The sequence below is a fragment of the Faecalicoccus acidiformans genome (genome assembly GCF_014202635.1).
Lineage (GTDB): Bacteria > Bacillota_I > Bacilli_A > Erysipelotrichales > Erysipelotrichaceae > Faecalicoccus > Faecalicoccus acidiformans.
The window spans coordinates 57,672-115,342 of record NZ_JACHHD010000003.1; the positions used below are offsets into that span (position 1 = coordinate 57,672).

Below are 57,671 nucleotides of genomic sequence, written 5' to 3' on the forward strand. Positions count from 1 at the left end.
ATGAAAGTTCCTCATCTGTGATTGAATCCAGAGCCGCAGAGACTTCTTGGATTGTTTCATCCAGACACCCTTCTTCAAAAGGATCTTTAAGATGCGCCTGGTTTACGATCTGTTTGAACGGAAGGCTTCCGCCTAACTTACAGATCCGCTGATAATCCTGGAATGTATCCGGGTCTTTTTTCTGTGCTCTGGCCCAGAATTGTAATGCACAGACTTGTGCCAGCGTATAATCAATATAATAGAAAGGATCCATAAAGATGTGCAGCTGCCGCATCCACCAGCCGCCTCTTTCTAAGAGTTCAATTTCTTCATAGTCTTTATGCGGTAAGTATTGTTTTTCCAGCTCTCTCCATGTCTGCATACGCCAGGTATGATCTTTTTCGGGGTGGGCATAGACTTCGTGCTGGAAATGATCGACCAGCACTCCATACGGCAAGAATTTAACAGCACCGCTCAAATGATCGAAGATAAACTTTTGCGTATCTTCCAAAAAGAAGTTTTTCATCCATGGATAGGTCAAAAATTCCATCGACATCGAATGGATCTCCGCACTTTCACTGGTGGGCCAAATACATTCCATCGGAACGATATCTTTGGACGAATAGGCCTGATAGGCATGTCCCGCTTCATGGGTCAGGACCTCAACGTCACCGCTGGTCTGATTGAAATTCGCAAAGATAAACGGGGCATCATAATCATTGAGATACGTACAATAGCCGCCGGCCGCCTTTCCCGGTTTACTGTCCAGATCCATCAGATCATGATCGATCATATACGCAAAGAACTCACCGGTTTCCACAGACAATTCCCGATACATCTGTAAAGCCAGCTGAACCATCGTTTGGCGATCGTGTTTGGGCTTAGGGTTGCCGCTCACAAATTCCACTTTTTCATCCCACGCCATCAAACGATCGACACCCAATCGGTTTTTCTGCCTTTCATAAAGTCTGTTATTTAAAGGAACCACCGTCTTTAAAACTTGTTGACGGTACGTTTCGACATCCTTTTGATCATAGTCAAAACGATACATGCGGTCATATCCGCAGCCGATAAAGTTTTCGTATCCCAATTTTTTGGCAATCCGGTCTCTTGTCTTGACCAACGTATCAAAAATCGAAGCCAGTTCTTCTTCATTCTCTTCAAACCAGCCCCAGTAAGCTTTCGTAGCTCGTTTACGCAGCGATCGGTCTTTACTTTTCATCAAAGGTTCCAATTGCGAAAGTGTATACGTGTTTCCTTCAAATTCCACCTGAGCACCGGCCACAAGCTGTTGATAAGCACTGGAAGCTTTGTTTTCGATTTGCAGATCTTCGATCACTTCCGGTGAAAAACATTTCTTTTCCAGTTCTTTGGCCCAAAAATACGTTTGCGGGATCTTCTTTTCCAGTTCTTTTCGATAAGGACTTTCCAAGATCACATTCCCGACACGAACCAGATCTTCCTGAACGATCGGCAAGATCTCATTGAGATAATCTTCTTCTTGTTTGTAATACGAATCTTTGGTATTGATCGTATGCCGGATCTCACAAAGATTCAGATCCGTAGACAAATGTTGATTCAAGGCATCAAAGGACATAAACGCATTCCAGAACGATTCAAAATCAGAAGCTTCCTGAAGCTGTTTCTCGATCGTCTGAATTTCTTTTTTTAAGGTTTCTACATCCGGATGATGATAAATATAGTCCGCAAATTTCATGAAAATTCCTCCCTGGGTTTCAATGGTATCATTCTAACACTTTGTGCTAGAATAAAAAACGTCAAAAGGAAGTGATCCCATGACCTCTCTTTCTAAGATCAAAGGCCATTTAAAAACCATCAATAAACATAAAGCAGAGGTTACCAAGCTCTGTTTTCGCTGTCATCTTTATAAACAAGGCTTCTTGCACGATCTCAGCAAGTATTCCTGGACTGAATTAAAGACTGGATTCCAATACTATCAGGGATTTCGTTCTCCCATCGATGCCCAAAAAGAAGAGATTGGATATTCTTTGAGCTGGCTTCACCACAAAGGAAGAAACAAACACCATTGGGAATATTGGCTCGATAACGGCCCCCAAGGCGTGCATCCTGTGCGTATGCCCGTCAACTATGTGATCGAAATGTTTTGTGATCGCGTTGCCGCCAGCATGATCTATCAAAAAGATCAATATACCGACCGCAGCGCCCTGGATTACTATCTCCAGGGACGAGACCGCATCATGATCCACCCGGATACCGACAAGCTGATCCTACATCTATTAACAACCCTGGCAGACCATGGATTGGATCAAACGATCGATTATATTCGAAATACCGTAAAGAGAAAAGGATATCAAATTATCAACAATGGACACTAAAGTCCATTTTTTTATAAGAACTCTAACATCATTTGACACCAAATACGATACCATTTATAATGCGGACGAACTTCAAAAAGCAATAGAAAGCGAGGAAAAAATCATGATGAAAACGATGGAAGAATACTTAAATCAGTTCTATCGAATGGTCATTTTCGAAGATTTTGATGAAGGTGGCTATGTCATTTCTTTTCCAGATTTGCCTGGCTGTATCACCAGCGGCGAAACCATCGAAAGTGCGCTCCATAATGCACAAGATGCGAAAAAAGAATGGATCTTAGCTGCATTAGAGGAAGGACTCTCAATTCCGGAACCCAATAATCTAGATTATTATTCTGGACAATTCAAACTACGGATTCCCAAAAGTTTACATCGTTCTTTAGCTGAACACGCCAAAGAAGAAGGCATCAGCATGAATCAGTACTGCGTCTATCTTTTATCAAAAAACGATGCTTTGTATGCCAAAAAGTCGAAAAATATGTATTGATGCATATTTTTTCTATGGAAAATATGCGCGGTTACATATTTTTCGTATGTCCTTGGATATGTTAAAGAGAAAAGCGATTGAAACTTTTGAATCAATCGCTTTTTCTTTTATTCTACGGTTACTGATTTGGCAAGGTTTCGCGGTTTATCCACATCGCAACCCTTGATGCATGCCGCATGATAGGCAAACATCTGCAGCAGCACCGCTGCCGGGATTGCCGTTAAAAGCGGATGGATCGCCGGGATCCGGATCACACGATCAAATTTAGAGGTGTCCTGGTTTTGAAAGGTGATCAAGATCACCGTGGCACCTCTGGCCATCGTTTCTTCAATATTGGAGATTGTCTTGGCGGCGACTTCTTCCTGCGTTGCCAAGGCTACCACGACCGTTCCCGGTTCGATCAATGCGATCGGCCCGTGTTTGAGTTCTCCGGCCATATAGGCATCGGCATGCACATACGAGATCTCTTTTAATTTCAAGGCTCCCTCGGCAACACTATAGTAATCGAGCCGCCGTCCGATAAAATAAGCATCGTGTTTATCTTTTAAAAGCTTGGCATATTCTTGCAGTGTCGAGTCTTCTTTTAAGATCGTTTCGATGATTTCCGGCATGCGATCTAGATCTTTTACGATCTCTTGGATTTGCGGGATCGTTTCCTTCCAATGTTGGACCAATCCCAAGACCAGACAAACCAATAAAACCAGCTGGGTCGTATACGCCTTGGTGCTCGCAACCGCAATCTCCGGTCCGGCACACGTATACAGCGTGACTTCGCTTTTGCGGGCCAAAGAAGAATCCAGGACATTGACCACCGAAATGGTATGCGCTCTTTGTTCCTTGGCCAGATTCAAGGCTGCCAAGGTATCGGCTGTCTCTCCGGATTGTGATACAAAGATGCAGATCGTGTTTTCATCAACATAATAATCCCCATACCGGAATTCACTGGCTGCCAAGGCAAAACTTGGCATTTTAGGCATCCATGTCCGAAACAGATCCTGGGCATACATTGAAGCATTATACGCCGTCCCGCAAGCGATGAAATAAACTCGTTCGATCGTTTTCCAATCGATCTTTGCCTGATCGAGTTCCGGCAAAACCACATTCGAAATACCTAAGCGTCCCCGCAAAGTTTCTTTGATCACATACGGCTGTTCATGGATCTCCTTTTCCATAAACGTGTCATAGCCGCCTTTTTGGGCCGCCTGCAGATCATAAGGAACATGACTCCAGTTTTGTGCCTGGACTTCTCCCTGAAAATCCAATACTTGGATATCCTCCGGCTTCAAGATGGCAATCTGACCATCTTCCAGACTCAAGATATCTTTGGTATAGGCTAAAACCGCCGGAATATCACTGGCACAAAAAGTTCCTTGATCCGACTTTCCTAAGATCATCGGGCTTTCTTTTTTGGCCACAATGATTTGATCGGGACATTGTGTTGAAACCACACAAAGCGCAAAACTGCCCTCCAAATAACGTACCGCTTTCTGTAAGGCCTGGACCAGATCGCCCTGGTTGTAATAATCGATCAGATGCACGATGACTTCGCTATCTGTCTGAGAGACAAACGGATAGCCCTGCCGCAGCAGTTCTTCTTTGATCGCCTGATAATTCTCGATGATCCCATTATGAACGATTGAGATCGTGTTGTCCGCATTCGTGTGCGGATGCGAATTAAGGTTGCTGGGAACGCCATGCGTCGCCCAGCGCGTATGTCCAATGCCTGTCGTTTGCGAATGCTCTTGATTTGTCAGCAAATTTTCCAAATCTTTCAGGCGGCCTTTGGTCTTGATCGTATACAACCCGTTTTTATCCACCAAAGTCACGCCCGCCGAATCGTATCCGCGGTACTCCAGCTTTTCCAAGCCCTGCATCAAAAAGGGTAAAGCTTCTTCTTTACCCGTAAAACCGGTAATTCCACACATGATAAAAAATCCTCCACTTTCTTTGTTCATGGAGGATACCGAATGGATTTGTTTCATTCTCGCGAATGGGTTTTGTCCATTGTTCAGGCCGTATCCAGCCTCCAGGTCACCCGCCGAATCTTTCGAAAAACCTGGTCCTCGTCAACTGTACTAGACAGTCCTGGCGCTATGTTCTTTCTGTTTCTCCATGAATGGGTCCATTATACAGAAAGTAGCGGTGTTTGACAATTAAAAAGGAAGCACTAAGCTTCCTCTACCAGTCCTAACAGTTCTAATAAACGATTCAGATCATTGACATCTTCATAATGAATAGATACCGAATGATTAGATATATGGACCGAAGTCTGGAAAAATTCTTCCATCCGATTTTTCACATCCCGAACATAAAGATTTTGTTCCGGTTTGACCTCTTCCTTTTTCGACATTTTGTCTTTGACGATCTGTTCTACCTTGCGAACAGACAATCCTTGTTCGATAGCCTGTTTGGCGACCTTTCGCATATCGTCTTCGTTTTTTAATCCCAACAAAGCTCGAACGTGTCCCATCGTCAGCTTCTTTTGCACTACCAGATCCTGTACATCATCCGGCAATTTTAAAAGACGAAGAGTATTCGTAATATGTTCACGAGATTTTCCCACACGGTTTGCCAGTTGTTCCTGGGTATATTCCAAACGATGCATCAGCTGTTCATACGCCTTGGCTTCTTCAATGACATTGAGATCCTCACGCTGAATATTCTCCAACAAAGCGATCTCCATCATCTCCTGATCGCTCATTTCCACAACAATGGCCGGGATCTCTTTTAAACCTGCGAGTTTACTGGCTCGCAGACGCCGTTCACCGGCAATCAAGTCATAGCCCTGGATACTTTTTTTCACTAAGATTGGTGTAAAAACACCATGCTGCTGAATGCTTTGACTGAGCTCCTGTAATGCCTGATCATCAAAGACCTTTCGCGGCTGATATGGATTGGGACGAATATCCGCCACTTTGATCTTAGCCTGTTGTTGCGATTCTGTATGGACCTCTCCGTTTTGGATCTCATCCAACATCTTGGTAACATCTTGGCCAAACAGTTGATTCAAACCTTTGCCCAGACGTTTATTTTCCATGAAAGTCACCCTCTTTCATTGCGTTTGATCAATTCTTTAGTCAGATCTCCGTAAGCTTTCGCTCCAGAGCTGGAAACATCGTATTCAAAAATCGACATTCCCCTCGATGGCGCTTCCGATAATTTGATATTTCGCGGAATACTGGTCTGATAGACTTGTTTCCCAAAATTTTGACGAACATCTTGAGAAACTTCCACACTTAACTTCGTCCGAATATCAAACATCGTCATCAGAATTCCTTCAATTCTCAGATCCGGATTATAGAGCTGCTGCACCAGACGAATCGTCAATAATAATTGAGTCACTCCTTCCAGGGCATAGTATTCACACTGTACCGGAATCAATACACTGTCTGCTGCCGTCAAGGCATTGGTATTCAAAATTCCTAAACTCGGCGGACAATCGATGATGATATAGTCGTACTGGTCGCGCACAGGCGCTAAAGTTTGTTTAAGAACCTGTTCTTTACCGTTTCCGATCTTATCTAACTCCAGATCTGCCCCCGCCAGCATAATATTGGCCGGAACGATATCGATGGGCGGTTCTTGTTTATGCACGATCACATGTTCGATCGGTTCCTTTTCCAAAAGAGCATTATGAATGCTGAGCTGCCCGCGATGCGATAAAGCCGCCAAGCCCTGTGTGGCATTGCCTTGTGCATCCAGATCCACCAGCAGTACTTTTTTTCCCATATACGCCAGCCCGCTGCTTAAATTGATCGCGGTCGTAGTTTTTCCTACACCGCCTTTTTGATTGGATATGGCAATCACTTTTGACATATTAACCCCCTAAAGGCTTCTTCTTGATCTGTCCATAGGGACGAGGATATTTTTTCGAAGTCTTTTTTTCTTTCGTAAAATACAAATTGATATGTGCTGCCTCTTCGATCTGTACAGTTTCTTCCCGGTCAAAGCGAATCTGTAAGATCTTCAAAGCCTCTCTTGCTTCCTGAAGTTCTTCCAATCCGCTTTTTCCTTTTAAGAAGATCATTTTTCCGTTGACCTTACAAAGCGGCGCACACAGCTCCAACAAGATCGATAAACGAGCGACTGCTCGAGCGCTGATACAGTCGAAGAGCTCCCGATGTTCTTTCGCCACATCTTCCGCCCGGGCATTGATGACCCGAATTTTTTCCAACTGTAATGTATCGATCACATGTTCTAAAAAACGGCACCGCTTCTGCAGCGGTTCGATCATCGTACAATCCCACTGTGGAAACACGATCTTTAACGGCAGACAAGGAAAACCCGCTCCGCTGCCGACATCACAAAAAGAAACAAGATGACAATCTTTGAAAGGAAGAATCGAATCTAAAAAATGTTTCGACCAAATCTCCTCCGGCTTGGTAATTGCCGTCAGATTCATCTTTTCATTCCATTCCAGAAGCAGATCCATATACTTCTGTAATTGTTCTAACTGCTGTTCGCTGACAGAGATCCCGTTTTCCTGACAAGCCAGCTGAAATGTTTTTGCGTCTATTACTTTTTCCATGTGAAGACATTATATCAAAGATCGTTTTTGTTTCCTAGAGACACTCTATCGCAAGTACCAACATCATTTATGTCAGTTTTAAAATTTGTTCTTTGATTTCAGCTAAAAAAAGCCACCCTAATGGGCGGCCTGCATCAATTGTTCAATCAATGAAACAACTCTTTGTGTATTGTGCGTATCTGCATATGTCATATATTTTTCTTGAAAGACATTCTGTTCAGAATCCATCTTAAGGTCTTTCAGAGCCTGAATCAATTCTTTTTCCCGGCAGCAGATTGCCCCTGGAAATTCCTTTTGATAATCAATATTCAAGCCGACCGTATTTTCATATTCTTCCAGATCATCGATATAGGCAATCATCGGCTTGCGCAACAGCGAATAATCTAAAATCACAGACGAATAATCGCTGATGAGAACATCGCTTAAAGTCATCAAGGTATAGAGATCTTCTTTTTGGCAATCCACAGCTCTTGGATGATCGACCGATACAGATGGCAAAAGCGGATGAAACTTATAAAGGATCACGTAATCCTCTCCTAAAGAATCCAAGACACTTGAAATATCAAAGCTTGCCACTTGAAATCCTTTTACGATATTGCCGCGAAATGTCGGTGCATATAAGATGCATTTCTTATTTTGGCAAGTCGGATGTTTCCGCAAAAAGGCATCCTTCTGTTTTTCCTGCTTTTGTTTATTCATCAATTCATCGATTCGCGGCATTCCGGTCACATGAACCTGAGAAGGCAAAACTTCAAAAGCTTCGGCATAGATTTTTTTCCAATACTCAGAGCTGCAAAGAACCGCATCGTATCCTTTGATTTCATAGGAGCGTTCAATTTGATTTCCAAACTTTTTAATGGCTCCGCAAGCATGCCATACTTGCAAGACTTTCGTGCCTTTGGGTTTATAGTTAGAAACGATGTAATTGTTGTCATTTAAGATCACGAGCTGACTCTTTTTGATTTCGATCATCTGCCGGCAAAGATTTAGAAAATAGAGAAAATCTCCCCAGAGCGTCTTTTGAATCTGCATCAAGTCATAATGGATCTGATATTTTGCTTCCTTTTTTAAAGCCTGATCGATCAAAGCCAGATCTGCGCTCAAGTGATCCATGGTCATGCTGATAAAGGTGATGCGTTTAGGCTGCGGCCTCAGCCAAAAAGTTAAAATATCCAAGATTCCCAATACGATTTTTAAGATCCATTTCTCCAGCTGCATCATTGTTCTCCTGCCAACAGATCCAGAACGCGTTTTGAAGCTTGTCCGTCATCCAGATTGTTGAAACGTTTTGAAAAATCATCCAGTCTGGTTCGATCATAAACGCCTGCCTTGATATCCTGACAAAGCGGTTCTTCACGGCGGTAGATCGCTCCCGGAAGGTCTTTGGTGATATCAAGATAAAAACCTCTAAGATCACTGGCATAATTTTCCAGATCATACATATAAAAATACATCGGTCTTTTTAGAATTGCATAATCAAAGAAGACACTGGAATAATCTGTGATCAGAACATCGCTGATCACATACAGTTCGTTGATTTCTGCCGTCGCCGGTATCGAATATAAAAACCCCTTTAAAGAAGGATCGTTCTGATATTTGTTGATGATCAAATAATGCGGCTTGAACAATACGATAAAGTCTTCGCCAAAGATCTTTTTCCACAAATGAAAATCCGCTTTTAGTTCAAAAGTATACCCGGCACTGACATAGGAATTATCCCGCCAAGTCGGCGCATAGAGAATGATCTTTTTATCCAGAGGAAGCTGCAGTTGTTTTTTGATGGAAAGAACCTGTTCTTTGGTCGCGTTGACGATAAAATCATTGCGCGGATACCCGGTTTCCACCAGTTTTTGCGGATCGATCCCGAAGGCATGCGGAAAGACTTCTGTACAAAAAGCATTGGGAGAGATCATATAGTTATACCGCGCCACATCGACATCATAGCTATGACACATCTGTTCATAACTCACAGCCGAGCGATAAAAAGTCGTATCTTCTGCCACATCGATATCATGGGCCAGCCGCTTCAAAGGCGTCCCATGCCACGTCTGTAAATAAACTTGCTCCGGCTTCTTGCAGATATAAAGAGGAAGCTTGCAATTAACGACCCAAAACTTCGCTTTAGATAAATGATAAAAATAAGAAAAGCTGAAATACTCTTTGATCTGGGCATTGGGAATCGAAATTGCCTTCTTTTTATGGTGCTTGATAAACCAGATAAAACGATAACCTTGCCATCTGGGATCTTGGATCATCGCTTCATAGATGGCCCGGGGATTATCGGAATATCCTCGCCCATGAAATGAGATAAAGATCACCAGTTTATCATCGATTGAAACAAACCGATACAACAGTTTGTATAAAAGACGGATCTCTTTTCCGGCCCATTTTTTGAGCAGTCGCAGAAAGAACATCATAGCCTCCTACTCTATTGAAACACTTCTTTTACAATATTTTCACTGGCATGTCCGTCGTCAAAACAACAGAACCGATCATAGAATTCTTCATAGCGCTTGGCATAGCGCTTTTGGATCTGATCAATATGTAAGATCGCATCGATCACTTCTTCACTCGTATATAATAAAGGCCCCGGCACTTCGGTATGCATATCGATATAGAATCCTCTTAACTGATTTTTATATTTTTCAATATCGTATGTATAAAACAAAATCGGCCGTTTCAAATTTGCGAAATCAAAGAAAACGCTGGAATAATCCGTAATGCAGATATCCGTAATCAAATAGATCTCCGAAATATCATCATACGAACTCAAATTATACGCAAATCCCTCCAGGCCCGTCGTATCGATCTTATCCGCAATATAATGATGCGTCCGCAATAAAAGAACATAGTCTTTCCCGAGCAGCGTCTTCATCTTCTGCAGATCCAAAGCCAAGGTAAACTTATACTCACCCTTGCCATAATGTTCATCATCCCGCCAAGTAGGCGCATAAAGTATCGTCTTTTTATCTTTAGGAATCCCCAGCTTTTCTTTTAACATCTGGGCTTTCTGATCGATATTCGGTGCATAGAGGATATCATTTCTCGGATATCCATATTCCAGCATCTTGCCCTCATACAGAAAACAGCTGCGGAAAGTCTTCGATGAAAATGGATTGGCACTGACCAGATAATCCCATTCCTGACGTTGACGATAGAACTGTTCTTTATATTTTGGAGAGGCGCTGGTTACTTCTTCCTGGTCAAAAACCAAACGCTTTAACGGTGTTCCATGCCACGTTTCCAAGAAAACTTGCCCTTCCCGTTTGCGATACCATAATGGCTGGCGGACATTAAAGACCAGATATTTGCTCACAGCTAAATAATAAGCATACTGAAAAGAAAAGCGCTTAACACACTTGGCCCCATAAGGAATATCATGATTGCCGTTGATCGCCCAGACACATTCATATTTTCCTGGCGCCATCTTCTGCAAAGCTTCATAGATATATTTAGGGGAATCGGAATAATTTTTCGCCATAAATGTCTCAAACAGCACTACGTTTTCTTTGATCGGCAGTTTGAGATAACGATGATAATAAGCCAGTTTATAAAGTGTATTCTTGTTTTTTTTCTTCAAAATGGAAGCTAGTTTCCCCTTGCCAAAACGCCAGCGGATCGCTCTTTGGACCCCTTTCAGATCGCCTTCGATCAAAGGCAGAACCAGGCCCTTTGTTGACCGGCTCAATTCATCCAATGCTTGCGGCGCACTGTCCGCAATCGTTTTTTGGATCCTCTCAAAGTAAGTCGTTCTCCATTTTTCTTCCTTTGAACGACGAATATGACGAATCATTTGTTTTGAATAATAACGAATCAGCTTGCGATCCAGGCTGTACCGAACCGGCCCGTTTTGATCCAAATAATTTCGGGCAATCTCCACACTGCGGCAGCGTTCTTCAAACCGGTCTTCACTGTCCTCCTGATCCAGACTTGGTTCATGGATTGGATCGTTATGCTTGCGTTTCACATACCAGGCATCCGGTGCTTCTAAAAAAGTCCGGGCTTTTTCCAAGACACGCGAAAGGAAGATCTGATCGCTGAAATAGCGAAGATCTTCTTCAAAATACAAATCATTCTCCACCAGAAACTTTGTCCGATAAAGATTGCCAAGACATGTGACTTTCTGAAATCCGCTGCGCTTGATCAATGTATGATAAAGAGCTTTGATCTGTTGGGGATCAGACTGCGAAAAACGATCTAAAGCACTCTGGATCTTTTCCTGTCGTGCCTGTTCTTTTTCGAGCTGATCCTCTTCATCAATTTCCTCTTTCTGGATCTTTTCGATAAAATTCGCTTTGTTGTTCCAAGTGTTGCGGACCGTTCCATAGACCAGATCCTGTTCTTGCACATTTTCCATCAATTTCGAAAATGTTGATTCCAAGACATAGTCGTCACTGTCCAGAAAATAGAGATAGTTAGTTTCACAAGCACGGATTCCCGCATTGCGGCAAGCCGCTGTACCCTTCTTTTCTTCTAATTGGATCACTTTCAAATCAAGTTCGCTAAAATCTTCAAGGACTGGTGTAATATCCACAGGAGGATGGTCCAGAATCAAAAGAACTTTAAAATTGGAATATTGTGACTCCTTTAAGGATCGCAAAGCTTCTTTCAAATAATGAGGATAATCGTGAAAAGGCAATATGACAGTAAGATCAGTCATTGTGTTTGAGCTCATCTTTCAACTGCGTCGTTGAAATTCCTTCCGTTCTAGGCAGATACACCACTTCACAATAATCCTTCAGAAAATCAAACTTTCCCTTCCAGTCGTCACCCATCACAAAGACGTCAACATGATATTTTTTTACATCCTCGATCTTTTGTTCCCAACTTGTCTCCGGAATCACTTTATCCACATAACGGATGGCTTCTACGATCTGCATACGATCAGTATCTTTGATTTGACAAACTTTTCCTTTGCCCAAGTTGAATTCGTCGCTGCTGACGGCAACGATCAAATAGTCTCCTAGCGCCTTAGCTCTTTTCAACAGATTCAAATGTCCGATATGAAAGAGATCAAAGGTTCCATAAGTGATCACGGTTTTCATTTTATCCCTCCTGTCAGCCGGGCCCAGAATCCTTTCTTTTGGATCGGTATGAGCCGCTGATCAAATTTCTTTTTCAACACTTTTTTCTTCTCCTTGGCATCCAAGGCATTCAGCTCATTGACATAAGCTTCGTATTCATCGCAGACTTCCTGGATCGGACCGATCCTTTGCAGCTTGCCTCCTTCGATCCATAATCCGGTCTGACAAAACTTGCGGACTTGCGACATGGAATGCGATACAAAGAAAATCGTCTTGTTTTGATCATCACGTAATTTCATCATATGATCCATACATTTTTTCGCAAATCCTTTATCTCCTACCGATAAGGCCTCATCAACAATAAAGATGTCCGGATCCAAAGCCAGCGAGATCGAAAAGCCCAAACGCGATTTCATTCCGCTGGAATACTTTTTGACCGGTTGATATAAGAAATCTCCCAGTTCCGCAAAATCAATCACACTTTGCGTGATTTGTTCGATTTCTTTCTTCTTTAATCCCAGCAAAGCGCCCTTAACTTTGATATTTTCTTCCCCGGTAAGCTGCGGATTCAAACCGGTATTGATCGCAATCAACGCCTGTTCTCCCCGGATATCTAAAGATCCTTCATCAATATCGCTAATTCCAGCCAAGATCAAAGACAAAGTCGATTTTCCCGATCCGTTGGTTCCCAAAATACCGACGACATCCCCCTGGTTGATTTGAAAAGACAGATCCTGCAGCGCATAAAACTGTTTTGTCGCGTGCGAACCATCTTTATTTTTTAACTGGTAGATCTTCGATACATGATCTACTTTCACTGCGTATTCCGTCATAGTTTCCCCTCTAGATCAGATCGATGAATTTCTTCTTGAATTTAAACATCAAAGCACAGCCGATCGCAAACAAGATCAATACGACGCCCCAAAAATACAAAGTTAAAAGGGGATGATCAAAGACGCTCTGCCCATAGAAGATCGCATCGCGATAGCCTTGTATGATATAGTAAACCGGATTGAGTTTCATGATGGAATTCAAAATATGGGCAAAGGGCACGCTCGACGAAAAAGAGCATTCCCAGATCACCGGCGAAAAATACATGAACATTCGAATCAGACTGGTCACCAGTTTCTTGATATCGCGCCACAACATCGTTAACACCGAAAGGATCAAAGATACGCTTTCAGAAAAGGCGAAAGCACAAAACATATAATACAAGATCCACAGCCAATTTATATTCGGCGTATACCCGCAAAGAAACAAGGTGACGAACATGATCACCAACATACAGCCGTGATTGAACAATTCTTTACAGACAATCGTAGCCGGCAAAACCGAAACAGGAAACTTCATCTTCGTGATCACGCCGGTCTTGGAAAAGATCGCACTGCATCCTTTTTGAATACAAGGCTGAATGAACCACCAGATCGCATATCCCACCACCAGCCAGGGAAGATAAGGAACAGAGATCCCTTTGACTTCGATCGGTTTACGATCCCAAGCCACCCCAAAGATCAGCCAGTAAGTAAAAACCTGGATCGCCGGGGATGCGAAATTCCAAAAGATCCCGAATTTTGAATCCCGCATGTCCGCCAGCAATTCATATTTGGAGATCGAGTAGATCCGAAACAGATTGGACAAGTTTTCACGAATCACATACTGTATACTTTTAAACATAGATTTTCCTCGTTTTTCATTGTATTCTATATCAAAAATTAAGTAAAGGGCCTGCCGCTGGCAGACCCCGGTTGCGCATCCTATCTCCTTTCCGATCTAAGAATAGAACGCAAAGATAACGAAATCATGACTCTTCTTCGTCAGATACTTCTTTAGTTTCTTCTTCTGGATCCAACAGCTCTTCGCTCTCGTCTCCATCCTCATCGATTGCGATCGAATCGGTATCCATCACACTTTCCGAATAGGTATGACGGCTTCTCAGATCCCAGCTGTTTCCGGGCATCGAGAAGAAACGCCCGTCAATAGACAGATCGGTATAAAACTGCGCAATATTGTCATCAAACTGACTTTCATTGAACCCCATCGCATGAGATACGCGTGTCCAGAGTTCAATAAACGGCATTGCGTCATTGCCTTCTTTTAAAAACTCATAGGCAACATCGGTCATTGACTGTTTCATAAAACTTAAATCTCCTTTAAAACTCTTACATCGATTCAACGGCTTCTACGCCAATACAATCTAAAGCATTCGCCAAGACGATCTGTGTCGCTTTCACAAGCGCTAAACGCTGGCCGGACAGATCCGGATCCTGCGGATCGATCACCTTGCAGGCGTTATAGAAACTGTGAAAACGCCCGGCAAGATCTTGAATGTAATGACAGACTTTGTGAACTTGTCTTGTGCGTGCACTTTCGATGATCACTTTATTGAATTCCTGCAGTCCCTTCATCAGCTCGATCTCTTTTTCATGATTTAAACGATCAAAGTGGCCGGCAATTGCCAAATCTTTCGCCTGTTTCTGGATCGAACACATACGAGCATGAGCATATTGAGCATAATAGACAGGATTTTCATTGGATTTCTTTTTAGCGAGTTCGACATCAAAGTCCAAATGCGAATCCAAAGCCCGCTGTACAAAGAAATACCGTGCAGCATCCACGCCAACACTTTCGACCAATTCCGAGATCGTCGTCGCATTGCCCAAACGTTTGGACATTTTGACTTCTTCTCCGTTAGAGACCAATCGAACCATCTGAATGATATCCACTTCCAGCTTGTTTGGATCGTTGCCCAATGCCTGCATACTGGCTTTTAGACGAGGAATATATCCATGATGATCGGCTCCAAAGAAATCGACCAACTGATCAAAACCGCGCTGATATTTATCGTTGTGATAAGCGATATCCGGAACCAGATATGTATACGATCCGTCACTTTTTTGAAGTACGCGGTCTTTATCATCTCCAAATTTTGTTGTGGCAAACCACAAAGCACCTTCATTTTGATACGTATAACCTTCTTTTTCCAGGATCTGTAAAGCTTCTTCCACTTTACCGGCATCCCGGATGGCCTGCTCGCTGGACCAGACATCAAATTCGACACGATATTCATGAAGATCTTCTTTGATCTTATCAAGTTCAAAGGCAATCCCTTCTTTACGGAAGAATGCCAGATTTTCCGGTGTCGGTTCCAAATATTCATTCGGGTATTGTTGAGCAAGCTCAAATCCTTTTTGGCGAACATCTTCTCCCAAATATCCATCTTGTCCGATTTCGGTCTCTATGCCATGAGCCTGACGATAACGGGCATTCAATGATAAGGCCAGATTGGTAATCTGATTGCCGGCATCGTTGACATAATACTCTCTTGTCACATCATAACCGGCTTTTTTTAAGATGCGGGCACAGCTGTCACCCCAGGCTGCTCCGCGGGCATGTCCTAAATGCAAAGAGCCTGTCGGATTGGCGCTGACATATTCCAGATCGACTTTGATTCCGTTTGAAGGCTGAGTTCCAAACTTTTCTTTTTTCTCTAATACTTCTTCAATGACTTTCGTATATCGTTTGCTTGATAGAGTAAAGTTGATGAATCCAGGTCCTGCGATCTCTACCGAAGAAACATCTTCCTGTTCAAAATTTTCCAAGATTTTTTCAGCAATCTGACGCGGATTTTGTTTTAGGATCCTTGTCAACTGCATGGCGGCATTCGTTGAATAGTCTCCATGCCCTTTTTGTTTTGGTGTTTCGATCACGATCTGATCCAAATCTCTCTGGATCCCAAAAGCCTTTTCAATGCTTGAGGCAATGGCCTGTTTCAATTCAATTTCAATGGAATGCATAGTTGGCCCCCTTTATTTCTAGACGAAAATGAAAGTGTTCGATCTGTTCTTCCATTTTCAATGTATATTGCACTTCGATAGAACGTTCATTTATTGTATATAGACTCGTCTCACAATGCAAGCGGATTTCTCCATACTCGGTTTGAATCTTTGCCTGCGTCGGTTTCCCTTGTTGACAGATCAGATGGACATGGACTTCTCCTTGACTATCGATGATCAATATATCTTCATAGACTTTCCATACATACTGGCCAAATTCCCAATGAACACCCTTAGGCCGGTCAATGGAATTGGCATTTCCAGAAAAGATGACTTGATCGTTTTGAAGATCCAACAGACGAATTTGAACCATAGCGCAGAAAATATATCATAAAAATACAAAAATGCAAAGAAAAAGAAAAAGACGAAAGAACTTGTCTTTCGCCTAATCGTTCTAATCCAGCGGTTTTTGATAAAAACGTCCGTAAAAATTAGCCGTATGATATGTATTGATGATCACATTCGGATCGGTCTTGCGAATATGATAAATCACATCTTGTACTTCGTATGTGCTGACGACTGCCTTGCAGACGAAGATCTTGCTGTGGCTGTAACCGCCATATCCTTCAAAGATACTCATGCCGTGATGACAAGTTTCCATAAACGTCTCAATAATCGGTTCGGGATCTTTGGTCATGATCTCCAATGTGATCTGTTTATATCGCTGATAAAGACTGGAGACAGCTTTGGTGGATAAGAACTGGAATACAATGGAATATCCGGCATAGACCCAGCCAAAAATCGCTCCGAAGATGATCAACATGATGCAGTTGCAAGCAAAAATATAATCCCATATTCCTTTATGGATCTTATTGGATACATATTGCGCAATAAAGTCTGTTCCCCCGGTAGATCCTCCGGCACGCAAAGCCATCGCTATCGAGAATCCCCAGAGCAATCCCCCAAACAGAACATTCAAAGTCTGATCATCAAAGAAGGGTTCAAAATGTAAGATTTCCAAGAAAAGAGAAACAAGGCCAAACTGCAGACAGCTCAAAAACGTAAACCGCTTCGAGAGCTGTTTATAGCACAAGATCGCGGCCGGCAGATTCAAAAGAATGATCCCTACCGAGACGGGAAAATCAAATCCCACTAACGCTGTGATGCGGCTGATCAAAATCGAGATTCCTGTAAATCCCCCAGACAACAAATTACATGGATCCATAAAGACCTGCATGATATACGATTGGATCAAAGCACTGGCGATGATCAGGATTACAGAAATCACAAGATGAATTTTCTGGTTTTTTTCGAGTTCATGAATCTGTCGTATCATAATCGTTCTCCAAATCCTTTATTAGACTAGCCTTTTTGATTCTAAAATTCAACTATATGTTCACAATTTTAAGATATTTTTCTAGTTTTGTTTACAATTGAAAATCATTTGTCATCAACGTTTGTATTTCACGCCCCACCAGATCTTCTTCGTTCGTATAGGAAGAGACGATCATGGCTTTTTCTTTCGCCTTCCCTGTTCCGTTGCGAGCACAGATACTGACTCCAGCTCTTTCAAAAACTTCCAGATCATTATCCGCATCTCCAAACGCAAGACAAGAAGACAGCGGCAAGCCGAGAACTTCCGCCACATATTCTAAAGTCGCTCCCTTATGGATTCTGTGATCCATCCATTCAAACATACAATCATCCGTTTGAATGCCCCGACAATCCGGCAATGATAACATTTTGGCTCTTTGAACAAGCATATCCATCTTTTCAGGATCACAATAGATCATCAGTTTTAAGATGGGATGACTTTGGCAATACGCAAAGAAGTCTACGACTTCTTCGTTTTCTTTGCATCGATGCGTATAAGCCAGAGATTGCGGTGTCGAACGATTGACATACCGTGTCGTATTTTCTAGCACTTGAAAACAGATGTCCAAATCTTGATGATGATCTATGATCGTTTGAATTGTTTTTTGTTCTAAAGGATGAAAAACTTGAAGCTTCTTTGTGGAAAGATCCAAAAAAGAACCGCCGTTCATCCCGATGATAAAAGAGACATAAGAATCGAGTTCCATCTTCCGCAAGCGTTCTGCCACTTGTTTTACCGGTCGTCCGGTCACGATTCCAAATGGAATTTTATAACAGGAAAGAGCTTTGATTTTTTCTTGATTGAATCTGGAAATATTTTTTTGATCGTTAAATAAAGTGCCGTCCAAATCGCTGATGATCCATTGTATCTTTTTCATTGCAGTGCTTCCTTTGCGAAATAAAATCTCTTTTTTGTCGTGTTGGGCATTTTTAATAATGCTTTAACAATTTCTGAACAAGAAGATAAAGGTTCCAGTTTGGATTTCGAATTCAATATCCATATCGTTGTGTTTTCATCGGATTCCTGATAAGGAAGATATGCCTTGGATTGCGATATTTCTTCAATTGTATAGATTGCCGGATCCAGCCCGATGTCTTGCAGTTTATCTTTGATTTTTTGTTCCTGATCCCATTCAGGATCTTCGATCCATCCAAACAGATGGCGATCCAAGATACGACATGCCAGATCTCTTAAGAGCGGATCTGAACAACGAAGAGCTTCCTGGAACCCGACCATCAATCGATATTCATCCATCAAGATAAAATCTTCATTGGACAATCTCTTTTGTTTCAAAGGTTCAAAGATCGGAATCGATACTTTTTCTTGTTTTAAATAATGCACAAAAAATATCCGTATCAGGTTTTCGTAACTCTTGGCATCCGGATGCAGATAAACTTGCCAGTACATATGATATCTTGCCATGATGTAGTCTTCGATCGAATGCATGCCGCTTTCTTTTACACAGAGTTTGCCTTCATGGACACGAAGGGTCCGCAACACTCTCTCTAAGTCAAACGTTCCATAGCTTGTTCCCGTCTCATAAGCATCGCGAAGCAAGAAGTCCATCCGGTCCGCATCCAGCTGCGAAGAGATGATCTGCGATAAAATAGCCTTAGGATGCGTATGATTGATAATTCCCGCCACTCGTTTGGGAAGTTGAGAATCGACCTTGACCAAAGCTTGATGTACTTGTGTTTTTGGATCCAAGATCAAAGAAGTTGTCATCTGCTCATGCGGAATCTGGGTGATCGTTTCAAAAAAATGTGAAAATGGTCCGTGTCCAAGATCATGCAGTAAAGCGGCACAGAGAACTTCGATCTTTTCTTCTTCATTCAACGCTTGGGATAAGCTTTGAACTTCAAAAATCATTCGTCGGGTAATCTCATAAACCCCTAAACTATGGGAAAAACGGGAATGTTCCGCAGTATGATAGACTTGAAAATCGCCTCCCAGCTGATGGATGCGATGAAGCCGTTGAAACTCACGGGCATTGATGCATTCCCAGATCACCTGATCATTCACATGGATGTATCCATGGATCGGATCTCTCAAAACTTTGGTTTCATCTGTTTTTTGAGCCATAGCCACTCCTTCTGTAAAGTTTGGACCAGTCCACGGTCCGCTTCAAAAAAATCATAATCATAAATATGTTCCGGCGTTGTCCAAATCAGATTGGAATGTGCCGTGCTCTTTACGGGTTTTTCTTTAGAAGAACATACAAAACACGTCAGTCTGATTTCTTTTTCATTTTGTATATCTACACTGTGATCCAAATAATATAACTGATCCAAGTCGATCTGCAGCTCTTCTCTGAACTCGCGAACCAAGGCTTCTTCTCTAGTTTCTCCAGCTTCTACTTTTCCGCCGGGAAACTCATATTTTCCTATGGAATCTCCGGTAGAACGTCTGGCGATCAAACATTTCTCATCTTGGATCAAAACACCGCAAACGACATCAATTATCTTCATCCAGTTTTTCCTCTTTTACAACCTCAAATAAAGTTTGAGCATTTTGTTTTGAAACTTGTTTTTGGATATCGGTCACTTTGACTTCTAAGATGCGGTATCCAAAACGAATGCGGATATCGTCACCAATTTGAATCTCTGTACTTGGTTTGGCAATCCGATCATTGACCCAGATTCGCTGCTGCAAAGCCAATTCCTTGGCCGCTTCCCTACGTTTGAGGATCCGCGCTGTTTTTAAGAATTTATCGAGTCGCATAAGAATTTCTCCTTTAGTGTCATTAATGTTTGATTCAAAAGATCTTTTTTCTTTTTCTTTGGAATCCGTATCTGTATCTTTTTATTTTTTAGAGCCAGATCGATCGTTCGACTGATCTCGTTGATTGTTTCAAATAAAGAAACGCCGTCACATGTGGATGAAAACTGTTCATCAAAGGTCAAAACATAGACTTTATCTTCTTCTTTTAAACTTTCGACTCCCTTTTGATTGACAAAGAGATCAAAACGTTTTTGTTCAAAGATCTGTCGTACATCACCAGGGATCTTTCCAAAGAGATCGTTGATTCGCTCTTGATAAGCTTCCAGATCTTCATATCGATCGATGGATTTGATCTTCTGATAAATCGATAATTTATCGCCGTCATTTTCGGTAAAGTTTTCTGGAATATGCCCTTGGAATCCTATGTTTGCTCTCTTGGTCAATTCTGGTTTTTGAACTTCTCCTTTATGACGGGCAATCGCATTGCCTAACATTTCCAAATAGAGATCTAGTCCGACTTGATCGATAAAACCGGCTTGTTGCGGTCCTAAGAGATCACCAGCCCCTCGAATGGTCAAATCCCGCATGGCAATCTTATAACCGCTTCCCAGCCGAGTGAATTCTTTGATGGATTTCAAACGCTTCTGTGCCGTTTCTGTCAATTCTTTATCCGGCTGGATCATCAAATAACAATATGCGATCTTTTCTCTTCGACCAACGCGCCCACGAATCTGATAGAGCTGAGACAATCCGAACCGATCGGCATTTTCAATAATGATAGTATTCGCATTGGCAATATCCAAACCGGTTTCGATGATCGTTGTACAAACCAAGATTTGAAATTTTCCCTGGGCAAAGGCCAGCATCGTATCTTCAATGGTTTCTTTTTCCATTTTTCCATGAGCAACGCCCACTTTGGCATCTGGAAATTGTGCCTGCAGCTGATTGGCGATGATATAGATCTGTTCCACACGATTATATAAATAGAAAACTTGTCCTTCCCGTGCCAGTTCTCGAGAAATGATCTCTTTGATCACACTGCCGCGCTTTTCCATGATATAAGTCTGGATCGGATGTCTTCTTGCCGGCGGAGTATTGAGTTGGGAAATCGTACGAACTCCGATCAACGACATCTGCAAAGTTCGCGGTATCGGTGTGGCACTCAAAGAAAGTACATCGATCGTATTCTTCATCTCTTTGATCTTTTCTTTATGTTCCACTCCAAAACGCTGTTCTTCATCGATGATCAAGAATCCCAAATCTTTATAGGTGAAAGCCGAATTCAACAAGCGATGGGTTCCAATAACGATATCGATGCGCCCCGCTTTGAGATCCTTTTGGATCTGATGGATCTCGCGGTCTGAAACAAAACGGTTGACTAACGCAATATTAGCTCCCGTATCGGCAAACCGCTGTTGGACAGTTTGATAGTGCTGCATGCTTAAAATCGTTGTAGGGCATAAAAAGGCCACTTGTTTCCCGCTGGAAATGGCTTTAAAAGCACAACGCATCGCAACTTCCGTTTTTCCAAAACCGACATCTCCACATAAGAGATGATCCATTGGTTTTGGTTTTTCCATTTCTTTTTTGATCTCAGCAGTGGCTCTGAGCTGATCTGGCGTCGATTCATACAAAAAGGCATCTTCAAATTCTTTTTGAAGGGCATCATCTGGTGGGAAGGCATATCCAATATCTTCATTTCGCAGTGAATAGAGCTCCACCAAACGTGCCGCGATCTCTTCGACTTTTTGTGACACTTTTTCTTTGGTCTTTTTCCAGGCACTGCTTCCCAAACTAGAAAGCTGGATCCCCGCTCCTTCTTTTGAAATGTATTTTCGTACCAGTTGAAACTGTGATAAAGGAACATAAAGTTCATCATTGTTTCGATATAATATATAGAGATAATCTAATTTTTTTCCCTGGTTTTCTCTTGTGACGATTCCGCAATACTGACCAATTCCGTATTGTTCGTGAACGACATAATCTCCCTTTTCCAACTCCATCACATCTTCGATGATCTTTCCTTCTTTAAAGGTCTTTTGGTATCGACGATGAATATGATTTTGAACAAAGAGTTCTCTAGCAGTCACAACTTGAATATCCTGTAAGAGAAAGCCTTCATAAAACTCTGGTTCAATGGCTTCATAAGAAAGATCGATCGCATTATCTTCTAAACATCCTTTGACCTTTTGAAGTTCTTTTTCTTCCAGGGCAAAATAAATCTTCTTTTTTCGATCCAAACTTTGAATTTGCATCAAAAGAGGCTGTACGGCTTTTTCCAGACTTTGGAAAGAAGTCATCGCAAAACCCGAATGAGCAAATTCATGAAAGGAAATTGTCTTTCTTCCTGTTTTCAGTCGCTCCAGATCCCAAAAAAGTGTATATTTTGGCAAAGACAGATGATCTTGCACTCGTTCCTGGACATAGGCAATGTTATCTTCATTCAGCTTTTTTAAAGCTCTTTGAACTTCTTCAATGGAACTAAAATAGATGGTTCCTTCCAAATAATCCATCAAAGAATACGTCTTTGTATAAGGAAAATAAAAATATAGAATGTTTTCGGGTTCATAATTTTCCAGATATCGCAAATCGGCTTCAATATGATCTTGAAGCATTTCTTGATCTTGGACATCTTTGAGCCGACTTTTTTCTTTTTTTAAAGAAATCAAGACATTTTCTTTGATTTCTTGAATCTGCTCATCGCAGAATAAAAGATCAGTGGCCGGCGAAATATGAATCTCGGATACTCTTTGTATCGTTCGCTGTGTCGTCTCATCGAAGAAACGTATTGATTCGATCTGGGTATCAAAAAATTCGATTCGAACCGGATGTTCATATTCCAAAGAAAAAATGTCGATGATCCCTCCCCGGGCAGCAAAAGTACAAGGACGGTCAACGTAATTCAAACGAGTATATCCGATGCGAACTAGTTTTTCTTTTAAAGTATGAAGATCCATCTCTTGATCGATTTTCAGATCCATACAGTTGGATTTGAAAAAAACCGGGTCTGGCAAATAGCGCGTAAAAGAAGCCGTTGAACAAATCAAGAGAAACGGCTTTTTTCTTTCTACGATCTGAGTTAAAGCATAGATCATCTCATTTTTGTCTTCGGGAGAGCTTGCGATAGCTTGAACTCGCAAGCTTTCTTCCATGACAAAAAGCAGCACATCCTCCAACATCAAAGAAATGCGGCGATAGAGCTGGCTGGCTTCATATTGTTTTTTCTTTACAACGACCATCGTCTTTTTTGTCTTTAAAAAAGTAGCCGTCAACATCAAAGCTTCTTCCATCAAAGACAAAGAACCTATCGATTTATGCGGTTCGATACAGTTCTGGACCAGATCTTCTTTTTGTAGTCGTTCTAAGATCTCGATATTCAAAATAACTCCTTCTTATTTTTTATTATACTGATTCATGGTATCCATAAAAGAGTGTGTCAAAGAATAATAAGCAGCTTGAGCACTCTGTTCAACAGCTTCTTTTAAGGGTTCTTTTTCATCGTCCTGAAATTGTCCTAGTACCCAGTGGATCATATCGATCTGCGGATTTTTTCCAACCCCTACACGAATACGATCAAATTCATTCGTAAAGATGCATTGAATGATACTTTTGATTCCATTATGGCCTCCTGCACTGCCCTTTTGGCGCAGTCGGATCTTTCCAACCGGAAGATCCACATCATCATAAATCACTAGAACATCATGTGTACTGATCTTATAAAAATCCATGCATTGACGCAAAGCAAAGCCGCTGTTATTCATAAAAGTTGTAGGTTTCAATAAGATCACATCTTCATTTTGAATCTTTGTTTTGGCAAAATAAGCCGAGAATTTTTCTTGATCGAAACTGACTTTACAAAGATCCGCCAATCGATCCATTACCATAAATCCAGCATTGTGTCTTGTATTTTCATATTTTCTTCCAGGATTTCCTAATCCGATACATACTTTCATTTTCTGGTTCCTTTCAAAAAAAACGGGAAAACTTCCCGTTTTTATTCTACTTCTTTTCCTGGAGAATATAAGATGCACAAATGACGTTGTGATCCTTCTCCTTTGGATTGTGTCGAAATATTTTCCATATTGGCTAAAGCATTGTGAATCGCTTTACGTTCATCAGCCGGCATTGGATCCAGCGAGGCATCGATCTTTGTACGGCGCACATCTTTAGCAACACGGATGGCCATACGAGTGATCTTTTCATAACGATCTTCTTTGTAGCCATTGACATCGATCAAAACACCGACACGCTTTTTGAATTCTGCACTGGCTGCTGCCTTGACCAAACGATTGAAAGACTGCAAAGACTTGCCGCCTTTACCGATCATGATACCATTATTTGAAGTATCTACCGTGATGCGATAAAAACCGTGATCATTTTCAAGCGTTACAGTTCCGTCCAGCTGCGCGTTGTCAAAATATTGTTGGATGTAGGAAATCAAGAAGTTTTCAACATCTTTTTCGCAATAGACTTCGATTTCTACAGATTTACCGACACCTAAAAATCCGCTTTTTTCTTCTACGATCGTATAGTGAAGCTCTTCCACGGACACTCCTTTATCTTGAGCTGCTTTCTTTAAAGCTTCATCCAATGTTTTTTCTGTATAGTGTTTGAATTCCATGCTCGTTTCCTCCTCTTACGACGCTTTTTTCTGCTTTACGATCATAGAGTGTAAGAAAACACTGAAGCACATTCTCGTCAAAGAAGAAACTAACCAATAGAATGCCATGGCGATTGGCCAGGAAATGTAAAGAATCGCAATAAGACCAGTTGAGAAATACATTGTTGTATTCATACTGTTCATGGCATTATTTTTTGTATCCAAATATTCTTTTTTCTTCACATGATCAATCTTATCCTGACGTTTCTTTAAAATTTGCGGCATCTTCAAAGAAACCAAAGAACAGATAATCATCAAAACATAAATGATGATATATGCAATTTCAAGATGTTGGAAACCATATAAAGGAGTCTGCGACAAGCTGATTCCCATAAAACTTCCCAACACAACGCTGCTGGCGCGCGTCATCGCATAGTACACACCCATCATGATCGGCAACTGGATCAAAGTCACCAAGAGCGTACCAAATGGATGAATATCATATTTCTGATATAGCTTCTGTGTTTCTTGAGCCATCATCAAACGCGAATGGTCATCGGTTTTCCCTGCATATTTATTTTGGATTCGCTGCATTTCCGGTTGAATTTCCTGCATGCGCTGCGAGGACATCTGTGATTTCTTAGTGAATAAGAAAACAACGCCCTGAATCAAAATTGTTGTCAGGATGATTCCCCATCCGGCATCGGTAAAAGATGCGATGATATTGATCAATTGTGCCAAAGGCCATACGATCAACCCTGTAAACCAGCCTGAGGAGAACGCTTCTCCAAAAGTCATGGGTTCAATCGTGATCAAATCATTGTCATCATATTTCGCATATTCTTCTTTCAGATCCTCATTTTCAATATCGGTTACGTTGACAAGATCTTTTCTGATTTCTACTTTTTCTGAAGAAATGATCTGATCGACTTTTAGCTTTCCATCCGTAGCACGGGGACTGGAACAAGCCGTACATGTCAACAACACAAACAGACAAAGAAACAAGATCTTCATCTTTCCTTTTAATAGATTGGCCATGTTTTACCTCTTCATTTTCTTTTCTATCCGAACTTTGTTGGTCGCAAGTTCTTTTTCATTTTGCGCAAAATCTTGCAGGTGGTAGCGAGGACGAACAATAATGATCAGATCGTATTCTTCGTTAAAACTAAAAAGGTGATCGACCATAGAACGGACTTGCCGTTTTACTTTATTTCGGCAAACGGCATTTCCTAATTTTTTTCCTACACTGATTCCTACACGAGCATGTTCTTCTTTTCGTTTCTGAAAATAACAGACGAAACTGTTCGAAGCAACCGACTTCTTTTGTCCAATGATCGCAGAGAATTCATAATTTTTACAAACTCGAAACGGCTTTTTCATGAAATCCTCCCATCAAGACAAAAAAATCACCAAGGTTGGTGATTTCTAAGCGGATAGTACCTTTCTTCCCTTTGCTCTTCTACGAGCCAGTACGTTACGTCCACCAACGGTTGCCATACGAGCACGGAAACCATGAGTTTTTTGGTGTTTTCTCTTACTTGGCTGATATGTTCTCTTCATTTTTGAGTCACCCCACAGTCTTCAAATTTACCTTGTTTTCAAATAAGATTGCTTGACAATTATAACAAGCCCCTTTATTCAAGTCAACCAATTAATCGCTTGAATTTCGCTTTTTTAACATTTCATACGCTTTTTGAGCCGGTTTAAATAAAAGTTTATTGACTGGTAAATCAAATTCTCCAATAAATTCATTCACAACAGGATTGAAATTCGATTTATAGACAGAAAGACCATCTTTCAACGTTCCTTCGACTCCCCCCATCGTCACATAGTCATATCCATGTTCAAATGCATAAGAGAACTGAGTCATATACGTTAAATATTGAGGACGGAAGGTTCGAAAATCTTCATTCATGCCCGCATATAACATTTCTACTGTTTTTCCATAGCCGATCATCAAACCTCCGGCAATTACTTGAGGTCCCTGATATTTATCCAAAATCTCTTTCATGGAATCTAATTCTTGTTGCGCTTGTTGAATTTCCTGATTTGCTTTTTTGCGTGCCTTATTTCCCAATTCTTCTGAATCGAGCTTCTCTTGATTATTTTTTATTGTCTCTTCAAGTTCAGATTTGCGATCTTGCGGATCCACACTTGCTAAAAATAAATAAGTTGTGTCCGGATAAGTTTCCATTAACAATTTAAAATATTCTTCATTTCTTAACTGCACATTTTTTCTTTGTTCAGTCATATGCATGACTTTCGCAAACTCATCCAATCCAGACCGGTCAACTAAATCAACATGTACATGTTTTCGTATGGCCACATTTTTACTGCGTAAAGTGGAACGCGGAACATGATGATCCATATCATCATTTTTACGAACTCCCATATGGAAACGAGCTTGTGCTGTTTCCGCAATATATGTTGTAAATCCATGATGGAAGGCACCGACAGATTGAATATTATCAAGAATCTTCATCGATTCCGGATCCATTTCCGGTTGCTCTGTTCCAAAATCATAATCACGCATATGGATTTCCGGATCAAATTTAATAAATAAACAATGTCTCTTCTTGGCGATTCTTTTTAATTCTGAAAAATAATACTTTAATAAAGGTTTATTTTTGTAATCCAAAATGGGTCCTCTTGGCAGATAAAACATTGTAAATCCAAAAGGTAAAGATTTAATCAGAACCAAACCGGCCGCAACCAGTTGATGATTTTCATCATAGACCCCTGTATGAAGGTGGTCCCAATTTTTTTTGACATCCGCCCATTGATAACTTTGGAGAAGGTTACAATAAGGATGATTTTCCACAAATTTGTTATAATCTTCTTTTTGGATATTGATCTCAAAATGATAAATACTCATAGATCAAAGCCCCCTTTTTTCCCTAGTATTGTATCAAACCAAAAAGAAATCTCAATCTTTTTATCCCCATTTCTCTTTGAATTTAAATAGGGGGAAAACTTATTGATTTAAACTTTCCATTATGATTTTTTCCCCGCTTTCTTTTGTTTTATCCCCTATTTATTCCCTTTGAAAATCCATTATTTTCAAAAGGCTGGGGAAAAATTATTAAAACCCCTATTTCATCGATAAATATAAGATTAAAACAAAGAGGATATCATTCAGTTTTCCCCATCGTTTTTCCCCAATCTTTTAAGTTTTCCACATTGGGGAAAAGTTTGTTTTTAAAATTGTGGAAAACTATTCAATTTTTTGGGGATAATTATGAGTTTTCCCCATTTTTTCAAATTCTCTTATACCTTATAATTCATAAATAATTCGTGTATAATACTTTTGCGTAAGGGAGGAGATATCAATGGAACCGCATGCTTATCCTGATCTTTGGCAACGGACTTTATCTTTGATCCAAAAATCCCATTATTATGACAAAGAAACATTCGATTCCTGGATCTCAAAAACAGAACTGTTTAAAATTGAAAATGGTAAGGCTTATATCATCTATCCAACGATGATCACTTTGAATATTTTAAATACTAGCGAAGGGATTCAATTGATCCAATCGACCTTGCAGGAAATATTAAATGAAAGTGTATCAGTTCAGTTTATTTCAAAACAAGATGCCAAAAAACTGATCCCTGAAGTACAGCTTCAAACACGCACGGCCAATTTAATGAAGACCGACTTTAATGAAGACTATACTTTTGAGAATTTTATTGAAGGTAACTCCAACGCCGAAGCTTATGCAGCTTGTTTATCGTGTTGTACCCAGAAAAATCATCTATTTAACCCGATCATGATATACGGAAATTCCGGATTGGGAAAAACGCACTTGTTACATGCGATTGGAAATTACTTAAAAAAGGAAAAACCAGAAACAAAAGTCTTTTATTCTTACAGTGGAGATCTGGTATCTATTTTATTAGATGCGATGAAAGCCCGAAGCGTGCACGGAAATGCCGTTGAACTGGTCAAATCTCAACTGGTTGAAAACGATTATTTTTTGATCGATGATATTCAAAATCTGCAGTCTTCTTCCAGTCAGGAAGTATTTTTTACAGTTTATAATGAATTGATTCGCAGAAATGCGCAAATCGTGATCACTTCCGATACGCATCCTTCAGAATTAAAAAATCTTCCCAATCGTCTGGTTTCTCGTTTCTCATCCGGATTGGCTGTCAATATCGTCAAACCAGAATTCGATACCAGCAAAGCTATTTTAAAGAAAAAACTGGAAGGAAATGAAGAGGCTTGTTTGATCGATGAAGATGTTTTAGATTATCTGGCAAATAAATTCAGTAACGATGTTCGCAATCTGGAAGGAAGCTTGAATAAGCTGATCTTCAATGCGACTTTAGAAAATCCGGAAATCATCGATTTAGATTTTGCCCAAAGGATCTTGATGAAAGAACCGATTGTTTCGGAAAGATCAGAATTGACGATCAAGAAGATCAAAAAGGCTGTTACACGGTTTTACGGATTGACTTACAGTGATATTGAGGGAAAATCACGGCAAAAAAAGTTAATGAACGCCAGACAAGTCTTCATCTATCTCAGTCGTGAACTGTTGCATAAAGCTTATGTTTCGATTGGACAAGAACTGGGAAACCGCGATCATACAACGATCTCCAGCTCGTATGAAAGAGCGCAGATGCTGATCAAGACGGATCCGAATTTTAAAACGGCAGTGGAAAAGATCAAAACACTCTTAGAAAAGAATTAGTTTTCCTCACTTTTCCCCCATCAATCCCCAGTAAAAAAAACAATGAAAAGATGGATATTTTTAGATCTATTTTAATATTTATCCACAAATCCACAGGTTATTATTATTACTTATAAAGAAAATATTATAAAAAGGAGTTGTCATTATGCATTTTTCTATTGATCGAAAATTTTTGTATGAAAAGTTAAGCCTTGTTTCTCGAGCTATCAGTTCATTTAGTCCGATTCCTGCTCTATCGGGAATTTGTATTCAGGTAGATGCCAATCAAATTATTTTGACCGGAAGCAATTCCAACATTTCCATTCGTACAACGATCTTATCTGGTGAACTCAATCAATTACAGATCCACGAAACGGGTTCTATTGTAATTGAAGCGAAATATTTATTAGAAATTGTCCGAAAACTGGATTGCACGATGATTGAAATGGAATGCATCGATCACTCTCTTGTGCGTTTATCCAGTGTCAATGGTCAGTTCCAGCTCAATGGGATCCAGGCGCAAGAATATCCTTCGATTGATTTTTCGGCCCCTTCTTATTCTTTTACTATGAAAGCTAAAGATTTAAAGGAATGTGTTGCTCAGACATCTTTTGCTTGTTCGGACAAAGATCAAAGACCTGTTTTGACTGGTGTAAATTTCCATGCCCGTCAAGGTATTTTATACTGCAGTGCTACGGATTCATATCGATTGGCCAGAAAAGTTCTCTCATTTGATGATCTGCACGATTTTAATATTACGATCCCTTCTAAAAGCCTGATTGAAGTTACTCGCAGTCTGGAAGAAGATGATATGGATATTCAAATCTTTGTCGATCATAAGAAAGCTCAATTCTTATTGGATAAAACAATCATCCAGACACGTTTGATCGATGGAACTTTCCCGGATGTAGAACGCATCATTCCAAAGGAAAGTGTGGCTGTGATGGAAGTCAGTGCCACGGAATTAGATAGTGTAATCGATCGTACAAACTTTATTCGAAATGAAAAGATCCACCAAATCAAATTGGAATGTACTCCAGAGATTTGCCGCATTAAGACAAGTTCAGTCGAAATTGGAAACTCGGATGAAATTTTGACTGATTGTACTTATACCGGACAGGACCTGACTTTGTCTTGTAATGGAAGTTATATGTTGGATGCGATTCGTGCTCTCCATGGAGAAAAGGTCAAACTGGAATTTTCTGGTTATATGAAACCAATTCGTATCTCCAACCCGGAAGATTCTTCCGTTTTGATGATCGTTGTACCTATTCGCAGCTATGACTAAGCAATGGAACATATTTTCTTCGGAAAATGTGTTCTTTTCTTTTAGGGTATAAGCAGTATAATAAGACGTTGGTGAGAGAATGATAAAACGAAAAAAGACCTATATCGAAGCTTTAAGGATCTTGGCAATCTTTCTGGTGCTTTTTCAACATGTCCCGGCGTTTGACTATTATCTTCAAGATACTTCCAATGTCATTGGACATTTGTTTTTTACTCTGATTGCGAAGATCAATGTACCTTTATTTTTGATGATCTCCGGAAGTTTGTTGTTGAATCGCGAAGAAGGATACCGTGAGATTTTTCGAAAACGAATGATCAAAATCATTCTGGCTATTTTGATTTTCAATTTTTTGGTTTATTTGGCAGAAAATCAATTTGTGTTTGATCTGCAAGATTATTGTCTTGGTGTTTTTGAAAATGGTATTGATCGTTCCTACTGGTATCTTTATTCTTATTTAGGCTTTCTGGTTATGATGCCTTTACTGCATCGAATTGCTCAAAAGATGACTAAAAATGATTTTATATTGATCTTGTTTATCCATTTCGTGTTTTCTACGATTGAACCTCTTCTGCAATGGTTTGTTCCTACCTATTTAGGACAAAGTTTTGAATTTACATGGGCATTTCGAATTCCTTTTAGTACCATCAAAGAGATTTTCTATCCTTTGATGGGATATTATATCGATCGTAAGATTCATATCGAATCGATCCACAAAAGAACATTGGCAGGATTGGGATGTCTTTCCTTGCTAGGCATTTTGATTTCCATGTTCTTTACGATATGGATAGGAAACCAGGAAGGATTCAGCGATGAATATTTAGAACTCTTTGATTATGTCAGCGCTTTATCGGCATTTATCTTGATTAAATCTTTCTTTGTACATTATGAAGCTGTTATTCCTGCTTGGATTTCGCAAAAGATCGTATTATTGGGATCAGTTACTTATGGAGTCTATCTTTGGGACCCTTTCTTTCGAAAACTCTTCTTTGATGGATTTGACCAATCTATGATTCCTTGGGTAGGCGGTTTTTTCTCCTCGGTTCTCTGGTGTATTTGCAGCTTTCTTGTCTGCGGGATCCTGGTTCAGTTTCTCAAACGGATCCCTAAAGTGAAAAGTTTGTTTTAGAGCGCATATTTCTGCGTTGGATATCAAATACCATTCATAAATTTAAAAATGTTGCACAGGGCTCATTTAAGAGCCTTTTATTTTGATTTTAAGAAACAGAAAGATCGCTTATTTTGAATATTGGTCAAAAAGTTGGAAATGTGCTATAATTTAGGAGCGAAAAGAGGGTTGTTTATGGTCTTTGATTTAAAAGGAGAATACATTACTCTTCAGCAGTTATTAAAAGCATGCGACGTGATTGACAGCGGTGGGCAGATCAAAGCATTCTTGATGAATGAAGAAATCTTAGTCAATGGTCAAAGAGAGACAAGACGAGGAAGAAAGCTTTACCGGGACGATGTCGTATCTTTTTATGATACAAGGATATTGATTCGATGAATCTGTCTTTTTTGCGATTGCGTAACTTTCGAAATTATTCAGATCTAACTTGTCGTTTTTCTTCTCAAGGAATTCATGTTCTGCATGGAAAAAATGCACAAGGGAAAACGAATTTGATCGAAGCGATTTATTATTTAAGTCATTTACGCTCTTTTCGAACACAAAATCAGGCACAGATGATCACACATGGTCAGAGTTTTTTTCATATGGATGCCCGGATTGAAACCATGAGGCGCAAAGAGGATCTAAAAGTCGTACTGATGCCTGAAAAGAAACATCTGTATCGATGGAATGAACCGGTTAAAAAGTATTCTGATTTTATTGGAATCTTGAATGCCGTTTTATTTTGTCCCGACGATTTGATGCTTTTTCAACAAAGTCCTAAAATGCGACGTCGTTTCATTGATATGGAATTGATCAAATTGTCGAGAGTTTATACTTTCACATTGAATCGATATCAAAAGCTTTTAAGACAGCGCAATGCGATTTTAAAAAATGATCGATTTGATCCGATTCTTTTGCAGACATTGACGAATCAAATGATCAAAGATCAGGTGGTAATCTTATCGCAAAGAGAGCAGTATTTGAAAGAATTAATGGAAAAGACTCAAAAGTTTTTTCATTTCTTTTCCAAGGAAAAAGAAGATATCGATGCAAAATATATAACTTTTGTACCGATGGATGAAAATTTAGAAGATTCTATTCGTCAGGCGTATCAAAAACATGAAAAACGTGATCGATTGACACATCAAACTCAAGTAGGAATCCATAAGGATGATATTGATTTTCATATGAATGGCATATCAATCAAGGATATCGCCAGTCAGGGACAAAAGCGCAGTCTGGTTTTATCTATGAAACTGGCTCTTTGTCAGATTATTTATGAAAAGCAGAAAGAATATCCGGTTTTATTATTGGATGATGTGTTCAGTGAATTGGATGTTTCTCGTTCGCGTCAGCTGATTTCGATTTTGCCGGAATCAATGCAGGTTTTTATCAGTTCTACAGATAAGCTGGATCGGTCTTTATTTCAAAATAAAGATGTTCGATATTATGAAATTATACAGGGTCATTGTAAGGAGGAAAGTCGATGAAAACAGAACAGGAACAACAAGTCATTGAGTTTGAAGAGTTGGAAAATGAAGCGACTCATGTCGATCATTCTTATACTGCAGATGATATTCAAGTCTTGGAAGGACTTGAAGCTGTTCGTCTTCGTCCGGGTATGTATATCGGTTCTACAAGTGCCAGAGGTCTTCATCATTTGGTTTGGGAAATTGTGGATAATGGAATCGATGAAGCGCTGGCCGGATATGCGAATCAAATTGATGTTGTGATTGAAAAGGACAATGTGATCTCGGTTCGTGATAATGGACGAGGTATGCCGGTTGGAATTCATGAAAAAACCGGAATCAGTGCCGTTGAAACGATAATGACAGTTTTGCATGCCGGCGGAAAATTCGGAGGCGGTGCTTATAAAGTCTCCGGTGGTCTGCACGGTGTCGGGGCCAGTGTTGTGAATGCGTTGAGTGAATGGCTGGAAGTAACGGTTTATCAAAACGGGCAAGTTTACTTTATTCGTTTTGAAAATGGAGGCCAGGCAGTAGAACCTTTAAAGGTCATCGGTCAAACCGAGGAATCTGGAACATTGGTTCGTTTTAAGGCAGATCCGGAAATTTTTAAAGAAACAACGATCTATGATTTTGAAACCTTGAATAAACGTTTGCGTCAGCTTGCCTTCTTAAATAAGGATATTCGCCTGACTTTAAAAGATGAACGAGAAGAAGAAGGGCAAAGTGTCAATTATAAATACGATGGTGGAATAATTGAATACGTGCAGTATTTAAATAAAGGAAAGAAGACTTTAGGCGATAAGGTCATCTATGTCGATGGTCTGCAAGATCAGATTTTGGCCGAAGTTGCACTGCAGTATAACGATGGTTATCAAAGCAACATTTATTCCTTCTGCAATAATATTCATACGCAGGAAGGCGGATTCCATGAAGATGGTTTCCGTATGGCTTTAACGCGTGTCATCAATGCCTATGCGCGAGAAAATAATTTGATCAAAAAAGAAGAATCTTTATCTCAAGATGATGTAAAAGAAGGTTTAGTGGCCATTATTTCGATTAAACATCCGGATCCGCAATATGAAGGACAAACCAAAACTAAATTAGGAAATAGTGAAGTCCGTAAGATTGTTTCCAATATTGCCGGAGAACAGATCAAACGCTTCTTCTTGGAAAATCCTCAAGATGCCAAGGCTATCGTGGAAAAAGCCATTGTTGCTTCTAAAGCCCGTTTGGCAGCTAAAAAAGCCCGTGAACTGACACGTAGAAAAAGCGCTTTAGACGGCATCAGTTCTCTTCCGGGAAAATTAACGGATTGTTCCAGTAAAGATGCCAGTGAATGCGAGATTTTTATTGTCGAGGGAGATTCTGCCGGAGGAAGTGCCAAACAAGGAAGAAATGCCAAGACACAGGCTATCCTTCCTTTGCGAGGTAAGATTTTAAATGTCGAAAAAGCTCGCCAACATCGAATTTTTGAAAATCAAGAGATTCGTTCTATGATCACAGCCTTTGGCTGCGGTATCCAGGATGAAGTCAATCTGGATAATCTTCGTTATCACAAGATCGTGATCATGACCGATGCCGATGTGGACGGCAGTCATATTTGTACATTGATGTTGACGTTTTTGTATCGCTTTATGCGTCCTGTTATTGAAAACGGGTATGTTTATATTGCTCAGCCTCCTTTATATAAAGTTCAAAAAGGAAAAAAAGTCGCTTATGCCTATAAGGAACAAGAGATGGATAAGCTGCGTGAAGAATTTAAAGATGGATATAAAGTACAGCGTTACAAAGGATTGGGTGAGATGGATGCCGAACAGCTTTGGGAAACTACAATGGATCCAGAACACCGTATTTTAAAACGTGTAACGATCGATGATGCGCTGGAAGCAGACAATGTTTTTTCGATGCTGATGGGAGAAGATGTGGATCCTCGTCGTGAATTTATCCAAGAAAATGCTGTTTATGCGAATTTAGATTACTAGGAGGTTTCCATGGAAGAAGAAAAGAAAAATTACGATACGATCGAAGATGTTGAAATCTCCAAAGAGATGCGCGAAGCATTTTTGGATTATTCGATGTCGGTTATCGTACAAAGAGCTTTACCAGATGTTCGTGATGGAATGAAACCGGTTCACCGAAGAATCTTGCATGCGATGAATATGTTGGGTATCACCAGCGGTGTGGCACATAAAAAAAGTGCTCGTATCGTTGGTGAAGTGATTGGTAAGTACCATCCTCATGGAGATACTGCAGTCTATGATGCGATGGTTCGTATGGCCCAGGATTTCTCTTATCGTTATCCGTTAGTGGATGGCCATGGAAATTTCGGCTCTTTGGATGGTGATGGCGCAGCTGCGATGCGTTATACCGAAGCTCGTATGTCAAAGATCTCAATGGAGATGATGCGAGATATCAATAAAGATACGGTAGATTTTATTCCAAACTACGATGGAGAAGAAAGCGAACCGGTTGTTTTACCTAGCCGTATTCCTAACTTATTGATCAATGGATCTGTAGGAATTGCGGTAGGTATGGCTACCAACATTCCTCCTCATAATCTTGGAGAGACGATTCAGGCCATTTTTAAGATCATGGATGATCCTGATATCACCGTTCCGGAATTGATGGAAGTGATCAAGGGACCAGATTTCCCAACCGGCGGGATCATTCTAGGCCGAAAAGGAATTCGACAAGCATACGAAACAGGTCGAGGATCGATCTTGATTCGTTCCAAATATCGAATTGAAGATTTAGAAAATGGGAAAAAACGAATTATCTTTTATGAAATTCCATATCAAGTCAATAAATTGAATCTCATCAAGAAAATGGCGGATCTGATTCGCGATAAAGAAATCCAGGGAGTTACTTATCTGAATGATGAAAGTAATCGTGAGGGAATCCGTATCGTTCTGGAATTGAAAAAAGATGTTCAGGAAGAAGTGATTTTAAATCAGCTTTTCCGTTTAACTCCTTTACAGACCAGTTTTGGAATCAATATGCTGGCTTTGGAAGGCGGTCGGCCAAAACAACTATCATTAAAAGAAATCTTGAATGACTATCTAGATCATCAAGTGGATGTAATCGTACGGAAAACAAAATTTGATTTAAAGAAAGCGAAAGACAGAGCACATATCTTAGAAGGTCTGCGTATTGCGATGGATCATATTGATGAAGTGATTCATTTGATTCGTTCCAGTAAAAAAGATGAAGCAGGTCTCGTGGAAGATCTTTGTGAAACTTTCGGTCTGACTCAAATCCAGGCAAAAGCCATTTTGGCTATGCAGTTAAGAAGATTGTCAGGATTGGAAAGAGATAAGATTGAAAGTGAATATCAGGAAATTCTAAAGACGATCGCAGATTTGGAAGATATCTTGGCAAATCATAATCGTGTATTACAAATCATCCGTGATGATTTAACAGAAATCAATCAAAAATATGGAGATGAAAGAAAAACAGAGATCAGTGATGCATCTTTTAATATGGAAGATGAGGATTTGATTCCAGTAGAGGAAAGCATCATCATGTTGACGGAATCGGGTTATATCAAGCGTCAGCCGACGGATACGTATCATACACAAAATCGCGGTGGTCGCGGAATCAAATCTTTGACTCTGAACGAAGAAGATTCCATTGATACAATGATCTCTATGTCTACTCATGATTGGCTTCTTTTGTTTACCAATAAAGGAAGAGTCTATCGAATGAAAGGTTTCCATATTCCTGTTGCTTCGCGAAATGCGAAAGGACTTCCTATTGTTAATTTATTGACCATGGAACCTGGAGAATCGGTAAAAACTTTATTGCCGATCCCTAAAGAACATGATCATATTCAAACCTTATTGTTCGTGACAAAGAACGGTATTGCCAAACGTACGGATCTGCGTGAATTTGATAATATCAACCGCAACGGTAAAAATGCGATCAGTCTGAAAGATAATGATGAATTAGCTTTTGTCAAAGCAACTTCCGGTAATGATGAGATCTTGATTGCGGGATCTAACGGAAAAGCTGTGCATTTTAAAGAAGATCAAATTCGCATCATGGGACGTACGGCAGCCGGTGTATCTGGTTTCAATTGTGATGGCAGTGAAGTAATTGGTGTTTGTTTATCCAGTGAAGGAGATACGATTCTTTCCATTTCAGAGAATGGATTTGGAAAACGAAGCAAACTTTCGGATTACCGATTAACATCGCGCGGTAAAAAAGGAGTGACTTCTTTAAATATCACAGAGAAAACCGGAAAACTTGTCAGTGTTCAGGCAGTCAATGGTGATGAAGATGCGATGATTGTATCCAGTGTAGGCATCATGATTCGTATTTCTCTTGAAAGCGTTGGCGTGTATGGAAGAAATACTCAAGGTATTAAATTGATCAATTTGACGGAAGATTCCAAAGTTACGAAAGTAACCTTAGTGGATCATCAGGAAGAAACAGAAGAATAGTCTAAACAGGTCTGTATAAAGACCTGTTTATATTATATGATTTTCATAGGATTGATCATAAATTGTTTTTTGTTCAAAACTTGCGTTCTGAACAAAAGAATGGTATAAAAGAACCGTAAAACGTTGAGAAGGATCAGTACATAAATTTTTTATGGTAGAGACGATATGGCTGGTGAAAATATCGATAAAGATTTATGGAATAGCCCCTTCAAGTGAATCAATGAATTCAGTAGTTGATTCCGGTACATACCGTTATCATGTCAAGAGATCTTATTTGATAAGATAAGAAGGGTGGCAACGCGAGACATCGTCCCTTTGTGGTACATGTCTCTTTTTTAGTGGACAAAAAGGAGGAAACAACAATGTTAGATATTAAATTTGTCCGTGAAAATCCAGATCTGGTCAAAGAAAATATTCGAAAAAAATTTCAAGATTCCAAGATTCCGCTGGTGAATGAAGTCTTGCAGGAGGATAAAGAACTTCGTCAGACTCAACAGCATGCGGATGATCTAAGAAGCCAGCGTAAATCAATTTCTAAACAGATTGGTGCTTTGATGGGTCAAGGAAAAAAAGAAGAAGCAGAAGAAGTCAAACAAAAGGTGGCTTCTATTGCTCAAGAATTAGAAGCATTGGAAACGAAAGAAGATCAGCTTCGTGAATCTGTCAAAGAAAAAATGATGATGATTCCAAATATGATCGATGAAAGTGTTCCTATCGGAAAAGATGATTCAGAAAATGTAGAATTGGAAAAATTTGGAGAACCTGTTGTTCCTGATTTTGAGATTCCTTATCATACGGAAATTATGGAAAAACTGAGCGGTATTGATTTAGACAGTGCCCGAAAAGTAGCAGGAAACGGATTCTATTATTTGATGGGAGATATCGCTCGTTTACATTCTGCCATTCTTTCATATGCCCGTGATTTTATGATCGATAAGGGATTTACATACTGCATTCCCCCTTATATGATTCGTTCTGCTGTCGTAGATGGCGTAATGAGTTTTGCGGAAATGGAAGGTATGATGTATAAAATCGAAGGCGAAGATCTATATTTGATTGGAACCAGCGAGCATTCGATGATCGGTAAATTTATTGATACGATCTTAGATGAAAAAGATCTTCCATATACTTATACTTCTTTCTCTCCTTGTTTTCGAAAAGAAAAAGGAGCTCATGGAATTGAAGAACGCGGAGTATACAGAATCCATCAGTTTGAAAAACAAGAAATGATCGTTGTCTGCAAGCCGGAAGAAAGCATGGAATGGTTCAAAAAACTTTATATGAATACAGTGGAATTCTTCCGATCTTTAGATATTCCAGTACGAACATTGGAATGCTGTTCTGGCGATTTGGCGGATTTGAAATGCAAATCCGTCGATGTTGAAGCATGGTCTCCTCGTCAGAAAAAGTATTTTGAGGTTGGAAGTTGTTCAAATTTGACGGATGCCCAGGCTAGACGTCTACGCATTCGTGTTAAAGATGAAAACGGCAATAAATATTTTGCTCATACATTAAACAATACTTGTGTAGCACCGCCACGTATGTTGATTGCATTCTTAGAAAACAATCTGCAAGAAGATGGCAGTGTATTGATTCCTGAAGCTTTACAACCTTATATGGGCGGTAAAAAGAAATTAGGTTAAAAGGTTGCCTTTTTTCAAAAGAATAAAAGGATTGAAAACCAAATTTCATATGATATAATGAAAAAGCTACTACAATGATGTCAAATGAATCAGGTCAGGTCGGGAACGAAGCAGCCTTAAGTTTGCTCCATCATGTGTAGTAGTTTTTTTTGTGGTAAAATAAATCTATGAATTCAGATGTATATTGGATGAAAAAAGCAATTGCGCAAGCCCAAAAAGCAGCATTGCATGACGAAGTGCCTATTGGCTGTGTCATTGTATCACATGACAAGATTGTTTCTCGTGCTTTTAATCAACGAGAGAAAAAGCAGTCTTCCATTGCCCATGCGGAGATCTTGGCGATCGAAAAAGCATGTAAAAAATTAGGATCCTGGCGACTGGAAGATTGTACTTTGTATGTTACTTTGGAACCATGTCCCATGTGTACAGGAGCCATCATTCAATCGCGAATTCCACGAGTTGTCTTCGGGGCCTATGATCCCAAGGGCGGCTGTATGGGATCTTGTACCAATTTGATTGAAGTAAAGGGATTCAATCATTATCCGGCGATTGAAGGCGGTGTACTTCAGGAAGAGTGTGCTTCTTTGTTGAAAGCTTTTTTTAGAGAAAAGCGGAAAAAATGACAGCTCTGAAACTATGTTATAATGGAGAACGGAAAGTGAGGCTGTGCCATGTATCAGGCTCTATATCGAAAATATCGACCTCAGACATTTGATGAGGTTGTAGGACAAAAACATATCATTCAAACATTAAAGAATGCGATCGTACAAGACCGTATTGCACATGCTTATTTATTTTGTGGACCACGCGGTACGGGAAAGACATCCATCGCGAAGATCTTTGCGAAAATGTTAAATTGTGAAGATAAAGAACATGCTCCCTGTGGAGAATGCTTGAATTGCCAAATGGTTCAAAACGGAAGTCATCCGGATATTATTGAAATCGATGCGGCATCCAATAATGGTGTAGATGAAGTCAGAGATTTGATTGATCGAGTCAAATATGCACCGATGCAAGGAACATATAAAATTTATATTATTGATGAAGTTCATATGATGACAACAGGAGCTTTTAATGCTCTTTTAAAGACAATTGAAGAGCCGCCGGCTCATGTGGTCTTTATTTTGGCCACAACGGAACCGAATAAAGTCATTCCTACGATTATTTCACGTTGTCAGCGTTTTGATTTTAACAAAGTCAGTCTGCAAGATCTGATCACTCGTCTTCAAATTGTTTGTCGATCCGAAAAAATCGATATCGATGAAGAAGCTGTTTATTTGATTGCACAGCTGAGTGATGGCGGAATGCGAGATGCCCTTTCTATTTTAGATCAATGTACGGCATTTTGTACTTCCAACATATCAATTGATGACGTCCGTCAAATCTATGGAGTCATGACGACAGCGGAATTAGGCACTTTGTTTTATGATTTGTATAAAGGAAATACAGAAGCCTTGATCAGGACTTTAAATGATGCGGAAGCTTCCGGGATGGATCTGAAGAGATTGACACAAGATATGATTTCCTTATTAAAAGACAGTCTGATTCTGGATCGTGCACCGCAGACTGGATTGGTATTACCGGCACATAAAGAAGTGATTCAGGAAAAATTTATGTTTTCCCCTTCCCCGTTCCGATTAAATGTATTGAATGAACTGATGGATACTTATACTAAATTTCACTATGCCTCCAGTATTTTAGATTATCTGGAGACAGCATTTCTGAAATGTGTTCTAAATTCAGATATTTCAAAAGAATCAAAAATCGAACAAAAGGTGGAAAACAAATCCAAAGAAAATGGTATTTCTGAACCAAAAATCACGGATTCTTCATATGATTTATCTTCTGATTATTCAGAAATTGATAAAAAAGAGGAAAATAATGCCGAAAATACAACAAAAATCGATGATTTGAAAATATCTGATGTTTCACGTGAAACATTGAAACAGGATAGGAATGAAGATCGTAAAATCAGATTAGAAGAAGAATATGTCTTGCAGCTGCTAGTCGGGGCACAAAAAAAGGAACGTCAGATTGATACACAGAAAATGAGTCAAAATGAGTATTATTTATCGGATCTGAAATTTGGAAGATTTGCGTCGACTCTTCGTAATGCGCATATAGTGGCCAGCGGAAAGAATTATATGATCGTTGGTGTGAATTCAGAAATTGAAGCTAAAGAGATCAATTCCCTTCAGTTAGAAGAAGGATATGAATCCTTTACAGAATCCATCTTAGGAGTAACAAAAGTAGTTTTTGCGTTAGATTCAAAACAAGAACAAAAAGTGTTGGAAGATTTCAAAATCAGGTGGGCAGAAAAAACATTACCAGAAGCAGCTGAAGTTCAAATCGTTCGAAAATCTAAGGTATCATCCCCGCAAAATACAAAGGAAGAACAAATGAAAGAACTCTTCCCCACTTTAGAAATCGTTGAGGACTAGGAGGAAATATGTATCCTAAAAAATTTGAAGATTTAATTACCGCTTTTCAACAATTACCAGGTGTTGGACATAAAACAGCGGAACGTTATGCGTTTGAAGTGATGAATTGGACAAAAGAAAAACAAGAAGAGTTTTTAGAGGGATTAAAGGTTTTATCTACCGGGATTGAAACTTGTCGAATCTGCGGAAATTTAAGTGAAGGAGATCTTTGTCCGATTTGTCTGGATGAAACAAGAGATACAAGTTTGATTTGTGTGGTACAGAGTCCTAAAGATATTGCGGCCGTAGAATCTATACAAGAGTATAAGGGTGTATATCATGTTTTAAATGGTGTGATCGATACATCTAAAGGGATTTTGCCGGAAGATCTACGTTTATCTTCTCTTTTACAGCGTGTGGAGGCAGGAAACGTAAAAGAAGTTATCTTGGCACTGGATCCCACTGTGGAAGGAGAAACGACTTCCCTTTATATTGAGACTTTATTAAAGGATAAAACACAGGTTACTCGTCCTGCATACGGAATTCCAATTGGAGGACATTTGGATTATACCGATTCTTTAACGTTATTACGCGCTTTTCAAGGTAGAAAATAGTATTTTAGGAGAAATCATATGAGTGTTTTATGAATATTCATATCATTTCTCCTGTTTTTAATTCTTTTCATATGATTTTTCCCTATTTTTATCTATATATTATTATTTTCATATGAATAATTTATCGATTTTCACATGTTCTTATAAAAAAATCAGATTTCAATTTTTATCATAAATACTTATATATTTATCTCATATGAAAATCATATTCTATATTTTTTATATGATTTTAGCTTATGAAATTGATATGATTTGGAAATATCTGATCCTATGAATAATTTTTGATATTCTAAAAATATGATAAAAATCAAAAATTAAGAAAAAGATATGTAATTGTAAAATGCGAACAATCATAGGAATTGCTTATGAATGATCCTACGCAATTATCTGCACATTAGATTTCATGTGAAATTCCTATGAAAAAATAGAAAAAACAAAAAAAATGTGATAAAATAAAAAAAACAATCAAACGAAACGTTAGGAAAATCATAGGAAAGGGGTTTTATAATGGGAGAAGAAAAGCCTATTGATGTTTTCTACGACATGGATATTGCGCAGATATGCCAACATTTTTCTAAATCAAGAAATACGGTAGATAAAGCCATTGCGAAACTGATCAAAGACAATCCGGATAAAGATTGGAAATACAAAAATCCGGAGACGCGGCGGATCACTATCAAGGCTGAGGGAGTAGAAAGGTTATCAAAGTATTTCCGAAAGGAAAAACATGAAGTTTCTACAGTGGAGATGGAACTTCGATATGAAAATGAAAAATTGAAAGCTATCATTGAAGAGAAAGAAAAGGCGCAGGCACAAATCGAAGCCCTCTATCAGGAACGCTTGGCTTTAGAGCTTGAAAAAAGCAAGCAGACTTTTCTTTTGGAAAATCAATCCAAAGAAGAAACTATCCAAAAACTTCAATTAGAAAATGAAAGTCTTCGTGAAGAAACAGAATCGTTAGAAGTTATTCGTCAAAGACTAGAAGAGTATAAGAAAAAAGAAGAAGAATATAATGGAAAATCCTTCTTCTATCGTCTTACTCACAAATTTTAAATGCCCTGGCTATTTTGCTGGGGCAATTTTTCTTATATTTCACCCCTATAATTGACAATATCTGATTAAATTCTGTAATCCCATCGTGATTCCTATGATATTCATATTCTATTTCATAATCCGTATGATTCGGATATACTGTTTTATCTGCACAAAGTTGAGCATTTTCACATTCATAAACTTGTCGCGTGGTTGTAAATTGTGCTATTTGGTTTAAATCTTTAGGAATATGAAATTCCTGAAACCATGCTGTAATTTCTGAATCTTTAATTTTAGATACATCTTCAGTATCGATCTCTTTTTCTAATTCATAATGTGTAATATCATCTTTTCGGATCTTTAATGTCAAAATATGTTTGGTTCCTATTGTTCGAATACGGAGTGCTCCGCCTTGTTTCTTTATTATCTGATCCGGGCTGTCATAATATGTATTAGTTTGGATCCAGGGTTTTGAAAATTCATATGTTTTTAGAAGAGTCTGGAATTCGTCTTCTCGTACAAGGATCTTTAATTCTCTTTCAATTGGTTTATCCATAAGACTTCCTCCTTTTTGAAAGTATGGTACAATAGAAAAATCAGAAAGGAAAGGTGTTTCCATGCGTTTTGGACTGATCGTACGAAATGATTCGCATTCAGATTCGGTGGCCCGCTACATAAAAGAACAATGTCTTCGAATCGGGTGGATCTATGATGATGCCGCTCCTGAACTTTTGATTTCCATAGGAGGAGACGGAACGTTATTGCGCGGAATTCATCATTATATTGATCATCTGAACAGAATCAGTGTTGTCGGGATCCACACAGGTACTCTTGGCTTTTATACGGATTATACCCAAGAAGAAGTCGATACATTTATTCATGACATACAGTTTCACGAAGTCCAATACGAAGAAATGCCTTTGTTGGAAATGCAGATCGATGATTCATCGGATCGGCTATATGCTTTAAATGAGATGCGGATCGAATCGGTATCGCGAACACTTTCTTTAGATGTATCGATTGACGGAGAATGTTTTGAACATTGTACGGGGTCTGGCATCTGCATCAGTACACAAGCAGGGTCTACGGCAATCAACCGTGCTTTACAAGGAGCTGTGATCGATGATGGGCTGCGGGTCTTGCAGCTTTGCGAAATCATGCCGATTTCACATAAGAATCATCACTCCCTAAGAAATCCATATATCATGCGTTTAGATCGCCGCATCGAAGTGCAATCGGATTCTTTTATTTCGGCTAGAGTTTGTTATGATCATCTGGATCGCTCTTTGGATCAGGCAAAGCATTTATTGATTCAGACATCCCAAAAAAAAGTGCGCTTTGCGCGCTATCGACAGTATTCATATTTAAAGCGATTAAAAAATCTTTACTAAACCCTCTTTGAGATCCTTTGGGATCTTTTTTTGATTTTCTTGGGCCCTCCCTTTTTTAAGACGATGACTTTTTTAGAAACCGGAGAGAGATTCATAATGATCGCAAACGAAATAAAATAAGATAAAATACTGCTTCCGCCATAAGAGATCATCGGCAATGTGATTCCGGTGATGGGCACAAGACCTACGATCATTCCTAAGTTTTGGATCTGTTGGTAAACCATCATCGCAATGACGCCGATCACGATGAAACGATCGGTGCGATTCGTTGTGTTATAAGCGATCTTAAATAAAACAAAGTCAAACAACAAGCAGATCACCAGCACAAAAGTGGTTCCTAAAAGACCAAAACATTGTCCGAAGGCCGCAAAGATAAAATCGGTGTGAGCCTCTGGAATCGCAATGATGTCAGCTTGCAGACCATAACCGGTCAAACCGGCACTACCCAATGACAATAAGGCGGTATAAAGCTGATTTGAACTGCCCTGAATGTTCGATTCCGGATCCAGCCAGGCATCGATTCGGCTCAATCGATAGTTGGAAATAAAAATCTCTAAAAAATCTCGTTGGAAAAAATAGAGATAAATGAACAAAAAGACGACAAAAACAATGGCTCCGCCTAAAATATAAAGATATTGTTTGCGGATCCCTGAACACATCAAAAGGATCAGCGTATTGACCAAGATGATGATCACGACTCCAGTATCGGGTTGAAGAAAGATCAAAACTAAAGGAGGGATCAAGATCTTGGCTATCTTGATCAATAAAGTCCAGTCATCCTTCCAAGTGGGATCCGGATGTTGTTCCTGATGTGAACTGATAATCTTTGAAATCAAGACAATCAAAACGATCTTGATAAATTCACTGGGCTGAAAACTGGCAAAAGGCAAAGAAAACCAGGAGACGGCACCGTTGATCGAAGTGGCAAAGGGAAGATGAAAGCTTCCGCCGCTGATACTGATGAGAATTCGCGAGATCAAAAGATAGATCAGACACCCCATTAGAAAGCGATAAGCTTTGTTCATGATTCGAAAAATGGCCTGGTTTTGAAAAGAACATAAGAAAAACATGGCCACAAATCCAATGATGTACCACATGATCTGACGCATCATGTATCCATAGCCAGATCCGTCACTAATCAAATTAAAGGCATTGTATAACGCAAAAAAACTGGTTAGACCCATTACGATCAACATCACGATCAGACCGACATCGATTCGAAATGTGAATTTTCCAATGGTAATGGTTTGTTTCATGCCCGTACTCCTTTTCGTTTTGTTGAGTAATAGTATATCATAGATTGGTTAGGAAAGAGAAAAGACAGGAAGTGAAAGATTCTTGAAATCCGCTTCTGTAAAAATTTATAATAAGAATATGCCAGAAAAGAAATATACTCCTATGATGCAGCATTATCTGCAATTGAAAGAAGAAAATCCCGAACCCATCTTGTTCTATCGTCTTGGTGATTTCTATGAGATGTTTTTTGAAGATGCGAAACTCGCAAGTCAGGAATTGGACCTGGTTTTGACAGGGCGAAGTGCCGGTGTCGAAGAAAAGGTTCCCATGTGCGGGATCCCTTACCATGCGGCCTCCTCTTATATACAACGATTGATAAAAAAAGGATATAAAGTTGCGATCTGTGAACAACTTTCCGATCCTGCCACATCCAAAGGACTGGTCGATCGCGGAATCATCCGCATCATCACACCCGGAACTTATATGGATGAAAACCAGGATGCCAAAGCTTCCAATTATATGGCGAGCATCTGTGTCAATGCGTATGAGATCCTGGTACTGTATGCCGAGCTCAGTACGGGCGAATTAAAATATCGCACCTTAGAGCGTTCTTTGGTTGCTCTTCAAAAAGCAATCTTGGAAGAAGAAGTCTGTGAAGTCATCTGTCCGATGTCTCTGGATAAAAAATGGAAACAGGCCCTGGAAGAGATGGAGGATGTCCTGATTTCTTACCAGAAAAAAACGGCTCTGGAACCAGAAGATCAAAATCTTCTGAATAACAGCGGTTCTATCTCCTTGCAGGAAGCGCTGGCACAATTGATGGGATATTTGCGCCTGACGCAAAAACAGCACATTGATCATTTTTTGCCGGCCGAAAGTATGGATCGCGATCTGCATTTGGTCATGGACTATGAAACACGAAAACATTTGGAATTGGTATCGAGTACATCTTCTACCGGGAAAGGATGCAGTCTGTGGGAGTTTATGGATCATTGTCAGAGTGCCATGGGTTCTCGTCTTTTGAAGCGCTGGATCGAGATGCCTTTATTGGATGTTTCTTTGATTCACAAGCGCCAGAAAGCAATTCAAATTTTGATCGATGATTTTCTATTGCGCGAAGAGCTTAAAGAACATTTGACCTATGTATACGATATGGAACGTCTGGCCAGCCGTATGGCATACGGAAATGCCAGTCCGCGGGATGTTCTTCAACTCAAGGCCACTTTGGAACACGCCGCTCCCATTTTGGACCTGGCCGTCAAACTGGATAGCTTTCCTGAATTTCAGATGGTTCCAGATTGTCAGGAACTCTTTGAGGAAATCAAAGATGCGATCGTAAACGAACCTCCGTTGACCCTCAAAGAGGGAGGTGTTTTTCAAGAAGGATATCACCAGAAGCTTGATGAACTTCGCCAGTTTGCCGATCGAGGCCAACAATTTATCTTGGATCTGGAAGCTAAAGAGCGAGAACGGACCGGAATCAAATCTTTGAAGATCGGCTATAATCGCGTATTTGGTTATTATATAGAAGTCCGAAACGGAAACCTGTCCAATATCAAGGAAGAGTTTGGATATCATGCCAAGCAGACCTTAGCCAATGCCACTCGTTTTGTGACCCAGGAACTCAAAGAAAAAGAAGAACAGATCTTGCATGCCAAAGAATCAAAAATCAAATTGGAACAAGAGTTATTTAAAGCGCTTTTAGAAAAGATCAAAAGCCGTTTGTTTGATCTGCATGCCCTGGCCGGTGCTTTGGCGAAGATTGATGTCTTGGTTTCTTTGGCTTTGATCGCTCATGAAAAAGGGTATATATGCCCGACGTTTCATCCGGACCAAAGCGTGCATATCCAAGAAGGAAAACATCCGATCCTGGATGATCGAATGAAGAAGAAACGTTATGTCTCCAACGACTGGAATATGAAAAAAGAACAGTGTATCGAACTGATTACCGGACCGAATATGGGAGGGAAATCCACCTATATGCGACAAAACGCCTTGTTGGTGATCTTGGCACAGATGGGTAGCTTTATCCCGGCTAAACAAGCAGATATGCCTGTTTTTGATCGAATTTTTACACGCATTGGCGCCAGCGATGATATTTTGACCGGAAAATCAACGTTTATGGTAGAGATGATGGAAGCCAATACGGCTTTACGGTATGCGACCAATCGCTCCTTGATCTTGTTCGATGAAATTGGACGAGGAACCGCTACGTATGACGGAATGGCTTTGGCACAGGCAATGCTGGAATACATTGAAGAAGCCATTCAGGCCAAGACGTTATTTTCGACACACTATCATGAATTGACACAGCTTTCCCAGAATCATCCGGGCATCTTTAATGTGCATGTCGATGTCAAAGAAAAACAAAACGAAACCGAATTTCGATATCGAATCGTCGAAGGCAAAGCCGACAAATCATATGGTGTCAACGTGGCTCGATTGGCACATTTGCCAAAGGTTGTTTTGGACAGAGCTTCGATGTTGTTGAATGACTTTGAAAGTCAAGGGGTTTCCCAAGATTATCAGCCGAGTTTATTTGTGATGGAACAAGTTCAACCTAAAAAATCAGAATTGATGGAACGTCTGCAGAATTTGGATGTTGATTCTTTAACGCCCAGAGAAGCATTGGACTGTCTTTATGAATTTAAAAAGCTGGCCGATGAGATCGAAGAATAGGAGGAAGCATGGCAAAGATCCAAGTATTGAGTGAACATTTGACAAATATGATTGCTGCCGGAGAAGTCGTTGAACGACCGGCAGGCATTGTAAAAGAATGTGTCGAAAACAGTATCGATGCCGGTGCTCGTGTGATCGATATCGAAGCTTTTCAAGGCGGAATCGAACGTTTGATCATTACAGATGACGGCAGCGGGATGGATCCTCAGGATGCATCGATGGCCTTTATGCGCCATGCCACAAGCAAGCTTTCCACGGAAGAAGGACTTTTTAATATTCAGACAATGGGATTTCGCGGCGAAGCTTTGCCTAGTATTGCCTCTGTAGCGCATGTGCGTTTAGAGACTAACGATGGCAGGCAAGGAACGATGATCGAATACGATTACGGCCAGCTGGTCCGTGAAGAAAGCGGACATTTTCCCAAGGGGACTTCGATTACGATCAGCGGGCTGTTCTTAAAGACTCCGGCTCGATTCAAACACTTGAAGAGCGTTTCTTATGAATTTAGTATCATTGCGGATTTAATCAATAAAATGGCACTTTCTCATCCAGAGATTCGATTTACCTTATCGCACGAAGGCCGGGTTGTCTTTCAAACTGCCGGCAACGGCAGTCTGCAGGAGATCTTGTATCAGATGTATGGCCGTGAAGTTGCCAAAGAAGCCATACCTTTTCAGGGACAGAATGAGGATTTTAAGATCACAGGCTATGCCGTACAGCCAAAGATCAATCGTGCTACAAAATATTTCATGTTTATTACGATGAATTCACGTCTGATTCGAAGCATTCCGATCCAAAAGGCAATCTTGGATGCTTATGGATCGTATTTGCCTTCGCAGCGTTTTCCCATTGTCGTTTTAGATATCCAGACGGATGCCCAGCTGGTGGATGTCAATGTGCATCCTAATAAATGGGAAATTCGTCTTTCGAAACAGAATGAATTGTTGGAACTGATCAAAACAACACTGGTATCCGCGCTCTCGCAATCGTTAAGAACCGTAAAGATCCAGCCCAAGGCAACGCCTCAATTCAAACAGGAAACATTTGATTTTCCGATCCCTGTCGTACAAGAACTTGTTCGATCAAAACCTTCAGCCATAGAACAAACGATCGAACAAGGATTTGCTCAATATGAAAAACCGGAACCGGTTGTAAAAGAAGAACCGGTCTTGTATGAGGCAGAACCGGAAGAAACAACACAAGGCAAGGAATTCTTTTCGCATCTGCGTCTGATTGGCCAGCTTAAAGAATCTTATATTCTTTGCGAAAATGAAGAAGGATTGGTTTTGATCGATCAGCACGCTGCCCAGGAACGATATCATTATGAGCAGCTGGTCAAACAGATCTATCAAAAAGAGCCATCGGTTCAGCCTTTGATGGTTCCGATACAGATCCCCGTATCACAATCGGTGATTGCCCAAATGGAGACGATCAACGAAAAGACACGTCCTTTTGGGATCGTATTTGAACTGTTCGGAGTGGATCGCTTGCTTGTCCGTCAAGTTCCGCTATGGTTTCAGGATGTTGACCAAGAAGCTTTTTTCCACGATTTGCTGGATTTTTTTATCCAGAATCACGAAGTGGATATGGAGGCTTTGCGCAAACATGTGATTGCCACGATGGCATGTCATTCTTCCATCCGTTTTCATCGAACTTTGAGCGAAGCAGAAATGCGGCAAGTGATCCTCGATCTGCAAAAATGCGATCAGCCCTATCATTGTCCGCATGGACGGCCGACCGTGATCACATTGAGCGAAAAAGATCTGCGAAAGGAGTTTGAACGTGGATAAGATATTAGCCATCGTAGGGCCGACAGGTATTGGAAAAAGTGCTTGTTCGATTGAACTCGCAAAAGCTTTGGATGCGCAAATTATATCCGGAGATTCAATGCAGGTATACCGGCAGATGAATATCGGAACTGCCAAGATCACGCCCTCAGAGATGCAGGGAATCAAGCATTATCTGGTGGGGATCCAAGATTATCGCGATCCTTACAATGTCTGTATCTTCCAAAAAAAAGCCAAAGAAGCAATCGATCAGATCCAAAAACAAGGAAAGCTTCCCATTTTCTGCGGAGGAACGGGTTTGTATTTAAAAGCGGCCTTGTATGACTATACTTTTGAGGAAGAACAAAAAGATGAAGAATATTTGAGACTGTTGGAAACAAAGACCAATGAAGAACTGTTTCAACTTCTTCAAAACGCAGATCCGCAAGCAGCTGAAAAGATCCATCCTCATAACCGCAAGCGTTTGATTCGCGCTTTGGAGATTGCTCATAGCGGCATCACCAAGACGCAAAGAGAAAAAGAACAGGAACACAAGCCTTTGTATGATGTTTATTTTTTAGGTTTGACAATGGACCGGCAAAAACTGCATCAAAGAATCGATCAGCGCGTAGACAAAATGTTTGAAGAAGGCTTGGTTCAGGAAGCCACTTCATTGTTTGCAGATCCGAAAACTTGGGAGTATACAAGTTTTCAAGGAATCGGGTATAAAGAGTTTAAACCCTATTTTGAACAAAAAGCGACCTTGGAGGAAGTGAAACTAGCGATACAAAAACATTCGCGCCAATATGCCAAAAGACAGATGACTTGGTTTAAACATCAGATGCCGGTGCACTGGTTTGAAAAAGACGACCCCAAACTTTGGGAATCGGTTCGGGAGTGGTACTATGGATAATGTAAGAACCCAAGGGATCTTGGGAAAAGAAAGCAGCAAACGATTGCGTCAGAAAACCGTGCTTGTCGTTGGTTTGGGCGGTGTCGGATCGTTTTGTGTTGAGGCCTTGGCCCGTACCGGAATCGGCCATTTGATCTTGGTGGATGCGGATGTCTTTGAAGATTCCAACCGCAATCGGCAGTTGGGAGCGACTCAAGAAACAATAGGGCAGAAAAAGACGGAAGTTTTAAAAAAAAGAGTCCTTTCGATCACAGATGCTCAAGTGGACACCTATGATTTTTTTTATGATCATACTAAAGACAAAGAGCTGTTCTCACACACAATCGATTTTGTCTGCGACTGTATCGACTCTCTTTCCAGCAAACAAGACCTGATGCAGGCTTGTCTGCAGCGGCAGATTCCTTTTTTGTCTTGTATGGGAATGGGCAGACGTTTCGATCCTACCAAGCTTGAAGTCATGGAATTAGAAAAAACATCGAATGATCCGCTGGCCAAGCGCTTGCGGATCTGGAAACGGAAACAAAGAATCAAAAATAAGATTCCGGTGGTCTGCAGCCGGGAAACCCCGATTCCGCAAGTTGAGGGGCAGCCGCTGGCTTCCGTGATCTTTGTGCCAGCCAGTGCAGGGCTTCTGATCGCAAAAGAATGCATAGAAAGATTATTAAAATAGAGGAAAGATTTGTATGAAAGATGTATTTATCATCAATCCCAAAGGCCAAAAGAAGGAGCAGCTGGAACTGATTCATCAGATCCAGGAGGTCTTTCAAGGAAGACGGATCATCATTGAAAAGACCAATGGACCGGGACATGCGCGTTTTATTGCGCAAAAATATGCTTTAAAAACCGAAGAACCGGTGCATCTTTACGTCTGTGGCGGAGATGGAACCTTGCACGAAGTGGTCAACGGTATGGCACAGGCGCCTCATATTTATTTATCCATACTGCCGATCGGGACAGGGAATGACTTTATTAAATCTTTTGAAGGTTTAACCAAACAGGATTTTCTGGATCTGTCGGCATATCAGGATGCGATCGAGATGGATTGTGACCTTTTGAAGGTGAATGGAGAATACGCATTGAACTCTGTATCGATCGGGTTTGATGTCCATGTGGCAGATGCTGCCAACAAGACGAAGAAGATCATTCCCAAAGGCGGGATCTTTCATTATACGTTAGGGATGTTGACCAGTCTATGCAAACCGCTGGGAGAAACTTACGCTTTGCAGATCGATCAGGAACGTTTCGAACCGGAATTCTATACGTTTTTGGTTTTTGCGAACGGGCGATTTTATGGCGGGGGATACCAGCCTTGTCCGGCAGCTTTGTTGAATGATGGCGAAATGGATATTTGCCTTGTCAAAAAAGTCTCACGAACGCAGATCGTTTCATTAGCAAAGCTCTATGAAAGAGGAGAACACATCCATTATCCGGATTTGGTGATCTCAAAAAAAGGAAAAATCGTTCATGTGGATACAGAAAACAAAGAGGTGAAGATGAATTTGGATGGGGAAGTACGCTCTTTCAAAAACCCAACGATCGAGATCGAACCGCATGCGATTCATTTATTGTTGCCAAATAAAAAAGACTGAATACATTTCAGTCTTTTTTAGATTATTCACTTTCTTCTTCGATTCCTTTGTCTTCTAAAATCATTTCAATATAAGCTTTAGCGACATTTTCTGCTATCAAGTTTTGATATTGGGTCTGCGAAAGATCGTGGCATTCTGAGTAATTGCTCATATAGCCTGCTTCAAACAACAAGGCCGGAATCGTTTGCTGACTCACGACATAAAGAGGATATTGTTCTACATAGACTACGCCGCGATCATATTCCCAGCCGGCTTCGTCCAGGTTTTGAGCAATCAAGCGAGAAACATCATAAGAGAAAGCATCGTCTTGGCGGATGTACGATTCATAACCGTACAAGCTCGTATCTTCATTTGAATTCATATGAATGCTCAGATAATAGTCGGCATTGTTTTCGGAAGCATATTCCACTCGAGCCTTTAAATCTTCCGCTTCTTCTTCGGGCCAAGATATTTCATCGCTGTCCCTGGTATAGATCACTTCGATGCGAGGCTCGTTTTCTTCGATATAGTCTCCGATCGCTAAAGCAATAGCTAGATTGATCTCTTTTTCGGCTGTACCATCAGCTCCGATCGTTCCGCCATCGTAGCCTCCGTGACCTGGATCGATACAGAGGGTGGCAACCTTTTCAACAGGCAAAATCGAATCGATTTTTCCGCCGGAAAAAACAAAGGAGATGATGAGAACCAATACCAGTCCGCAAGCAAGGATCCCGCAAGCAATCTTGACCCAAGGACGTAATTTGTATCTTTTTTGTTTGTTCGTTTTTATCATGTTGGTAGTATACCACAAATCGATAAAACCGCATATTTTTCACATTTTCTCACACAAAATGCAGATTTATTCAAAGATCGCAGTTCCGATTCGAACCATATTGGCTCCATGTTCGATGGCAATCTTATAATCATGGCTCATGCCCATCGACAAGGTATCGATCGTCGGATAGATTGTTTTCATGGTTTTATATAACGTATGCATGTTTTCAAATTCTTCAGCAACCAGATTCATATCGTCAGTATGGGTCGCCACACACATAAAACCGCGCACCCGGATATGCGGATATGCTTGCAGCGATTTTAAAAATTCTTCGGCTTCTTCATAAGGAAGACCCGTCTTCATCGGATCGTTTGAGATTTTGATTTGGACCAGCACATCTTGGATCAAATCTTGGCGAGCCGCATATTTTTCAATCTCTTTGGCCAGCTTCAGGGAATCTAGAGATTCGATCAAATCTACTTTTCCTATAATGTATTTTACTTTATTTGTTTGCAGATGACCGATGATGTGCCAAGTATAGGCAGGGTCGTATTTATCGATAAATTCTTGTACGCGGTTTTCTCCAAAAACACGAAGACCGGCTTTGGCCACTTCTTCAATTTGCTCTTTGGTCCGTTTCTTAGAAACAGCGACAACTTGTACGTCTTTTAAAGTCTTTAATGATTCAATCAATTCATGATTCATGAAAATTCCTTCTTTCCCAAAAGTATTATAATTCTTTCTTTCTCGGAAAGACAATGGATTATGGTATAATGCTTGCGATTGGTGATAGATATGAAGCATGGTTTTTTTATAACACTAGAAGGAAACGACGGAGCCGGCAAGACAACCGTGGCCTTAGGTTTAAAAAAAGAATTAGAAAGACGCGGCTATGAAGCCGTTTATACTAGAGAACCGGGAGGTTCAAAGATTGCGGAAAAAATCCGAGATATTTTATTGAATGATACGCAAGAGAGCATGGATGCCCGCACAGAAGCTTTGTTGTTTGCGGCCAGCCGCCGTCAACATCTCAAACAGATCGTGATACCGGCTCTTGAAGAAAACAAGATCGTTCTCTGTGATCGCTTTGTGGATTCCAGCTTAGCTTATCAAGGCGTTGCCCGAGAGCTGGGATTGGAAGAAGTTTGGAAGATCAACCAGTTTGCGATCGAGAACTGTATGCCGCAGCTGACTCTATTTTTAAAGGTGTCCATCGAGACCGGGCAAAAACGTATGAATATTCGCGGAGAAAAAAATCGTCTGGATCGGGAACAAGATTCATTTCATCAAAAAGTACGGGAAGGCTATGACCTTCTAATTCAGAAGTTTCCGGAAAGGATCCAAGTGATCGATGCGGAACCGGATCCGCAAACGGTTTTGGAATCTTGTGTAAAAACTGTGCTGAAAGGAATAGAAGCGCATGGATAAAGAACAGCTGAAAAAAGAGCAGCCGGTTGTTTATCGTACGTTGTCGAACGCTTTGAAACAAGATCGTCTGGCCCATGCGGTTTTATTGACCGGGCCCAAAGGGGCTCCAAAGACAAAGACAGCTTTACTGCTGGCGCAAAGTTTAGTTTGTGAACATACAGATGAAGATGGCTTTGCCTGTCAGGCGTGTTCGGCATGTCAGAGGATCCAAAAAGAAGAAGCTATTGATTTTCGCTGGATCCATGGCGACCAGGCACGAATCAAAAAAAAGGAGATCTTGGAACTCCAGGAATTCTTTGAATCGACCAGCGTGGAAAGAGCAAACCGAAGGATCTATTTTCTGGAACAGTTTGATCATGCGACCCCCGATGCGGCGAACTCTCTGTTAAAATTTCTGGAAGAACCGGCACCGGGCATTTTTGCGATTTTAAGTGCGGATGAAAAATCCAATGTATTGCCGACGATCCAGTCGCGTTGCCAATGGATCCCGTTTCGTCCAGCTTCTTCGAAACGATTGGAAACACAGTTTTTAGAGTGGACCGATCCGGAAAGTGCAAGCATGCTGGCGCATCACGGGTATACAATCGAAAAGGCGCAGGCGGCTTTGGCCGATGATGATTTTGAATTCATTCATCGCGAAGCCAAAGATTACGTGATGCATTGTGAACAGATGCCGAAGATCTTGTATATGCAAAGAAATGTCTTTGTGCCGAAAGGCAATCGCATGACCAAGGAAAAAATCCTCTGGTTTTTAGATTGGGTGCTTTTCTATTTTCAAAAAGGAGAAAGAAAGATTTCTCTACAAAAACAAGTGGCGATTCGCGAGATCTTGATTGAATCGGCAGATCAAATACAGCGGCCGGTTGAACTCGCCTTGTTTTTAGATAAAATATATAATCAGATAAGAAAGGTCGTGATTTCTTGAAAAACCAAGAAAAATCAAACGAGAATCGTGAATATAAATATATCGTCTATGTGCAATTTGAGGGATCCAAAAAGGCATATACATTTGGATCCAATCTGTCATATAAACAAGGAGATCATGTTGTCGTGGAGACAGTCCGCGGCAAAGAATTGGGGCAAGTTTGTCTGGACAGTCAGCCTTTTGATTCAGATGAAGTCAAAGGATCGATCAAACCCGTGATTCGTCTGGCGACAGAATACGATGTGATGCAGAAAAAGGACAATGTTGAAAAAGCTAAAAATGCGATGAAGATCTGCCATGAGTGCATTGCCGATCTCGGCTTGGATATGCACTTGATCAGCGGGGAATACACGCTGGATCGCTCGAAGGTCATCTTTACTTATGTCAGTGATGAACGCGTTGATTTCCGTCAGCTTTTAAAAGATCTTGCCAGTCATTTACATTGTCGCATCGAATTAAGACAAGTGGGGCCAAGAAATAAAGCTAAAATGGTTGGCGGTCTGGGAAATTGCGGGATGGAAACTTGCTGTTCTCGGTTTTTAAGTGATTTTGAAGCCGTCTCCATCAATATGGCAAAAAACCAGCTGCTGGCTTTGAACATCCAGAAACTGAGCGGACAATGCGGAAAGCTGATGTGCTGCCTGCGTTATGAGAATGAAGAATACACACGCTTACGCGAAGGGCTGCCGAAGATCAATTCGCAGATCACGTTTGAAGAGTCTCGCTATAAGATCACGGCGATGAATGTGCTTCAAAAACAAGCCAAGCTTGAAAACAAAGAAGAAGTTCGCTTTGTATCTTTTGATGAACTGTGGCCAGATAGGAACAAAAAGAATGAGAAGACAAAAAAGCTTTCAAAATAACCAGCCGACTCTCTATTTAGTGCCTACACCGATCGGCAATCTGCAGGAGATGACACCGCGGGCCTTGGAGATCTTAAACCAGGTCGATGTGATCGCGGCCGAAGATACCCGAAATACGCATAAGCTTTGTCAGGCGTATGGGATCCAAAAGCCGCTGATCTCGCATCATGAACACAACCAGGCCGCCAGCATCCCTGAGATCTTACATCTTCTCGAGCAGGGCAAACAAGTGGCTGTTGTCAGTGATGCCGGATATCCGTTAGTTTCCGATCCGGGACAGCGGCTTGTCAAAGAAGTCATCGAGAAAGATTTCAATGTCGTTTCTTTATCGGGGGCCAATGCGGCGACCAATGCCTTGGTTGCCAGCGGTTTATCGACTGAGCATTACTTGTTTTATGGCTTTCTTGACCACAAAAGCAGCCGGCGAAAAAAACAGCTGGAAGAACTCAAGGATTTTCCATATACGATGATCTTTTATGAAGCACCGCACCGAATCGAAGACATGCTGCAGGATTGTCTGGACATCTTGGGCAATCGAAATATTGTGCTGGCCAGAGAACTGACGAAAATCTATGAGGAATATCTGCGAGGATC

At 40.5% G+C, this 57,671-nt stretch carries 55 protein-coding genes, 1 other RNA gene and 1 other annotated feature (3 of these 57 running past the window's edge); of the genes, 25 read left to right on the plus strand and 31 right to left on the minus strand.

Annotated elements, in window-relative coordinates:
* Positions 1–2, minus strand: partial view of a pyridoxamine 5'-phosphate oxidase family protein gene (locus tag HNQ43_RS02110; protein WP_183374312.1) — a 2-nt sliver only. 454 nt of this gene lie to the left of the window's left edge; a 2-nt sliver of its 456-nt coding sequence is all that appears in the window; only part of the start codon is in view: it crosses the left edge, with 2 bases visible at positions 1–2; its stop codon lies off the left edge, out of view.
* Positions 1–1,696 carry the 5' portion of a M3 family oligoendopeptidase gene (locus HNQ43_RS02115; protein WP_183374314.1) on the minus strand. Its footprint begins 2 nt before the window's first position, so only the first 1,696 of its 1,698 coding nucleotides appear in the window; its start codon is at positions 1,694–1,696; the stop codon is cut by the window's left edge — 1 of its three bases falls inside, at position 1. Before HNQ43_RS02115 ends, HNQ43_RS02110 begins: the two co-directional genes overlap by 4 nt.
* A gap of 79 nt (positions 1,697–1,775) precedes the next feature.
* Between HNQ43_RS02115 and HNQ43_RS02120 the strand changes: the two genes are divergently transcribed.
* Both HNQ43_RS02120 and HNQ43_RS02125 read left to right on the plus strand, forming a co-directional pair.
* Positions 1,776–2,336, plus strand: a complete 561-nt coding sequence (locus HNQ43_RS02120) for a DUF5662 family protein (protein WP_183374316.1) — start codon at positions 1,776–1,778, stop codon at positions 2,334–2,336.
* 103 nt (positions 2,337–2,439) lie between these two features.
* Entirely contained in the window at positions 2,440–2,823 is a 384-nt protein-coding gene (locus HNQ43_RS02125) for a type II toxin-antitoxin system HicB family antitoxin (RefSeq protein WP_425321249.1), read from the plus strand.
* 107 nt (positions 2,824–2,930) lie between these two features.
* On the opposite strand, the gene glmS is transcribed toward HNQ43_RS02125, so the two are convergent.
* The 25 genes from glmS to HNQ43_RS02250 form a co-directional block, all read right to left on the minus strand.
* Positions 2,931–4,748 (minus strand): glutamine--fructose-6-phosphate transaminase (isomerizing), encoded by a 1,818-nt coding sequence (gene glmS / locus HNQ43_RS02130; protein WP_183374318.1) that lies wholly within the window; start codon positions 4,746–4,748, stop codon positions 2,931–2,933.
* A 242-nt stretch (positions 4,749–4,990) separates the two neighbouring features.
* The gene (locus HNQ43_RS02135; RefSeq protein ID WP_183374320.1) at positions 4,991–5,860 is read right to left on the minus strand and encodes a ParB/RepB/Spo0J family partition protein; all 870 of its coding nucleotides are present in this window, start codon (positions 5,858–5,860) and stop codon (positions 4,991–4,993) included.
* Between the two features lie 5 nt (positions 5,861–5,865).
* Complete coding sequence (locus HNQ43_RS02140) at positions 5,866–6,639, minus strand: ParA family protein (RefSeq protein ID WP_183374322.1); 774 nt, start codon at positions 6,637–6,639, stop codon at positions 5,866–5,868.
* Position 6,640: 1 nt separating this feature from the next.
* A complete protein-coding gene (gene rsmG / locus HNQ43_RS02145; protein WP_183374324.1) occupies positions 6,641–7,351 on the minus strand; it encodes a 16S rRNA (guanine(527)-N(7))-methyltransferase RsmG in 711 nt (236 codons plus the stop codon).
* 117 nt (positions 7,352–7,468) lie between these two features.
* Positions 7,469–8,569, minus strand: coding sequence for a CDP-glycerol glycerophosphotransferase family protein (locus tag HNQ43_RS02150; protein ID WP_183374326.1), 1,101 nt, complete (start codon positions 8,567–8,569; stop codon positions 7,469–7,471).
* Positions 8,569–9,765 (minus strand): CDP-glycerol glycerophosphotransferase family protein, encoded by a 1,197-nt coding sequence (locus tag HNQ43_RS02155; protein WP_342353950.1) that lies wholly within the window; start codon positions 9,763–9,765, stop codon positions 8,569–8,571. The genes HNQ43_RS02150 and HNQ43_RS02155 overlap by 1 nt, the downstream gene beginning before the upstream one ends.
* Positions 9,766–9,779: 14 nt before the next feature.
* The gene (locus HNQ43_RS02160; RefSeq protein WP_183374330.1) at positions 9,780–12,011 is read right to left on the minus strand and encodes a bifunctional glycosyltransferase family 2 protein/CDP-glycerol:glycerophosphate glycerophosphotransferase; all 2,232 of its coding nucleotides are present in this window, start codon (positions 12,009–12,011) and stop codon (positions 9,780–9,782) included.
* Complete coding sequence (tagD, locus tag HNQ43_RS02165; RefSeq protein ID WP_183374332.1) at positions 12,004–12,396, minus strand: glycerol-3-phosphate cytidylyltransferase; 393 nt, start codon at positions 12,394–12,396, stop codon at positions 12,004–12,006. The genes HNQ43_RS02160 and tagD overlap by 8 nt, the downstream gene beginning before the upstream one ends.
* Positions 12,393–13,208 carry an ABC transporter ATP-binding protein gene (locus tag HNQ43_RS02170; RefSeq protein ID WP_183374334.1) on the minus strand — a complete coding sequence of 272 codons (816 nt, stop codon included), beginning with the start codon at positions 13,206–13,208 and terminating at the stop codon, positions 12,393–12,395. Before HNQ43_RS02170 ends, tagD begins: the two co-directional genes overlap by 4 nt.
* Positions 13,209–13,218: 10 nt before the next feature.
* Positions 13,219–14,049, minus strand: a complete 831-nt coding sequence (locus tag HNQ43_RS02175) for an ABC transporter permease (protein ID WP_183374336.1) — start codon at positions 14,047–14,049, stop codon at positions 13,219–13,221.
* Positions 14,050–14,173: 124 nt separating this feature from the next.
* Positions 14,174–14,509: a DNA-directed RNA polymerase subunit delta gene (rpoE, locus tag HNQ43_RS02180; RefSeq protein WP_183374338.1), complete on the minus strand. Its 336-nt coding sequence runs from the start codon at positions 14,507–14,509 to the stop codon at positions 14,174–14,176.
* 25 nt (positions 14,510–14,534) lie between these two features.
* Positions 14,535–16,169 (minus strand): arginine--tRNA ligase, encoded by a 1,635-nt coding sequence (gene argS, locus HNQ43_RS02185; RefSeq protein WP_183374340.1) that lies wholly within the window; start codon positions 16,167–16,169, stop codon positions 14,535–14,537.
* Positions 16,156–16,521: a DUF1934 family protein gene (locus tag HNQ43_RS02190; protein ID WP_183374342.1), complete on the minus strand. Its 366-nt coding sequence runs from the start codon at positions 16,519–16,521 to the stop codon at positions 16,156–16,158. Before HNQ43_RS02190 ends, argS begins: the two co-directional genes overlap by 14 nt.
* Before the next feature lie 81 nt (positions 16,522–16,602).
* Positions 16,603–17,484: a YitT family protein gene (locus tag HNQ43_RS02195; protein WP_183374344.1), complete on the minus strand. Its 882-nt coding sequence runs from the start codon at positions 17,482–17,484 to the stop codon at positions 16,603–16,605.
* Positions 17,485–17,575: 91 nt separating this feature from the next.
* Complete coding sequence (locus HNQ43_RS02200; RefSeq protein ID WP_183374346.1) at positions 17,576–18,400, minus strand: HAD-IIB family hydrolase; 825 nt, start codon at positions 18,398–18,400, stop codon at positions 17,576–17,578.
* Positions 18,397–19,605 (minus strand): HD domain-containing protein, encoded by a 1,209-nt coding sequence (locus HNQ43_RS02205; protein ID WP_183374348.1) that lies wholly within the window; start codon positions 19,603–19,605, stop codon positions 18,397–18,399. Before HNQ43_RS02205 ends, HNQ43_RS02200 begins: the two co-directional genes overlap by 4 nt.
* Positions 19,572–19,991, minus strand: a complete 420-nt coding sequence (locus HNQ43_RS02210; protein ID WP_183374350.1) for a (deoxy)nucleoside triphosphate pyrophosphohydrolase — start codon at positions 19,989–19,991, stop codon at positions 19,572–19,574. Before HNQ43_RS02210 ends, HNQ43_RS02205 begins: the two co-directional genes overlap by 34 nt.
* Positions 19,978–20,244, minus strand: coding sequence for an RNA-binding S4 domain-containing protein (locus HNQ43_RS02215; protein WP_183374352.1), 267 nt, complete (start codon positions 20,242–20,244; stop codon positions 19,978–19,980). Before HNQ43_RS02215 ends, HNQ43_RS02210 begins: the two co-directional genes overlap by 14 nt.
* Complete coding sequence (gene mfd / locus HNQ43_RS02220; protein WP_244957018.1) at positions 20,223–23,624, minus strand: transcription-repair coupling factor; 3,402 nt, start codon at positions 23,622–23,624, stop codon at positions 20,223–20,225. Before mfd ends, HNQ43_RS02215 begins: the two co-directional genes overlap by 22 nt.
* Before the next feature lie 12 nt (positions 23,625–23,636).
* Positions 23,637–24,197, minus strand: coding sequence for an aminoacyl-tRNA hydrolase (gene pth, locus HNQ43_RS02225; protein WP_183374354.1), 561 nt, complete (start codon positions 24,195–24,197; stop codon positions 23,637–23,639).
* Between the two features lie 41 nt (positions 24,198–24,238).
* Positions 24,239–24,865: a Jag family protein gene (locus HNQ43_RS02230; RefSeq protein WP_183374356.1), complete on the minus strand. Its 627-nt coding sequence runs from the start codon at positions 24,863–24,865 to the stop codon at positions 24,239–24,241.
* 15 nt (positions 24,866–24,880) lie between these two features.
* Positions 24,881–25,882, minus strand: a complete 1,002-nt coding sequence (locus tag HNQ43_RS02235; RefSeq protein ID WP_183374358.1) for a YidC/Oxa1 family membrane protein insertase — start codon at positions 25,880–25,882, stop codon at positions 24,881–24,883.
* A 3-nt stretch (positions 25,883–25,885) separates the two neighbouring features.
* On the minus strand, positions 25,886–26,224 hold the full coding sequence (rnpA, locus tag HNQ43_RS02240; RefSeq protein ID WP_183374360.1) for a ribonuclease P protein component: 339 nt from the start codon (positions 26,222–26,224) through the stop codon (positions 25,886–25,888).
* 45 nt (positions 26,225–26,269) lie between these two features.
* Entirely contained in the window at positions 26,270–26,404 is a 135-nt protein-coding gene (rpmH, locus tag HNQ43_RS02245) for a 50S ribosomal protein L34 (protein ID WP_022790182.1), read from the minus strand.
* A 91-nt stretch (positions 26,405–26,495) separates the two neighbouring features.
* Positions 26,496–27,719 (minus strand): peptidoglycan bridge formation glycyltransferase FemA/FemB family protein, encoded by a 1,224-nt coding sequence (locus HNQ43_RS02250; protein WP_183374362.1) that lies wholly within the window; start codon positions 27,717–27,719, stop codon positions 26,496–26,498.
* Positions 27,720–28,173: 454 nt separating this feature from the next.
* Here HNQ43_RS02250 and dnaA point away from each other — a divergent pair, with 454 nt between their 5' ends.
* The 13 genes from dnaA to HNQ43_RS02315 all read left to right on the plus strand — a co-directional run bounded on the left by dnaA (position 28,174) and on the right by HNQ43_RS02315 (position 43,554).
* Positions 28,174–29,538, plus strand: coding sequence for a chromosomal replication initiator protein DnaA (dnaA, locus tag HNQ43_RS02255; RefSeq protein WP_183374364.1), 1,365 nt, complete (start codon positions 28,174–28,176; stop codon positions 29,536–29,538).
* Positions 29,539–29,683: 145 nt separating this feature from the next.
* Entirely contained in the window at positions 29,684–30,805 is a 1,122-nt protein-coding gene (gene dnaN / locus HNQ43_RS02260) for a DNA polymerase III subunit beta (protein ID WP_183374366.1), read from the plus strand.
* Positions 30,806–30,884: 79 nt separating this feature from the next.
* Positions 30,885–31,931: an acyltransferase gene (locus HNQ43_RS02265; protein ID WP_183374368.1), complete on the plus strand. Its 1,047-nt coding sequence runs from the start codon at positions 30,885–30,887 to the stop codon at positions 31,929–31,931.
* 174 nt (positions 31,932–32,105) lie between these two features.
* On the plus strand, positions 32,106–32,309 hold the full coding sequence (gene yaaA, locus HNQ43_RS02270) for a S4 domain-containing protein YaaA (protein WP_183374370.1): 204 nt from the start codon (positions 32,106–32,108) through the stop codon (positions 32,307–32,309).
* Positions 32,306–33,403: a DNA replication/repair protein RecF gene (gene recF, locus HNQ43_RS02275; RefSeq protein WP_183374372.1), complete on the plus strand. Its 1,098-nt coding sequence runs from the start codon at positions 32,306–32,308 to the stop codon at positions 33,401–33,403. The genes yaaA and recF overlap by 4 nt, the downstream gene beginning before the upstream one ends.
* Complete coding sequence (gene gyrB / locus HNQ43_RS02280; RefSeq protein WP_183374374.1) at positions 33,400–35,364, plus strand: DNA topoisomerase (ATP-hydrolyzing) subunit B; 1,965 nt, start codon at positions 33,400–33,402, stop codon at positions 35,362–35,364. Before recF ends, gyrB begins: the two co-directional genes overlap by 4 nt.
* 9 nt (positions 35,365–35,373) lie before the next feature.
* Positions 35,374–37,824 (plus strand): DNA gyrase subunit A, encoded by a 2,451-nt coding sequence (gene gyrA / locus HNQ43_RS02285; RefSeq protein WP_183374376.1) that lies wholly within the window; start codon positions 35,374–35,376, stop codon positions 37,822–37,824.
* A gap of 114 nt (positions 37,825–37,938) precedes the next feature.
* Positions 37,939–38,142 (plus strand) — a binding site (T-box leader).
* 44 nt (positions 38,143–38,186) lie between these two features.
* A complete protein-coding gene (gene serS / locus HNQ43_RS02290; protein ID WP_183374378.1) occupies positions 38,187–39,467 on the plus strand; it encodes a serine--tRNA ligase in 1,281 nt (426 codons plus the stop codon).
* Positions 39,468–39,525: 58 nt separating this feature from the next.
* Positions 39,526–39,623: signal recognition particle sRNA small type (gene ffs, locus HNQ43_RS02295), an RNA gene on the plus strand.
* Between the two features lie 11 nt (positions 39,624–39,634).
* Positions 39,635–40,090 carry a tRNA adenosine(34) deaminase TadA gene (tadA, locus tag HNQ43_RS02300; protein ID WP_183374380.1) on the plus strand — a complete coding sequence of 152 codons (456 nt, stop codon included), beginning with the start codon at positions 39,635–39,637 and terminating at the stop codon, positions 40,088–40,090.
* A 48-nt stretch (positions 40,091–40,138) separates the two neighbouring features.
* Positions 40,139–41,908 carry a DNA polymerase III subunit gamma/tau gene (gene dnaX / locus HNQ43_RS02305; protein WP_183374382.1) on the plus strand — a complete coding sequence of 590 codons (1,770 nt, stop codon included), beginning with the start codon at positions 40,139–40,141 and terminating at the stop codon, positions 41,906–41,908.
* An 8-nt stretch (positions 41,909–41,916) separates the two neighbouring features.
* Entirely contained in the window at positions 41,917–42,501 is a 585-nt protein-coding gene (recR, locus tag HNQ43_RS02310) for a recombination mediator RecR (protein ID WP_183374384.1), read from the plus strand.
* A gap of 507 nt (positions 42,502–43,008) precedes the next feature.
* Positions 43,009–43,554, plus strand: a complete 546-nt coding sequence (locus tag HNQ43_RS02315; RefSeq protein WP_183374386.1) for a hypothetical protein — start codon at positions 43,009–43,011, stop codon at positions 43,552–43,554.
* Here HNQ43_RS02315 and HNQ43_RS02320 read toward each other — a convergent pair.
* Positions 43,538–44,089, minus strand: coding sequence for a CYTH domain-containing protein (locus HNQ43_RS02320; RefSeq protein WP_183374388.1), 552 nt, complete (start codon positions 44,087–44,089; stop codon positions 43,538–43,540). The two genes, HNQ43_RS02315 and HNQ43_RS02320, sit on opposite strands and share 17 nt — an antisense overlap.
* Before the next feature lie 61 nt (positions 44,090–44,150).
* Here HNQ43_RS02320 and HNQ43_RS02325 point away from each other — a divergent pair, with 61 nt between their 5' ends.
* A complete protein-coding gene (locus tag HNQ43_RS02325; protein ID WP_183374390.1) occupies positions 44,151–44,924 on the plus strand; it encodes an NAD kinase in 774 nt (257 codons plus the stop codon).
* Here HNQ43_RS02325 and HNQ43_RS02330 read toward each other — a convergent pair.
* Positions 44,921–46,180, minus strand: a complete 1,260-nt coding sequence (locus HNQ43_RS02330) for an FtsW/RodA/SpoVE family cell cycle protein (protein WP_183374392.1) — start codon at positions 46,178–46,180, stop codon at positions 44,921–44,923. The genes HNQ43_RS02325 and HNQ43_RS02330 overlap by 4 nt on opposite strands.
* Before the next feature lie 118 nt (positions 46,181–46,298).
* On the opposite strand from HNQ43_RS02330, the gene mutS reads away from it, so the two are divergent.
* The 5 genes from mutS to HNQ43_RS02355 are packed head-to-tail and all read left to right on the plus strand — an operon-like array spanning position 46,299 to position 53,107.
* Entirely contained in the window at positions 46,299–48,839 is a 2,541-nt protein-coding gene (gene mutS / locus HNQ43_RS02335) for a DNA mismatch repair protein MutS (protein WP_183374394.1), read from the plus strand.
* Positions 48,840–48,847: 8 nt separating this feature from the next.
* Positions 48,848–50,629 (plus strand): DNA mismatch repair endonuclease MutL, encoded by a 1,782-nt coding sequence (gene mutL / locus HNQ43_RS02340; protein ID WP_183374396.1) that lies wholly within the window; start codon positions 48,848–48,850, stop codon positions 50,627–50,629.
* Positions 50,622–51,518 (plus strand): tRNA (adenosine(37)-N6)-dimethylallyltransferase MiaA, encoded by an 897-nt coding sequence (gene miaA / locus HNQ43_RS02345; protein ID WP_183374398.1) that lies wholly within the window; start codon positions 50,622–50,624, stop codon positions 51,516–51,518. Before mutL ends, miaA begins: the two co-directional genes overlap by 8 nt.
* A complete protein-coding gene (locus tag HNQ43_RS02350; RefSeq protein ID WP_183374400.1) occupies positions 51,511–52,188 on the plus strand; it encodes a tRNA threonylcarbamoyladenosine dehydratase in 678 nt (225 codons plus the stop codon). The genes miaA and HNQ43_RS02350 overlap by 8 nt, the downstream gene beginning before the upstream one ends.
* Positions 52,189–52,201: 13 nt before the next feature.
* Positions 52,202–53,107, plus strand: coding sequence for a diacylglycerol/lipid kinase family protein (locus HNQ43_RS02355; protein ID WP_183374402.1), 906 nt, complete (start codon positions 52,202–52,204; stop codon positions 53,105–53,107).
* Positions 53,108–53,129: 22 nt separating this feature from the next.
* Here the strand turns inward: HNQ43_RS02355 and HNQ43_RS02360 are convergent, their stop codons facing one another.
* Together HNQ43_RS02360 and HNQ43_RS02365 are read right to left on the minus strand one after the other, a co-directional pair.
* Positions 53,130–53,879: an N-acetylmuramoyl-L-alanine amidase gene (locus tag HNQ43_RS02360; RefSeq protein WP_183374404.1), complete on the minus strand. Its 750-nt coding sequence runs from the start codon at positions 53,877–53,879 to the stop codon at positions 53,130–53,132.
* A gap of 66 nt (positions 53,880–53,945) precedes the next feature.
* The gene (locus tag HNQ43_RS02365; RefSeq protein ID WP_183374406.1) at positions 53,946–54,566 is read right to left on the minus strand and encodes a YggS family pyridoxal phosphate-dependent enzyme; all 621 of its coding nucleotides are present in this window, start codon (positions 54,564–54,566) and stop codon (positions 53,946–53,948) included.
* 90 nt (positions 54,567–54,656) lie between these two features.
* On the opposite strand from HNQ43_RS02365, the gene tmk reads away from it, so the two are divergent.
* The 4 genes in view from tmk to rsmI are tightly spaced (each overlapping or abutting the next) and all read left to right on the plus strand, a layout consistent with a single transcriptional unit that may run on beyond the window.
* A complete protein-coding gene (gene tmk / locus HNQ43_RS02370; protein WP_183374408.1) occupies positions 54,657–55,289 on the plus strand; it encodes a dTMP kinase in 633 nt (210 codons plus the stop codon).
* Entirely contained in the window at positions 55,282–56,214 is a 933-nt protein-coding gene (locus tag HNQ43_RS02375; RefSeq protein WP_183374410.1) for a hypothetical protein, read from the plus strand. Before tmk ends, HNQ43_RS02375 begins: the two co-directional genes overlap by 8 nt.
* Positions 56,211–57,077, plus strand: coding sequence for a regulatory iron-sulfur-containing complex subunit RicT (gene ricT, locus HNQ43_RS02380; RefSeq protein WP_183374412.1), 867 nt, complete (start codon positions 56,211–56,213; stop codon positions 57,075–57,077). The genes HNQ43_RS02375 and ricT overlap by 4 nt, the downstream gene beginning before the upstream one ends.
* On the plus strand, positions 57,049–57,671 hold the 5' portion of the coding sequence (gene rsmI, locus HNQ43_RS02385; RefSeq protein WP_183374414.1) for a 16S rRNA (cytidine(1402)-2'-O)-methyltransferase. It continues 226 nt past the right edge of the window; 623 of the gene's 849 nt are visible here — the first part of the coding sequence; the start codon lies at positions 57,049–57,051; its stop codon lies beyond the right edge, outside the window. The genes ricT and rsmI overlap by 29 nt, the downstream gene beginning before the upstream one ends.

Coding starts and splice junctions, on each gene's coding strand:
- HNQ43_RS02120 (WP_183374316.1), top strand. CDS start 1,776: ATGACCTCTCTTTCTAAGATCAAAGGCCATTTAAAAACCATCAATAAA.
- HNQ43_RS02125 (WP_425321249.1), top strand. CDS start 2,440: ATGATGAAAACGATGGAAGAATACTTAAATCAGTTCTATCGAATGGTC.
- glmS (WP_183374318.1), bottom strand. CDS start 4,748: ATGTGTGGAATTACCGGTTTTACGGGTAAAGAAGAAGCTTTACCCTTT.
- HNQ43_RS02135 (WP_183374320.1), bottom strand. CDS start 5,860: ATGGAAAATAAACGTCTGGGCAAAGGTTTGAATCAACTGTTTGGCCAA.
- HNQ43_RS02140 (WP_183374322.1), bottom strand. CDS start 6,639: ATGTCAAAAGTGATTGCCATATCCAATCAAAAAGGCGGTGTAGGAAAA.
- rsmG (WP_183374324.1), bottom strand. CDS start 7,351: ATGGAAAAAGTAATAGACGCAAAAACATTTCAGCTGGCTTGTCAGGAA.
- HNQ43_RS02150 (WP_183374326.1), bottom strand. CDS start 8,569: ATGCAGCTGGAGAAATGGATCTTAAAAATCGTATTGGGAATCTTGGAT.
- HNQ43_RS02155 (WP_342353950.1), bottom strand. CDS start 9,765: ATGTTCTTTCTGCGACTGCTCAAAAAATGGGCCGGAAAAGAGATCCGT.
- HNQ43_RS02160 (WP_183374330.1), bottom strand. CDS start 12,011: ATGACTGATCTTACTGTCATATTGCCTTTTCACGATTATCCTCATTAT.
- tagD (WP_183374332.1), bottom strand. CDS start 12,396: ATGAAAACCGTGATCACTTATGGAACCTTTGATCTCTTTCATATCGGA.
- HNQ43_RS02170 (WP_183374334.1), bottom strand. CDS start 13,208: ATGACGGAATACGCAGTGAAAGTAGATCATGTATCGAAGATCTACCAG.
- HNQ43_RS02175 (WP_183374336.1), bottom strand. CDS start 14,049: ATGTTTAAAAGTATACAGTATGTGATTCGTGAAAACTTGTCCAATCTG.
- rpoE (WP_183374338.1), bottom strand. CDS start 14,509: ATGAAACAGTCAATGACCGATGTTGCCTATGAGTTTTTAAAAGAAGGC.
- argS (WP_183374340.1), bottom strand. CDS start 16,169: ATGCATTCCATTGAAATTGAATTGAAACAGGCCATTGCCTCAAGCATT.
- HNQ43_RS02190 (WP_183374342.1), bottom strand. CDS start 16,521: ATGGTTCAAATTCGTCTGTTGGATCTTCAAAACGATCAAGTCATCTTT.
- HNQ43_RS02195 (WP_183374344.1), bottom strand. CDS start 17,484: ATGATACGACAGATTCATGAACTCGAAAAAAACCAGAAAATTCATCTT.
- HNQ43_RS02200 (WP_183374346.1), bottom strand. CDS start 18,400: ATGAAAAAGATACAATGGATCATCAGCGATTTGGACGGCACTTTATTT.
- HNQ43_RS02205 (WP_183374348.1), bottom strand. CDS start 19,605: ATGGCTCAAAAAACAGATGAAACCAAAGTTTTGAGAGATCCGATCCAT.
- HNQ43_RS02210 (WP_183374350.1), bottom strand. CDS start 19,991: ATGAAGATAATTGATGTCGTTTGCGGTGTTTTGATCCAAGATGAGAAA.
- HNQ43_RS02215 (WP_183374352.1), bottom strand. CDS start 20,244: ATGCGACTCGATAAATTCTTAAAAACAGCGCGGATCCTCAAACGTAGG.
- pth (WP_183374354.1), bottom strand. CDS start 24,197: ATGAAAGTATGTATCGGATTAGGAAATCCTGGAAGAAAATATGAAAAT.
- HNQ43_RS02230 (WP_183374356.1), bottom strand. CDS start 24,865: ATGGAATTCAAACACTATACAGAAAAAACATTGGATGAAGCTTTAAAG.
- HNQ43_RS02235 (WP_183374358.1), bottom strand. CDS start 25,882: ATGGCCAATCTATTAAAAGGAAAGATGAAGATCTTGTTTCTTTGTCTG.
- rnpA (WP_183374360.1), bottom strand. CDS start 26,224: ATGAAAAAGCCGTTTCGAGTTTGTAAAAATTATGAATTCTCTGCGATC.
- rpmH (WP_022790182.1), bottom strand. CDS start 26,404: ATGAAGAGAACATATCAGCCAAGTAAGAGAAAACACCAAAAAACTCAT.
- HNQ43_RS02250 (WP_183374362.1), bottom strand. CDS start 27,719: ATGAGTATTTATCATTTTGAGATCAATATCCAAAAAGAAGATTATAAC.
- dnaA (WP_183374364.1), top strand. CDS start 28,174: ATGGAACCGCATGCTTATCCTGATCTTTGGCAACGGACTTTATCTTTG.
- dnaN (WP_183374366.1), top strand. CDS start 29,684: ATGCATTTTTCTATTGATCGAAAATTTTTGTATGAAAAGTTAAGCCTT.
- HNQ43_RS02265 (WP_183374368.1), top strand. CDS start 30,885: ATGATAAAACGAAAAAAGACCTATATCGAAGCTTTAAGGATCTTGGCA.
- yaaA (WP_183374370.1), top strand. CDS start 32,106: ATGGTCTTTGATTTAAAAGGAGAATACATTACTCTTCAGCAGTTATTA.
- recF (WP_183374372.1), top strand. CDS start 32,306: ATGAATCTGTCTTTTTTGCGATTGCGTAACTTTCGAAATTATTCAGAT.
- gyrB (WP_183374374.1), top strand. CDS start 33,400: ATGAAAACAGAACAGGAACAACAAGTCATTGAGTTTGAAGAGTTGGAA.
- gyrA (WP_183374376.1), top strand. CDS start 35,374: ATGGAAGAAGAAAAGAAAAATTACGATACGATCGAAGATGTTGAAATC.
- serS (WP_183374378.1), top strand. CDS start 38,187: ATGTTAGATATTAAATTTGTCCGTGAAAATCCAGATCTGGTCAAAGAA.
- tadA (WP_183374380.1), top strand. CDS start 39,635: ATGAATTCAGATGTATATTGGATGAAAAAAGCAATTGCGCAAGCCCAA.
- dnaX (WP_183374382.1), top strand. CDS start 40,139: ATGTATCAGGCTCTATATCGAAAATATCGACCTCAGACATTTGATGAG.
- recR (WP_183374384.1), top strand. CDS start 41,917: ATGTATCCTAAAAAATTTGAAGATTTAATTACCGCTTTTCAACAATTA.
- HNQ43_RS02315 (WP_183374386.1), top strand. CDS start 43,009: ATGGGAGAAGAAAAGCCTATTGATGTTTTCTACGACATGGATATTGCG.
- HNQ43_RS02320 (WP_183374388.1), bottom strand. CDS start 44,089: ATGGATAAACCAATTGAAAGAGAATTAAAGATCCTTGTACGAGAAGAC.
- HNQ43_RS02325 (WP_183374390.1), top strand. CDS start 44,151: ATGCGTTTTGGACTGATCGTACGAAATGATTCGCATTCAGATTCGGTG.
- HNQ43_RS02330 (WP_183374392.1), bottom strand. CDS start 46,180: ATGAAACAAACCATTACCATTGGAAAATTCACATTTCGAATCGATGTC.
- mutS (WP_183374394.1), top strand. CDS start 46,299: ATGCCAGAAAAGAAATATACTCCTATGATGCAGCATTATCTGCAATTG.
- mutL (WP_183374396.1), top strand. CDS start 48,848: ATGGCAAAGATCCAAGTATTGAGTGAACATTTGACAAATATGATTGCT.
- HNQ43_RS02350 (WP_183374400.1), top strand. CDS start 51,511: ATGGATAATGTAAGAACCCAAGGGATCTTGGGAAAAGAAAGCAGCAAA.
- HNQ43_RS02355 (WP_183374402.1), top strand. CDS start 52,202: ATGAAAGATGTATTTATCATCAATCCCAAAGGCCAAAAGAAGGAGCAG.
- HNQ43_RS02360 (WP_183374404.1), bottom strand. CDS start 53,879: ATGATAAAAACGAACAAACAAAAAAGATACAAATTACGTCCTTGGGTC.
- HNQ43_RS02365 (WP_183374406.1), bottom strand. CDS start 54,566: ATGAATCATGAATTGATTGAATCATTAAAGACTTTAAAAGACGTACAA.
- tmk (WP_183374408.1), top strand. CDS start 54,657: ATGAAGCATGGTTTTTTTATAACACTAGAAGGAAACGACGGAGCCGGC.
- HNQ43_RS02375 (WP_183374410.1), top strand. CDS start 55,282: ATGGATAAAGAACAGCTGAAAAAAGAGCAGCCGGTTGTTTATCGTACG.